The organism is Streptomyces sp. NPDC003023 (assembly GCF_042888225.1).
In the GTDB taxonomy this organism is placed as follows: domain Bacteria; phylum Actinomycetota; class Actinomycetes; order Streptomycetales; family Streptomycetaceae; genus Streptomyces.
Genome location: NZ_JBIAPL010000016.1, coordinates 1 through 57,041 on the forward strand (window position 1 = coordinate 1; position 57,041 = coordinate 57,041).

Genomic DNA, 57,041 nt, shown 5'->3' on the forward strand with positions numbered 1-57,041 from the left:
CCCGTCGAACCCGACGTATAGATCACGTAGGCGGGGTGGGCCACCGCGACGTCCACCACGGGGTCGGTGGCGGGCATCCGGGACGTGTCCACGGATGCCACCCACGCCTCGTCGACGACGAGCACAGGCCGGGCGTCGGTGAGCATGTAGTCGATGCGCTCCTGCGGATGCGCCGGGTCGACGGGAAGGAACGCGCCACCGGCCTTCACCACCGCCAGCTGCGTCACCGCCAGCTCCACCGAACGCGGCAGCACCAACGCCACCACCCGCTCAGGACCCACACCCTCCGCGATCAACCGGTGCGCCAGACGATTCGCCCGCTCGTTCAACTCCGCGAACGACACCTCACCGTCCTCGGACACCACCGCGACCGCGTCCGGAGTCCGCTCCACCTGCGCCTCGAACAACGCCGCCAACGTCCCCGAAGGCACCTCACACGACGTGTCGTTCCACTCCCCCACCACCCGCTCACGCTCAGCGGCGGACAGCAGCCCGGCCTTCGACAACCGCGTGTCCGGAGCCGCGGCCATGGCCGCCAGCCAGTCACCCAGCCGCGCCACCAGACCCTCGACCGTCCCCCGGTCGAACAGATCCACGCTGTAGTCCACGAACCCGCCAAGACCCGCGGGCCGGCCCTCCTCGTCCCGCCGCTCACCGAAACTCACCGCCAGATCGAACTTGGCGGCGCCGGTGCCGACGGGCATCAGCTCACCTTGCAGACCAGCCGCGTCCAGGACGTGACCCGGGTCGTTCTCCAGCGTCAGCATCACCTGGAAGAGGGGGTGCCTGGCCAGCGACCGCTCGGGGCTGATCAGATCCACCAGCCGCTCGAAGGGCACGTCCTGATGCGCGTACGCCGCGAGGTCCGTCTCCCGCACCCGCGCCAGCACCTCACGGAACGTCGGATCACCCGACACATCCGTCCGCAGCACCAGCGTGTTCACGAAGAACCCCACCAGCTCGTCCAACGCCTCGTCACCACGGCCCGCCACCGGCGTCCCCAACGGCACATCCGTCCCCGCACCCACCGCCGACAGGAACGACGCCAGACCCGCCTGCAACACCATGAACAGGGTGCTGCCGTCCTGCCGTGCGAGCTCCGTGAGCCGGGCGTGGAGCCGGCCGTCGAGTTCGAAGGGCACAACGTCGCCGCGGTAGGTCGGACGGGCCGGACGCGGCCGGTCGGCGGGCAGCCGCAGCTCCTCCGGCACACCGGCCAGGGCCCGCTGCCAGTACGCGGTCTGGCGGGCGCTCAGGCTGTCGGGCTCCCGCTCCTCGCCGAGGAGTTCGCGCTGCCAGAGCGCGTAGTCGGCGTACTGCACCGGCAGCGGCGCCCACTCGGGCGCACCGCCCTCACACCGCGCCGCATAGGCCTGTGACAGATCACGCGCCAGCGGCGCCAGCGACGCCCCGTCGGCCACGATGTGGTGGAGCACCAGGAGCAGCACCCGGTCGTCCGCGTCGGTCTCGAAGAGGGTGACGCGCAGCGGCAGCGCGGTCGCCAGGTCGAAGCCGCGGGCCGCGTGGACCGTGAGCTGCGCCGGGAGTTCGTCGGTGGTGGTGCGCCGGACCTCGAAGGGGAGGTTCGCCCGGTCCGGCTCGAGGATGTGCTGCCGGGCCCGGCCGTCGGTGTCGGGGAAGAGGGTGCGCAGGCTCTCGTGCCGGGCGACGACGTCGCCGAGCGCGGCACGCAGTGCGTCCGTGTCCAGGTCGCCGGTCAGCCGGAACGCCAGCGGCAGGTTGTACGTGGCGCTCGGACCGTCGAGACGGCCGAGGAACCAGAGCCGCTGCTGGGCCGGTGCGAGCGGGATCTCCGCGGGCCGGGTGCGTCGTTCGAGCGCGGTGCGCGCCTCGGCTGCCTCGTCCAGAAGTCCGGCGAGTCCGGCGACCGTCGGCTGCTCGAACAGGGCGCGGACCGGGAGTTCGGCCCCGAGAGCGACGCGGATGCGGCCGGCGAGGCGGGTGGCGAGGAGGGAGTGGCCGCCGAGGTCGAAGAAGCTGTCGTCGATCCCGACCTCGGGCACGCCGAGGACGTCGGCGAACAGCGCGCAGAGGATCTCCTCCCGCGGGGTGCGCGGGGACCGGCCGGTCACGGCGTCGGTGTAGTCGGGCGCCGGGAGGGCCTTGCGGTCGAGCTTGCCGTTCGGGGAGAGCGGCAGCTCGTCGAGGATCACGAACGCGGACGGCACCATGTGGTCGGGCAGTGCGGCGGCCGCGTGGTCGCGCAGCGCGGCGCGCTCGGGCGACGTCCCCCGGGTGGGGACGGCGTAGGCGACGAGCCGCTTGTCGCCGAGGCGGTCCTCGCGGAGCACCACCGCGACCTGCCCGACCCCGGGGTGGGCGGCGAGGACGGACTCGACCTCGCCGAGTTCGACGCGGAAGCCGCGCAGTTTGACCTGCCCGTCGGAGCGGCCGAGGTACTCGAGTCGCCCGTCCCGCGTCCAGCGGACCAGGTCGCCGGTGCGGTACATCCGCGCACCCGGCTCGCCGAACGGCGCGGCGACGAAGCGTTCCGCGGTGAGCGCGGGCCGGTGCAGATAGCCGCGGGCCAGTCCGTGGCCGGCGAGGTAGAGCTCTCCCGCGGTGCCGGGGGCGACGGGACGGAGGCTGCCGTCGAGGACGTAGACACGCGTGTTCTCGATGGGGCGGCCGATCGTCGGCGTCCCGGTGCCCGCGGTCAGCCGCTCGCTCATGGTGGCGACGACGGTGGACTCGGTCGGGCCGTACAGGTTGAACATGGTCCGGCCGGGGGCCCAGCGGTCGACGAGCGCGCTGTTGGTGGCGTCGCCGCCGACCAGCAGGCAGCGGAAGCCGGGCAGTTCGGCGGGCGGCACGGTGGCCAGGGCGGCCGGCGGGATCAGTGCGTGGCTGATCCGCCGGTCCGCGAGGACCCGGGCGAGGTCCTCGTCGGCGAGTGGTCCAGGCGGTGGCACGACGAGCGTCGCACCGGCCGGCAGGGCCATGGTGAGTTCGAGGACCGAGGCGTCGAAGCTGGGCGAGGCGAACTGCAGCACGCGGCTGTCGCCGTCGACGTCGAACCGTTCGATCTGGGTCGCCGAGAAGGTGGCGATGCCCGCGTGGGTGACCGTGACGCCCTTGGGGAGGCCGGTGGAGCCCGAGGTGTAGATGACGTACGCCGGGTGGGCGAGGGTCAGCGGGGAGAGCCGGTCGGCGTCCGTCGGATCGGTGACCTCGCGGTCCGACAGGTCGAGCTCGTCCAGCAGTACGGGGTCGGCGCCGGGCGCGCGTGCGGCGAGCGCGGCGGTGGTGAGGACCAGCGCCGGGCGGGCGTCGTCGAGCATGTGGGAGATGCGCTCGTCCGGGTGGTCCGGGTCGACCGGCAGATACGCGGCGCCCGCCTTGAGCACGGCGAGCTGGGCGATGACGATGTCGACGGACCGCGGCAGCAGCAGGGCGACGGTCCGCTCCGGGCCCGCGCCTTGGGAGATCAGCCAGTGCGCCAGCCGGTTCGCCCGTTCGCCGAGCTCGGCGAAGGTGAGGCTGCCGTCTTCGTGGTCGACGGCCGGCCGGTTCGGGGTGCGCCGGGTCTGTGCCTCGACCAGTGCGGGGAAGGTCAGGTCAGGGACCTCGCGGGCGGTGTCGTTCCAGGCCGTGACCACCTGGTCGTGTTCGCCCGCGGTGAGGACGTCGAGACGGCCGACGAGCTGGTCCGGCTCCCGGACGAGCCGGGTGAACAGCCCCTGAAGACGGGCGGCGAGGGCCTGGGCGACCGGCGCGGCGACCGCGTCGGGCCGGTGGTTCAGCCTGATCTCGAGCCGGTCGCCGGGCAGGACGACCAGGGTGAGCGGGTAGTGGGTGGCGTCGCGGCCGTCGATGCGGCTGACCGTGAGGTCACCGGGGGCGCGCAGCATCGTGGGGTCGAGCGGATAGTTCTCCAGCACGGCGAGCGTGTCGAACAGCTCACCCGCACCGGCGAGTTCCTGGATCCGGGACAGCGCGAGGTGCTGGTGTTCCAGCAGGTCGCTCTGCTCGTCCTGGATGCGCTCGAGCAGTGCCGCGACGCTCTCCTCGGGGCGCAGCGCGACCCGGACCGGCAGGGTGTTGATGAAGAGGCCGACCATCGACTCGACGCCGGCGAGCTCGGCGGGCCGTCCGGAGACGGTGGCACCGAAGACGACGTCGTCACGTCCGGTGAGCCGGGCGAGCAGCACGGCCCAGGCGCCCTGGATGAGCGTGTTGAGAGTGAGTCCGCGGCCGCGGGCGAAGCCGGTGAGTGCCGCGGTCTGCTCCTCGGAGAGGGTGACGGTGACCCGTTCGGGCTGCACGGACGGGTCGGGAACGACACCGGGCGCGACCAGCGTCGGCTCGTCGGTCCCGGCGAGCGCATGGCGCCACGCGCGTTCGGCGGCGTCCGTGTCGAGGCCGTCGAGCCGGCGCAGATGGTCCGCGAAGGGCGGTACGGGCGGCAGGGCGCGGTCGTCGCCGCCGGTGGCGTACAGCGCGAACAGCTCCTGTACGACGACGGGCATCGACCAGCCGTCGAGCAGGATGTGGTGGTTGCTGAACAGCAGCCTGTGCCGGTCGTCGGCCAGTCTGACGAGGTGGAAGCGGACCAGCGGGGGTTTCGTGACGTCGAAGCGGTCGGCACGGTCCTCGGCGAGGAGTCGTTCCAGCGCCTGTTCGCGCTCGCTCTCCGCCAGGCCGCTCAGGTCGCTCTCCCGCCACGGCAGTTCGACCTCGGCGGGCACCACCTGGACGGGCCGGTCCAGGCCCTCCTGGCGGAACGCGGCCCGCAGGTTGGGGTGGCGGCGCAGCAGTGCGGCGGCCGCCGCGCGCAGTGCCACGGCGTCGAGGGGGCCTTCGAGGTCTGTGAACAGCTGCACGGTGTAGACGTCGGGCGCACCGCCGTCGAGGAGGGAGTGGAAGAGCAGGCCCTCCTGCAGCGGCGCCAGCGGCAGCACGTCGGCAAGGCCGGGCACCGCGCTCTCCAGACCGCTGAGCTGCGACTGCGTCAGCGTCACGAGCGGCAGGTCGGAGGGGGTCAGCCGACCGGTGGCGCGCGGAGCGGTGGTGGCGAGGCGGCGCAGCGCGTCGAACCAGAGTCCGGCGAGCTCGCGCACGTCGGCCTCTTCGAGGAGTTCGCCGGCCCACGTCCAGGTCGCGACCAGGGCCGGGCCCTCGGGGCCTTCCTCCGCAAGGGCGTTGATCTCCACCGCGTGGGGCATGCCCATGCCCGCGTCGGCTCCGCCGCCGATGACCGAGGCCTCTGGCGCGGGAGTCCAGTCCCCGCCGCCCGTGCTGCGGAACCGGCCCAGGTAGTTGAAGCCGATCGAAGGAGCCGGGAGTCCGGCCAGCGCCAGGGCGGTCTGCGGGTTGAGGTGGCGCAGCAGACCGTGGCCGAGTCCGCTGTCCGGTACGGCGCGCAGCCGTTCCTTGACGTCCTTCACCGCGGCCGCCGGGTCGTGCCAGGAGCCGGCGGGGAGCCGGACCGGGTGCAGAGAGGTGAACCAGCCGACCGTGCGGGACAGGTCGGTGCCGTCGGTCTCCTCACGGCCGTGGCCCTCCAGGTCGAGGAGGAGGCCGCCGGAGGTGTCCTGTCCGCGGCGCCGCCGCCACTCGGTGACTGCTGTGGTGAGTCCCGCGAGCAGGACGTCGGTGACGCCTGCCCGGTACGCGGCGGGGAGCGTGGTCAGCAGCGGCGCGGTCTCCTGCGCGGCCAGGGTGAGGACCAGGCTGCGGGCGCTTTCGACGGTGTCCCGCCGCGGGTCGAGGGCCCGGTCCGCGAGCGGTTCGTCCGGCGCGGCGAGCATGTCGGTCCACAGCTCGAGCTCGTCGAGCAGGTTCGGGTCCTGGGCACGGGCGGTGAGCTGCTCGGCCCAGCGGCGGTAGGAGGTGCCGACGGCGGGCAGCCCGGGGGCCCTGCCGGTCGCCGCTGCCTGCCAGGCCGCCTCCAGGTCGGGCAGCAGGATCCGCCATGACACACCGTCGACGGCCAGGTGGTGGACGGTCAGCAGCAGCCGGCCGGGCAGGTCCGCGCCCAGGTCGAACCAGACCGCGCGGAGCACGGTGCCGTTCTCCGGGGACAGGGCCCGGCGCTCCGATTCGGCGCGTGCGGCGACGAGTTCGGCGAGGCCGTCGGCGCCGGTGACCGCCACGCGGTCGAGGACGGCCGTGGCGTCCACGGCTCCCCGTTCGCGGACTTCCAGACCCCACAGCGGGCCACGCCGGGTCAGCCGGAGCCGCAGCATGTCGTGCCGGTCAAGTACGGCCTGGACGGCGGTCGTGAGGTGCGTCTGCTGTGCCCCGGCGGGCACCTGGAGGAGCACGGACTGGCTGAAGCCGTCGACCGGGCCCTGGCGTTCCCGCAGCCAGTGCATGATCGGGGTGAGCGGTACCGCACCGAGACCGTCGTCGGTCATCGCGTCGCCGTCCTGTTCGTCCGACGGCTCCGCCGCCTGGGCCAGGGCGGCGAGCGCCGAGACCGTGCGGGCCTTGAAGACCTGCTTGGGAGTGATGACGAGCCCGCGCGTCCGTGCCCGGGCGACCAGCTGGATGGAGACGATGCTGTCGCCGCCGAGGTCGAAGAAGCTGTCGTCGACGCCGACCCGGGGCAGGCCGAGAACCTCACCGAACAGGGCGCAGAGGATCTCCTCCTCGGGTGTCGAGGGGAGCCGTCCCTCACCGGCGGTGCCGACGTCCGGCACGGGGAGCGCCTTGCGGTCGAGCTTGCCGTTGGGGGTGAGCGGCAGCGCGTCGAGGACGACCACGAACGCGGGCACCATGTGGTCGGGCAGGGCCGCGGCGAGGTGCGCCCGCAGCGCGGCCGGGTCGGCGGCGGCTTCGCCGGCGGGGACCGCGTACGCCGCGAGCCGGCGTCCGCCGGGGTCGTCCCGTACGACGACGACGGCCTGGGCGACCGCTTCGTGCCGGGCCAGGACGTTCTCGATCTCGCCGAGTTCGATGCGGAAACCGCGGACCTTGACCTGGTCGTCGGCGCGGCCGAGGAACTCCAGCTCCCCGTCCGCGGTCCGGCGGACCACGTCGCCGGAGCGGTACATCCGCTCCCCCGGAGCGCCGAACGGGTCGGCCACGAACCGTTCCGAGGTGACGTCCGGCCTGCCGAGGTAACCGCGGGCCAGACCGGCGCCCGCGATGTACAGTTCGCCGGCCACACCGGGCGGCACGAGCCGCAGGTTGGCGTCGAGCACGTGCACCCTGGTCCCGGTCACGGGGGTGCCGATGGGCGGCACCCCGCCGCCTTCGAGCGCGCCGGACATGGTGGCGCACACGGTGGACTCGGTCGGGCCGTACGCGTTGACCATCCGGCGCCCCGCCGACCAGCGCTCGACCACCTCGCCGGAGGTCGCCTCACCGGCGACGACCAGGGTGGTGACGGACGCGAGGTCCGACTCGGCGGCGGCGCCGAGGACGACGGGCGGCAGCGTGGCATGGGTGATGCCGTGGCGGGCGGCGAAGGCGGCGAGCGCCGGTCCCGCCGTCAGCTCCTCCGGGTCCCCCACGACCAGGGTCGCGCCGGTGAGCAGGCCCATGACGAGCTCCCAGAACGCCGCGTCGAAGCTCGGGGAGGCGAACTGCAGCACCCGGCTGCCCGGACCCACCCCGAACCGCTCGATCTGCGTCGCGACCAGCGACGCCACACCCGAGTGCGTCACCACGACACCCTTGGGACGGCCCGTCGAACCCGACGTGTAGATCACGTACGCGGGGGCCTGCGGCCGCTGGACGACGTCCGGCAGCGCGGCGGTCACCAACGCTTCGGCGGTCGCCGGCCCGTCGGCGGTCACCGGCCCGTCGGCGTCGACGAGGAACCGGGGCACCCCGCCGGGCAGGGAGTCCGCCAGTGCGCCGGTGGTGACGAGCAGGGCGGGGGCCGCGTCGTCGAGCATGTAGCGGATGCGGTCGGCCGGGTACTCGGCGTCGACCGGCAGATAGGCGGCGCCGGCCTTCATCACGGCGAGGACGGCGACCACCAGTTCCGCGGAGCGCGGCAGCGCGACCGCCACGATCCGCTCGGGGCCCGCGCCGGCTGCCGCCAGACGCCCGGCCAGTTCGGTGGCGCGGTCGTCCAGCTCGCGGTAGGTCAGCTCACGGTCCGCGTGGCGCAGCGCCGGGGCGTCGGGAGCGGCGGCCGCCCGGGCGGCGAACAGCTCGGGGAAGGTGCTGGGGGCCGGTGCGGTGCCGGTGTCGTTGGCGCGCTCCAGACGCTCCGACTCCTCGGGGAGCAGCAGAGTGAGACGGCCGAGCGGCTCCGCCGCGCGCTCCGTGACGAAGCGCAGGACGGTCTCGAACCGGCGGACGATCCGGCGGACCGCGTCGGCGTCGAAGGCGTCCGGACGGTGGTTGACCCGCAGGTGGAGCCCTTCGCCCGGCATCACGGCAAGGCTGAGGGGGTAGTGGGTGGCGTCCCGGCCGTCGATCCCGGTGACGGCGAGGGAAGGCTCGGAGAGCCGCTCGGGATCGAGCGGGTAGTTCTCCAGCACGGTGATGGTGTCGAAGAGTTCACCGATGCCGGCGATGCGCTGGACGTCGGCGAGACCCACGTGCTGGTGCGGCAGCAGCTGTGACTGCTCTTCCTGGACCCGGGCGAGGAGCGCGGCGACCGTCTCCGCGGGGTCGAGACGTATCCGGACGGGCAGGGTGTTGACGAAGAGACCGACCATCGACTCGATGCCCGGCACCTCCGGCGGACGGCCGGAGACCGTGCCGCCGAAGACCACGTCGTCGCGGCCGGTGAGCCGGCCGAGCAGGATCGCCCATGCCGTCTGCACCACGGTGTTGAGGGTGAGGCCGTGGCTGCGGGCGGTGGCGGACACGGCGTCGGCGAGGTCGGCCGGCAGGTCGAGGAGCAGCTGGTCGGGGGCGGCGGGCGTGGTGGTGTCGAGCTCGGCGCCGGCGAGCAGCGTGGGTTCCTCGACGCCTGCGAACGCCTGGCGCCAGGCCGCCTCCGCGGCTTCGGTGTCCTGTTCGGAGAGCCACCGCAGATAGTCGCGGTACGGCGGCGGGGTGGGCAGGTCGCGCCCGGTGTGCAGGGCCAGCAGCTCGGCCACGTACAGCGGCATCGACCAGCCGTCGAGCAGCAGATGGTGGTGTGTGAAGACCAGCCGGTGGCGGTCGCCGCCGAGCGCGACGAGGGTGAAGCGCACCAGCGGGGGGTCGGTCAGGTCGAAGCGGGTGGCCCGTTCGGTCTCCTGGATACGAGTCAGTTCCACCTGCTGCCGGTCGGCCGGGAGGGCGGACAGGTCCGTCTCCGTCCAGCCGGGTTCGGCGGCCCGGGGGATCACCTGCACGGGGTGCGGCAGGTCCTGGTGGTGGAAGGCGGCCCGGAGGTTGGGGTGGCGGCGGAGCAGTGAGCGGGCCGCCTCGCGCAGTTCCGCGCCGTCCAGCGGCCCTTCGAGGTCGAAGAGGAACTGGACGGTGTAGACGTCGGGGCCCGACTCGTCGAAGAGGGCGTGGAACAGCAGGCCCTGCTGGAGCGGCGCGACGGGCAGGATGTCGGCGGGGGCGGGGTGCGCTGCGGCGAGCCGGTCGATCTGCTCCTGGGAGAGCCGGACCAACGGCAGGTCGGACGGGGTGAAGCCGCCGGCGTCCGGCTCCGCGGCGTGCGTCGCGAGGCGGCGCAGCTCCTGGAACCAGAGGTCGGCCAGGTGACGGGCCTCGGTCTCCGTGAGAAGGCCGCCGGCCCAGTTCCAGACAGCGGTCAGCCGCGGTCCTTGTGGACCGTCCTCGGTGAAGGCGTTGAGCTCGACCGTGTGCGCGAGCGGCATCTCGGGGTCGTAACCGCCGGAGAGCGGGGCGGCACCGGGCGCGGTGGCCCAGTCCCCGCCGCCGGAACGGCCGAGGCGCCCGAGGTAGTTGAAGGCGATCTGCGGGGAGCCGAGGTCCGCCAGGGCTTTCGCGGTGTCCGGGTTGGCGTACCGCAGGAGGCCGAATCCGATGCCGTTGCCGGGGACCGCGCGGAGCTCTTCCTTGATCCGCCCGAGGGCGGCGCCGGGCCGTTCGTCGTGGCCGCCGGCGGTGAGGCGTACCGGGTAGAGGCTGGTGAACCAGCCCACCGTGCGCGACACGTCGGCGCCGGGCACCACGTCCTCGCGTCCGTGGCCCTCGATGTCGACCAGCACGTCCGGCGCGTCGGTTCCGCGTTCCGCGCGCCACTGGGTCACCGCGGAGACCAGGCCCGCCAGCAGGATCTCGTTGACGCGGGCGTGGAAGACGGCCGGTACGTCGGTCAGCAGTGCCCGGGTGGCCTCGGCGGGCAGGGTGAGTGCGAGCGTGCGCTCGGTGGCGGCGGTGTCGACGGCCGGGTCCAGGGAACGGCTGCCGAGGCGCGGGTCGGGCCCGTTCAGCATCCGCTGCCAGAGCTCCAGCTCGGCGGTCAGCTCCTCGGTGCCGGCGAGCCGCGTCAGCTCGCGGGCCCAGGTGCGCAGTGAGGTGCCCGGAACGGCGTCCGCGGGTGCGCGGCCCTCGGCGGCGGCGCGAGCGGCGTCGGCCAGGTCGGGCAGGAGGATGCTCCAGGACACGCCGTCGACGGCGAGGTGGTGGACGGCCAGCAGCAGTCGTCCGGACGTCTGCTCTCCGGCGTCGAACCAGACGGCCCGCAGCATCCTGCCGTCGAGCGGCGAGAGTGCGGCCACGGCGCCGGCGGAGTGCGCGGCGACCGCCTCGGTGAGGGTGCTGTCGTCGGCGCCGATGACGTCCACCCGCCGCACGCTGTCCGCGGCGAGCTCGGCCGCGGTGTCCGACGGTCGTATCTCCAGGGCGAAGCCGTCCCCGGTGCCGAGCTGCCTCATCCGCAACGCGTCGTGACGCTCCATCAGACGGCGCAGGCCGGTCAGCAGGTGGTCCTCGGTGAGGTCTGCCGGTACCTGGAGCAGCACCGACTGGTGGTACCGGTCGGTCCGGCCGCCGCGTTCGGCGAGCCATCCTGTGATCGGGGTGAGGGCCAGGTCGCCGGCCGGTTCGTCGTCCACGGGGCCGGCGACGGCGTCCGGGGCGGCCGAATCGGCTGCCTCTGCGAGTGCGGCGGGGGTGCGGTGCCGGAACACGTCGCGGGTGGTGAGCCGCAGGCCCGCGGCGCGGGCGCGGGAGACGAGCTGGATGGAGGCGATGCTGTCGCCGCCGAGGTCGAAGAGGTTGTCGTCGACACCGACGCGGGGCAGGCCCAGCACTTCGGCGAAGAGCGCGCAGAGCAGTTCCTCGGTCTCCGTGCGCGGTGCGGCACAGGCATCGGCGCTCACGGCGATCTCGGGGGCGGGCAGCGCCTTGCGGTCGAGCTTGCCGTTGGCGGTCAGCGGCAGGGCGTCCAGGGCGACGAACGCGGCGGGGACCATGTACTCGGGCAGACGCGTACCGAGGTGGTCGCGCAGCTCGGCGGCGTGCGGGGCGTCGTCGTTCACGGGGACGACGTAGCCGGTGAGCTTCTTGTCGCCCGGCCGGTCCTCGCGGACCACGACGGCGGTCTGCGCGACTCCGGGGTGGGACTGGAGGGCGGCCTCGATCTCGCCGAGTTCGATGCGGAAGCCGCGGATCTTGACCTGCTGGTCGGCGCGGCCAAGGTACTCGAGTTCACCGTCGGCGTGCAGGCGCGCCATGTCGCCGGTGCGGTACATCCGGGTGCCGGGAGCGCCGTACGGGTCGGCGACGAACCGGTCCGCGCTCAGATCGGGTCGGCCCAGGTAGCCGCGGGCGAGACCGGCACCGGCGACGTACATCTCGCCGGCGATGCCGGGGGCGGCGGGGCGGAGCGCCGAGTCCAGCACGTACAGACGCAGGTCTGGAATGGCGGAGCCGATGGTGCTTCCGGCCGCCGCGGCGGCGGTGGGACGGTCGAGCGCCAGGTGGGTGACGTGGACGGTGGTCTCGGTGATGCCGTACATGTTGACCAGCACCGGAGCGTCGTCGGCGTGCCGCTCGTACCACTCCTCCAGACGCCACAGATCCAGCGCCTCACCACCGAACACCACATACCGCAGAGCAAGTTCGCCCGCCGAGTCCGAAGCCTCCCGATCCACCTGCATCAACTGGTAGAACGCCGACGGAGTCTGGTTCAGCACCGTCACCCGCTCACGCACCAGCAGCCGACGGAACTCCTCCGGAGAACGCGACACCTCGAACGGCACCACCACCAGACGCCCACCGTGCAGCAGCGGACCCCAGATCTCCCACACCGAGAAATCGAACGCGTAACTGTGGAACATCGTCCACACGTCGTCCCCGCCGAACCCGCCGAACCCGAACCAGTGCTCCGTCGACGAGAACAACCGCACCACATTCGAATGCGGCACCACCACACCCTTGGGCCGCCCCGTCGAACCCGACGTGTAGATCACATACGCCGGATGCGCCGACTCGATCCCCACACCCAGGTCACCGCGGTCGGCGACAGCCAACTCGGCGGACACCGCCGGGTCGTCAAGAACCAGCCACGGCACGCCCGCGGTGTCCACCGCGGAGAGGTCCACCGAGCCCGACGTCACCACCAGCACCGGCGACGCGTCGGCGACCATGTAGGCCAGCCGGTCCGCCGGATAGTCCGGGTCCATCGGCACATACGCCGCACCCGACTTGACCACCGCCAGCAACCCGACGATCAGCTCCACCCCACGCGGCAGCGCCAGCCCCACGAACTGCTCAGGACCCACCCCCCGCGAAACCAGCACCCGCGCCAGACGATTCGCCCGCGCGTTCAACTCCCCGTACGACAACGACACATCACCGAACGACAACGCGACGGCTTCGGGCGTGCGCGCCACCTGCTTCTCGAACGCCTCGACGAGCGTGCCGGGCGACTGCTCTCCCCTCGCCTCGGCCGGCGCCGGAGCGACCAGGGCGCGCTCGGCCTCCGTGAGCACGTCGACGCGGCCGAGCGGCAGACCGTCGGGGGCGTCCGCGAGGGCGGTGAGGAACGCGCGGAAACGCGCGAGGTGGGCGTCGAGCTCGTCCCCGGTGTACAGATCGGGGTTGGCGTCGAAGTCGATCTGGAGGCCCTTGCCGTCCGTACGGTCGTAGACGATCACGGACAGGTCGTCGGCCGGGCCGATGCAGAGGTTGTGGACCGTTGCGGGAAGCTCGCCGAACCGCAGGTCGTAGTCGAACATCATGATGTTGACCTGGGGCCCGGTCAGCCGCCGGTCCGCGCCGAGGAGTTGCAGGTCGCGGCGGAGGTCCTCGTACCGGTACCGCTGGTGCTTCATGGCCCCGCGCATCTCGCCGGCGACCTGGGCGAGGACGTCCCCGAGCGTGCTGTGCCCGGCCACGGGCACCCGCAGCGGCAGGACGTTGGAGACCATGCCGGGCAGTGAGCGGGCGGCGCCGCCGAGCCGGGTGGTCACGGGCAGTCCGAGGACGACTTCCTCGGCGCCGGTCAGCCGGTGCAGATAGACGGCGACGACGCCGGTGACCAGGCACGGCCATGCCACCCCGGCCTCGCGTGAGGCCTCCCGCAGCTTCTCGGCCACCTCGGCGTCGAGCCGTGCGGTGCGGCGCAGCAGGCCGCGCGCGGCGCTCGGTTCCTGGGCGGAGAGGCTGACCGGCTCGGGACGGTCGGCGAGCCGGCGCAGCCAGTACTCCCGGTCGTCGTCGCACCGCTGCGACTCGCGGTACGCGGCGTCCAGCCGGACCAGCTCGGCGAGCGGCCCGAACGGGTTCGGCGACTCCTCGCCGGCCGCCAGCGCGGTGTAGACCTCGGCGGTGCGCCGGGCCACCAGGGCGACAGTGAAGCCGTCCACGAGCAGGTGGTGGTAGCGGTGGAGCCAGAACCAGCGGTCGTCGGCGGCACGGAAGAGGACGAAGAGGAAGAGCGGTCCGGTGGAGGTGTCCTGAGGGCGCGCCAGGTCCGCGCGCATCCACGCCTCGGCGGCGGCGCGCGGATCCGGCTCCGCGCCGACGTCGATCGTCCGCAGTTCCCACTCGGGAGCGTCGTCGATGATCTGGCGCGGACCGTCGGGCGTCTCGGTGAACCGGGCCCGCAGGTTCTCCATCTCGTCCACGACCCGGCGAAGCGCCGCCTCGAAGATTCCGCGGTCGAGCTCACCATGGATCTCGAGATACTCGCCGGCGTTGTAGACCGGGTTTTCCGGGTCGAGCTGCTGGGCGAACCAGATTCCGGACTGCGCTGCCGTCAGAGGTATCCCGTGCCCACCGAGCGTCATTCTTCTCCACCTCGAGCAGATCGACTGCAAAGGATTCCGCCCGAACGGCGGAGATATCCCGGAGATGGGAATTCCGGAGACGTCCCCCGCTTCCCCCACTCCTCATTTCCGGCCACTGTCGCACCGCCCGAGATACCCGGACAACCGACCCTGCATCATGCTGCCAAGCACGGCGAACGGCGTCGTCACGGCACACGAAGGCCGTATCCGGGCCGACAGAATGCTGCCAACGCCCTCGGGCCCCGGGCAGGCCGCGGACATGGGAAACGGGTGCCCGCGCAGAACGCGAGCACCCGCTCCCTACCCTCTGAACTCCGAAGCCGGGGCCCGGTCCCCGGTGGATCGCCGCCGGTCAGCCGCCCATGGCCTGGACGAGGCTCTTGGGCCGCATGTCCGTCCAGTTGGTGTTGATGTGGTCGACGCACTCCTGGCGTGCCGCCTCGCCGTGCGCCACGGTCCACCCCGCGGGCACTTCGGCGAAGGCGGGCCAGAGCGAGTACTGCCCCTCGTCGTTGACGAGGACGAAGTAGTTGGCGTTCTCGTCCTCGAACGGATTGGTCGCCATGATTCAGCCTTCCTTCACTGATTGTTTTCTGATCCGGGCGCGTACCGCGTCCACGAAGCCGGGCAGCCTGTCGACTCCCCAGTACTTGTCGAAGCCGTCGATGAAGAAGGGGACGCCGAACACGCCGTCCCGGTGGAGAGAGTTCAGGGCCCGCAGACCCTTTTCCCGGATCACCGGGTCCAGGTGTGCCTCCGCCGTCACACAGGCGTCGAGTCCGATTTCCTTTCCGATCCGGCCCACGATGTCCGGGTCGGATATGTCCTCACCCAGTTCCCAGCGGTACCGGTAGGTCTCCTCGATGAAGCGCGGGCCCGCGCCCGCCTCGGCCGCGGCCAGATAGCCGAGGTGCGAGACCTCCCACCGCGGGGCCGGGTCCACCGGCCACACCATCTCGAGCTCGCGGGCCCGGGCGAGCCGGCGCACGTCCTGAAGGATGTAGAGGTGCTTCTCCTTCGACATCGGGACGTACGGCAGCCGGACGTTGTTCCGCTCGAGCTCGTCCTGGGCCGCCTCGTCCGGCTCCCAGAACGGCAGCCACTCGATGTGCTCCGCGACGTCCGGGTAGGTGCCGGTCAGGTCCCGGTAGGCCATCCAGGAGTACGGGCTACGGAAGGAGAAGTACCAGCGTGGGCCGCGTCGTGCCATCACCGCCTCCAAGGGGGTTCGCGGATGGATCAGATGGTGATGCCGCCGTCGATCTGGAGCACCGCTCCGGTGATGTAGGCGGCACGGTCGGAGACGAGATAGGCGACGAGGTCGGCCACCTCTTCCGCCGTGCCCATCCGGCGCAACGGGATGGAGGAGAGCGCTTCCTTGCGGGCCTTGTCGTTCATCGCGGCGACCATGTCCGTCTCGATGAAGCCGGGGGCGACCGCGTTGACCCGGATCCCGGAGCGGCCGGTCTCCTTGGCCAGGGCGCGGGAGAAGCCGATGATCCCGGCCTTGGAGGCGGAGTAGTTGGTCTGCGTGCCGTGTCCGTAGACGCCGGCGACCGAGGAGATGTTGACGATCGCACCGGCGCGGCGCTTCATCATGCCGAAGACGACGGACCGGCAGACGTGGTAGACGCCGTCCAGGTTGGTGTCGATGACCTGCCGCCACTGCTCGTCCTCCATGAGGACCAGCGGGTTGTCCCGGGTGATGCCGGCGGCGGTGACGGCCGCGTCGATCTGCCCGAACTCCTCCTCTGTGGCGCCGATCCAGGCCCGTACGGACTCGGCGTCGGCGACGTCGACCCGGCTTCCCGTCACGCGGACGCCGGTGTCCGCCAACTCCTTCTCCAGCGTGCGCGCGGCCTCGTCGTCCGAGCGGTAGCAGAAGGCGACGTCGAATCCGTCGCGGGCCAGTGCGTGGACGGTGGCGCGGCCGATGCCGCGCGAGCCGCCGGTGACGAGGGCCACCCGGTTCGTGGTGTCTCCCATGATGATGTTTCTCCGTGAGTGTGCGAATCAGGTGGCCGCGGCGGGGCGCAGAACCTCTGCGGGCCGGAAGGCCATGACGATCCGGCCGACGGTCATCACCGTCTCGCCGGCCGATCGGCTCTCGCCCTCGAACAGGACGGTGTCGTCGACCCGCCGGTCGAGCCGGACGCGGTGTTCCAGGACCTCGCCGGGCAGTACGGGCCGGTGGAACTCGACGCCCGTCATGGAGCCGAAGAGCATCACCTGCCCCTCCAGTACGTCCGGGTTGGGGTCGTCCCAGGTGGCGAGGACGCCCGCCGACTGGCACCAGGACTCGATCAGGAGCGACATCGGGTAGGCGAAGTCCTCGTCCGGGGTGCCCGGGCCGAGCTTCTCGTACCACGGCTCGTTGCAGGTGACGGCCTTGAGCGCGGTCAGCCTCTCGCCGGGGACGACGTCGGTGACCCGGTCCACGAGCAGCATCGGGAAGCGGTGCGGCAACCGGGCCCGGATGTCACGCTGTCCGATCACGCCGCCACCTCCGGGGCCGCGGCGCGCGGGCGGTAGCGCAGGCGTACCGTGGCGGCGTCGCCGCGGCCGGTGGCCAGCTTCGCCCGGCACTGCCAGTCCCCCGCGGGGGTCTGCTTCCAACCCATGGTGATCTCCAGCCGGTCGCCGGGGAAGACAGGCCCGGTGAACCGGGTCGACTCCACGGCGGCAAGCTCGCCGTCCTTCGCTCCACCGGGTGCGGTGGCGAGCGCCGCGAGGTGGGTGCACTCCACGAGGCAGACGCCCGGGAAGATCGGGAAACCCGGGTAGTGCCCGGGCAGCACGGTCTCGCCGTCCTCGACGGTGAAGCGGGCGGCGGTGTGCGACTCGTCCTCGCCGGGCAGCACCTCGACGAGTCCCGCGAGCGGGCTCGCGCCGGGCATCAGGCTGCCCGCTGCGCCGCGTCGATCTTGCGGAGCAGCAGGTCGTAGGCGCTCTGCAGGGTGATGATCTGCTTGAGCTCGGACTCCGGCAGCTTGACGCCATACTTCTTCTCCAGGACGACGACGATCTCCAGCGCCATCAGGGAGTCGACCTCCAGGTCGTCGACGAATCTGGCGTCGTCGGTGATCTCGGACTCGTCGACGTCCAGCACCTGCGCCACGAGGGCTCGCAGTTCTTCCTTGTCCAGCACGGTCGGGGTTCCTCTCATCAGCTGGTGGTGGGGCGGGCTCAGCGCAGGCCGAGCAGGGCGCAGCCGACGGTGCCGGTGCGGTCCACGGAGGTGATCACGCCGATCCGGCTGGCCGCGTCCTCGGGCCGGTCGGCGGCGTAGGAGAGCAGTGCGGCGGCCTGGAAGGCCGCTGCGGCGGCGCCCGTGTCGCCGATCAGGTCGGTGGGCGTCAGATCGGCGTGACCGGAGGTGCCGAAGACCTCGGCGACGGCGTCGGCCTCGCCCCGGCCCTCGCGTCCGGGAGCGCCGGACCTGGCGACGGCGACGACCTGGTCAGCCTCGACGCCCGCCCGCCGCAGCGCGGAGCGCAGGCAGGACACGAGGGCGGGGCGGGTGTCCCCGTCGAGCACGACACCGAGTTCGACGGCGACGAGTTCGGCGAGGACCGGCTGGGCGGGGTCCCCCGGGTCGTGCGGTTCGACCAGGAGCATGGCGCAGCCCTCGCCGAGCGGCGCGCCGGCGGATGCGCCGCCCTCGTCGCCCGCCCGGCGCTCCAGCCAGGCGCGGGCCTGCGAGAACTCCTCGGCCGCGCCGCACAGCACCGTACGGGCGCGGCCCGCGGAGAGCAGCCGGCGCGAGTAGTTGAGGGCGTGCAGACCGGCGGTCCGGCCGCCCGCGATGGTGGCGTTGGGGCCCTTGAGCCCGTACCAGATGGCGCTCTGGCCGGCGGCGCAGTTCATCACCGTGTTGGGGAAGCGCGCCGGGTCGACGAAGAAGGGCTGGTCACCGGTCAGGGAGTCCCTGGTGAAGTCCATCATGGACTGGGCGCTGCCGGTGGTGGTCCCGAGCGCGAAGGCCGCGCCCTCGCCGGTGCCGACCGCACGGTTGCGGTCGCCGTCGTCGAGGAGCGCCCCGACGGCGGTGACGGCGAGGCCCGTGACCCGGTCCATGGAGCGGGTGCCCTTCTTCCCGAGCACCTTGCGGATGTCGAAGTCGGGGACCACACAGCCGGTGCCGTCGGGGGTCTCGCCGTGCCCGGTGCCGAGTTCCGTCGCAGCCGGCCGCCGTTCGCGCAGGCCCTCGGCGAACGCCGCCCTGCCGATGCCGTACGACGACACGGCCGACCATGCGGTGATCACCGGGCGGCCGGCGACCGTGGTGAGTGTGGACATGTCCGTCGTGCTTCCTTCCGTTCACCGAGCCCGGTGGGCTCGCGAAGTCACAGCTGCTCGCACCGTCGGTGCGGCGGTCACAAGAAACAGACCATCCGGTAGTCGGTCCAGCGGGCGGCCGTCTCGCCCTCGGCCGCGACCTGGATGCCCGCCAGCAGACGGTCGGGGGAACCGGCCGCACCGAGTGCGGTCAGCCCCGGCTCCTCCGCCCAGACGCCCACTCCGGCGTCGAGGAGGGCGCGCAGCCCCTTGCGGGGGTCGCCGAGTGTGTCCACCGTGCGGTTTCCGATGCGCAGCGGCGGCACGGGCGGCGCGGTGAGGGCGTAGGTCACGGCCCGGCCGCGCAGCAGGATGTCGAGCCCGCCGAGCTGACGGTGCAGTTCGGTGGCGAGGTAGAGCTCGTCGAAGAACTGCTTCTCCAGCGCTCCCCGGTAGCCGCGTTCCACGATGGCCAGCACCCGGCCGTCGGGGTGTTCCTGAGAGGACATCAGATCACTCCGACGAGTACGGTTCTGCCGGCCGCGGCCACATTGGCCGCGTATCCGGCGGGCGGGCGGAGCACCACCTGCGGCAGATGCTCCGCGACGCCCCTGTCGTCACTGCAGAACCGGCACCCGTACCAGTACAGCCGGCGGGGGAACGCGGTCAGCAGTTCCTCGGCCAGCGCCGCGGTGGAGGGGTACTCACGGTTCCAGTCGGCGAGGTTGCGCGGCTTGTCCCGGCCCAGCGAACGCTGGGTGAGCAACGTGGCGTAGCCGCAGGTCCACACCTGTACACCGGCTCCCCGCTCCAGCAGCGCCTGGGTCAGCCGCAGTGCGGTGGTGACCTGGTCACTGCCGTGCGGGGCGCCCATGAGGGTGATCAGTACGTCGGTCTCCGGAATCTTCCTGGCCACGTCAGTGCCACACCACCCGGACGGCCGGGTCGAGGATCCAGCCCGCCACTTCGTCCATGCCGATCACCTTCAGCTCGGGTCTGAGCAGGTCCGCGCCGAGACCCCGCTGGGTGAGCGAGAACTCGTCTGCGGCGAGGACCCCGCCGCCCTTCTGGAACCGGTCCAGGTCGTCGTCGCTGCCGGGGACGGCCAGCAGGACGCCGTCCTGGACCAGGAAGAGCAGCACCGAGTGCCCGGCGAGGACCTGGGTGACGGCGTCGCGCCGGAACGCGGGGTCCTGCGCGACGCCCCCCTGGCTCTCGACGAGCAGCAGCCGGGGCCGGCCGCCGCTCTCCCGGATCTCGGTCACGCCTGCGGCGCCTTGCCGTTGATCGCGTCGACGACCCGCTGGTCGAAGTTGACCAGGCTCCAGTCGCGGCGGTTCTCGATGACGGCGTAGCCGTGCACGATACGGCCCGTCGCGGTCCTGACCAGCTTGCCGTCACGCAGCACGTAGAAGTCCATGCGCGAGGTGTAGGTGAAGTCCTTGAAGACCTCCTCGACGGTGTAGACCGTGTAGAGGTCCTCCTCCATCAGCGCCTCGTCGAGGATGCGGATGTCGGAGCGCGGGACCACCGGGATCCAGCGGCGGTCGTCGAGCAGGGTCTTGATGGAGATGCCGCGGTCGGCGACGAAGCGGTCCTTGCCCTCCTCCATCAGCCGCAGGTAGCCGGACATCTGGATGCGCTCGGTGAAGTGGCAGTACGGGTACGGGATGTTCCACTTCCAGGCGTACGCGTTCTGCCCGGCGGTGAGCCGCTCGAGGATCTCCTCCTCGGCGGGAGCGGCGGCGGGCGCCTCGCGCTCGAGGTCGTCGCCGAGGACGGCGACGGCGAACCGGGCCAGCTCGGCCGGGACCTCGCCGGCCGCCTCGAGGTAGGTGTCGACGCGCAGCGACACACGGACCTTCGAGGTCACGGCCTTGTGGATCTCGCCGTTGCGCTCGAACTGGATGGTGACCTTGAAGCCGATGGTCGCGTCGTCGTCCTTCGTCCACGGCACGACCTCCGCCTCCGCGACGTCGTCCATGTGGAAGGCGTGCAGGATGCGGGTGTCGATCGAGACGATGTCGAGGCCGAGGCCGTGCTCCTCGTACAGCGCGCGGGCGGGCAGCGCGGTCTGCCGGAAGTGGTCCAGAACGGCTTCCTCGACGAGGTAGTTGACGTGCTTGAAGCCGATCCAGGTGCAGATGTTGGAGCCCTCGTAACGGGGGCGGACCTGCGTGGTCGTGGTGGTGTCGAGGAGCGCCTTGACGGCGGTGTCGGTGACGAGGGTCATCGCTGGGGCTCCAGAGCATTGAGAGGGGCGGTACCGCGCTGGGGTGTGGCGCCCGTGATCGGGTTGAGGAATTCCTGCACGGCGGCGGCGAAGAGCGGTGCCGCGTCGAGCATCGGGAAGTGCCCGCAGCCGGGCAGGACGCGGGAGACCGCGTCGGGAAGCGCTGCGGCGAGGGCGACGCCCTCTTCCGGGCGGGCGGCGAAGTCGGTCTCGCCGCCGAGCACCAGGGTGGGGACGGTGATGCGGTCGGTCCTGAGTGCGGGTGTGCGCAGGTAGAGGTCGAAGAAGCGGAACCAGCCGTAGGCTCCGACGCTGTCGCGCACCCGGCGGCCCATGGCCGCCTGCACATCGGCGGGGAAGCGCCCGTCGGAGTGGGCGCGGATCCCCTCTTCCATGATCAGGTGGAAGTCGTTGAGGTAGTAGCTGATCGTCTCCCAGTCGAACTCGTCGGCGGACCCCCGGTAGAAGGGGGAGACGAGCACCAGGGCCCGGATGCCGAAGTGGCGCAGCGCGTCCACGCCGCCCCGGTTCTTCTGGTCGAGCAGGTCGAGCAGGACGTTCGCCGCCATCGAGTGGGCGACGACGACGTCGGCGCGTCCGGGCACCGCCTCCAGCGCCTTGGCCAGCCAGCCCTTGAGATTGGGCTGCTCACCCCAGTCGGCGATGGTCTCGGTACGCCACGGCAGCCGGGCGGTCCAGAGCTGGTAGTCGTCCGGGAACTGCTCGATCGTGCGCTCCCACACGCTGTCGGCGGCCGCGAGGCCGTGCAGCAGCAGCACCCGGGGGCCGGTGCCCTCGGTGCGCTGCCGGACGGACACCGGTCGCAGGTCGACATGGGTGGCCATCACGCCGCCTCGGGGGCCAGGAGCAGCAGCTCCGCGCCGGCGTCGTCCGCCGCGGTGCCGGCCGTGGCCTGCACCGGGCCGCGCTCGCCGGCGTCGAACATGCCGACGGCGGCGGCGCACTGGAGGACGCCGTGCGCACCCGAGGCGTGGCCGAGGTGCGACGGCAGCTCCCAGCGGCGGCCCCGGGCGGGGGCCGGGTCGCCGGCGCTCCTGCGGTACGTGCCGAGGACGGCGCGTACGGTCGCCGAGCGCTGAACGGCCGCCGTACGGGACTCCAGGACGAGTGCCGCCCCTCCGTCCACCGCCCGTGCGCCGCCGAGGAGCCGGCGCACCACGTCGTTGTCGGGCTCGACGCCGAGGACCAGGACCCGCTCCGCGCGTCCTGCCGTGATCATCGTGGTCGCCCAGTGGACGGCGTCCAGGCCGGACGTCTCGCCGTTGCAGACCATGAGGTTGGGACCGCGCAGGCCGTAGCGGATGGCCGCGGACGACGCGATGACGTTGCTGGACGCGTTGGGGAGGTCCATGGGGCTGGTCGCGGTGACGGTCTCCTCGCGGATGGTGTCCAGCGACCGCGCCACGGTGTCCAGGTTGCCGAAGTTGGAGCTGGCGACCACGCCGACGCTCTCCGCGGGGCAGGTGAGGCCGTCGTCTCCGAGGAGCCCGGCGTCCCCGAGGGCCGCCGCGGTGAGGCAGTAACCGAGCTGGGTGGCCCGGTCCTTGTAGCGCAGTCCCTTGCGGCCGACGTGTGCGGCCGGCTCGACGGGAGCGCCGTCGGCGGCGGGTCCGTCGGCGAGAGCCCGTACGGTGTCGGCACCGGGCAGCAGCACGGCGGCGCCGGAGACGACCACGGTCCGGTCGGCGCTCTGCGAGGTCATCGAGGGCCCTCCACTATGGCGACGGCATTGATGCCGCCGAATCCGAAGGCGTTGAGCTGCGCCACGTTCAGCTGCCGTTCGGCGGCCGCCTCGCCCGTCACGAAGCGGAAGGGCGCGGCCTCCTCCACCGGCTCGTCGAGGCCGACGGTAGGCGGCACCCGTCCCTCGTTCAGGGCGCGGACGCCCACGATCAGGTTGATCAGGCCGGACGCCCCGGAGGTGTGCCCGGTCATGGACTTCACCGCGGTCATCAGGGGCCCGGACGCCCCGTCACCGAGCACGTCGGCGAGCGCGGCCGCCTCCGCCTCGTCGTTGAGGAGGGTGCCCGTGCCGTGCAGCATCACCAGGTCGATGTCCGAGGGCTTGACCCCCGCGAGCCGGTGGGCGGCACGCATGGCCTCCGCGATGCCCTCGGGGGAGGGTGCGGTGACGTGGTACGCGTCGCAGTTGACGGCGACCGAGCGCAGCCGGCCGTGCACCTGGGGCGCGTCCCGCTCGGTGCGGCGCAGCACGACCGCCGCGGCACCGTCGCCCATCAGCACGCCGGTGCGGTTGCGGTCGAACGGCCGCACCCGGTCCGGAGGCTGCGGGTGCACCCGCTCGAGGAGCCCGTACATGGACTCGGTCAGCACGTCGACACCCGCGACGATCACGGTGTCGGGCGCGTCGTCCCCCTCCTGTTCCAGCAGGTCGGAGCCGAGCGCCAGTGCGTACAGCGAGGCCGAGCAGGCGTTGGAGAAGGTGTGGGTGTCGTCGGCGCCGAACCGCTCGCGCAGCCTGGTGCCGAAGTGCAGCCCGGAGGCGTCGAACGGTGCGCCGTCGCGCGACGAGAGCTCGAAGGAGCGCAGCTCCCGCAGGCCGGTGCCGATCAGCACCGGAATGCCGCTGAGGTCCTCGCCGAGGCCGGCGTCGGCGGCGGCCTGGCCGATGGCCTCGACGAGCAGGTCCGAGGCGCGGCCCGCCACGTCCTGTCCGGGCACCGGCCTGTTGTCGACCTCGTACGCGTGCTGCGCGCGGAACCGGGTCCGGTCGAAGCCGCGGAGTTCGGCCCGGCCGCTGCGGCCCTCGCACAGGCTCTCGAAGAGTTCACCGACCCCGGAGCCGGTGGCGGCGACGGCGCCCATCCCGATGATCGGGCGTGTCGTCATGACGCCTCCAGAATCGCGTCGTAGCGGCCGAGGAGGACCGCGGCGTTGTTGCCGCCGAAGGCGAGCCCGTTGTTCTGCACGATCCGCAGGTCGGCCTCGACCGCCTCGTTCGGAACGCAGTCGACGTCGCACTCGGGGTCGGTGGTGACGTGGTTGATGGTCGGGGGGATGAAACGGTTCTGTATGGCGAGGGCGCAGCCGATGGCCCCGAGCGCGCTGGCGGCGCCCATGGCGTGGCCGAGCATCGACTTCATGGAGACGGTGCGCGGCGGCCTGCTCCCGAAGACCTGGCGGATCGCGCCGGCCTCCGTGATGTCGTTGGCCCTGGTACCGGTGCCGTGTGCGGAGATGAGGTCGACCTCCTCCGGCTTGACGCCGGCGTTCTCCAGGGCGAGGCGCATCAGTTCGGCGACGCTGTCCCGGTCGGGCGCCACCTGGTGGTGGGCGTCGCAGTTCAGGCCGTAGCCGAGCACTTCCGCGTAGATGGTGGCGCCTCGCTCCAGCGCGGAGTCGAGACGTTCCAGTACGAGGACGCCGGCACCCTCGCCGGTGAGGATGCCCTTGCGGTCGGCGTCGAAGGGCTGGCAGCGGTCGGGGGCGATGGTGCCGAGCCGGTAGAAACCGGTGAAGGTCTTGCGGCACATCGCGTCCGCGCCGCCGCAGAAGGCGAACTCGGCCTCACCGGAGCTGACGGCGTCGAAGCCGTAGCCGATGGCGTAGTTGCCGGCCGAGCAGGCGGTCGGAATGGTGAGCGCCTCCACGTCGGTGAGGCCGAGTTCCTGGGCGATGGCCACCGAGAGCCGGCCGGCCGGTACCCGCCGTGCCGCGACGGGGTCGAACATGCCGGTGCCGTCGACCAGTTCGCTCTCGACCATCTGGTCGAGGTCGTAGCTCTCGCCGTCGGTGGTGCCGATGGAGATCAGGCCGCGACGGGAGCGCAGCTCCGCCAGGTCGAGGCCCGAGTCCTCCAGTGCCATCCGGGCGGCCGCGGCGGAGAACTGCGCGGCCCGGCCGAGCTGTTCCACATCGAGGGTGCTGATCCAGTCACGAGGGTCGAAATCCGTGATCTCGCAGCCGTTCGCGTGGGCGAAGCCCTCGGTCTCGAAAACCGAGATGGGCCGCGCACCGCTGCGCCCCTCGCGGAGTCCTTGCAAGAACTCCTTCGCCCCCAACCCGATGCTGGAGACCACACCGAGTCCGGTGAGGACGACCCGGTGCCGTTCAGGTCCGGCCTGGCCGGTGCCGCGCACTGCCGTCATGCCAACCTCCCAATCCACTGCGGCCGGGGCCGACTACCAGCCGGCCGGCTCCGAGACGACCTCGTAAACGCCCTTGAGGTTCACCATGCGCGGCAGTTCGGACTGGTTGATGACGACACCGAACTCCTTTTCGAGCGCGGCGAGGATTTCAATCGCACGAAGGGAGTCCGCGTTGTGGTCCTCCTTGAAACGGCTGTCCTCCGTGACCTCGTCCTCCTCGATCTCGAGAATGTCGCAGACGATTTCCTTGATGGTGACGATTCGCTCGTCGCGGGTTGCAGTGGACACGCTTCACCTCTTTTTTGATGTGCCGCTCTTCGAGCCGCCGCAGAATTACTCGCGAATGAATACTGTCGCCGCGCTCCACCGGCGACAACGGCGGCTGCAACAAGCTGCCACCGAGGTTCCTCTGTTCATGTTCCGGAGGGCACCCATTCGCCCTGTGCACGGCGAAGTGCGTCACTCAGTGATGCGGCGGCGTCGATCAGCACACCGCTGAGCGTGCGGTCCGGCGCCCCGGGCACCCGCGCCGGGGGCCCCGACAACGCCAGGGCGCCGACCACCCGTTGTTCCTTCGTCCGTACGGGCACCGCGCACGCCGCGCTGCCGGGTGCCATCGAGTCGGGGCCGTACGCCCAGCCGCGGCGCCGCACCTGGGCCAGCTGGGCGGCACCGAACCGGGCGCCGCGCAGGCCTTCGTACAGTTCTTCCGGGTCCTCCCAGGCGAGCAGCACCTGGGCGACCGGTCCCGACTTGGCCGGCCGGGAGGTCCCGACCGTCACGGTGTCGCTGCGACCGGACGGCGCGGTGGCGACGCAGATCTGCAGGGCGCCCCGGCGGCGGAAGAGCCTCGCTTCGAGCCGGGTCAGGCCGCGCAGTTCGGCCAGCACCGGGCCGGCCGCCTGGACCAGCCGGTCCCTCTGTGCCTCCACGGAGAGATGACCGAGCCGCGGGCCGAGCACGAACCGGCCCTGGAAGTCCCGGGCGAGCAGCCCCAGTCGCGACAGGGCCACGGCGATCCGGTGCGCGGTCGGCCGGGCCAGACCGCTGCGGGCGACGAGCTCCGGCAGTGTCACCGCCTCGCGCTCGACCACGCTGAGCACCACCGACGCCTTGTCCAGCACCCCGACCCCGCTCATCGGCAGCGGCTCTGTGGAGATGCTCACCGTTCGGTCGCCAGCCGTGTGCGGATGTCCCTGATGAGCTCGTCGCGTCGGTCCACCAGGTAGAAGTGGCCGCCGGGCAGCACCTTGAGGTCGAAGCCCTTGGGCGCGACCCGCTCCCAGCCCCTGACGCCGTCGACGTCCACGGCCGGGTCGCTGTCACCGACATAGCCGACGACGGGGCAGTCCAGTGGTTCGCCCGGCCGTGCGGCGTACCCGGAGACGATCGAGAAGTCGGCGCGGACGGCAGGAAGGATCAGCTCCCGCAGATCGGGGTCGTCCAGAAGCGCGGTGTCGGTGCCGCCGAGCCGCTTCACCTCCTCCACCAACTCCTCGTCGTCGCCGATCGGAGCCGTGCGGGGCGTGAGCAGATGCGGCGCCTTGCGGCAGGAGACCATGAGCACGGCGGGGGGCGTCCCGTGCTGCTGCTGGAGCCGCAGGGCGACCTCGTAGCCGAGCGAGGCGCCCATGCTGTGTCCGAAGAGGGCGATCGGGACGTCGCAGACGGGCAGCAGCGCCTCGGTGAGCGCGTCGGCGAGCGGCTCCATCTCGGTGAGGAGCTCCTCGGCGATGCGCTCCTGCCGGCCCGGATAGCGGATCGCCACGACCTCGGTCTCACTGCCGAAGGCGTGGCCCCAGCTGTGGAAGAAGCTGGCGGAACCGCCCGCGTGGGGAAGGCAGACCAGCCGCATCCGGGGCGGGGTCTGCGTGACGTATCTGCGCAGCCAGATGCTGTCCGTGCCAAGTGCCATGGTGCGTCGGTCTCCTCGATCGCGGGTGCGTCAGTGAAGGACGCCGGGGTCGTCCACGGACATGACCTCGATGTCCGGGTCGATCCGGCGGATCAGTCCGGCCAGCGTGCGGCCCGGCCCCAGTTCGACCAGTCGGCCGCAGCCGAGCGTCCTGGTGAGCATCAGCACGCTTCGCTCCCACAGCACCGGGCTGGTGAGCTGGCGGGTGCCGAGCTCCGCCCAGTCGCAGTCGCCCGTGTACGGCACGGCATCGACGTTCGCCACGACGGGCAGGTGCACGGCGGCGAACGCGGTGTTCTTGAAAGCGGTGCGCAGCGCGTCGGCGGCGGGAGCCATGTAGGGGCTGTGGAAGGCGCCGCCGACCTGGAGGCGGATCAGTTTCGCGCCGATCGAGGGCGCCGCGGCGTCGACCCGGTCGATCCCCTCGAGGGAACCTGAAACGACGGTCTGGCCCGGAGCGTTGACGTTGGCGACCCAGACGTCGGGCCCGGTGGCGCGCACTTCGCCCACCAGCGCCTCCACCTCGGACGCCGGTGCGGCAACCAGCACGGCCATGGTGCCCTCGCGGTCCTCCGCGGCGCGGCGCATGGCCCGGCCGCGGGCGGCGACCAGGGAGGCGGCGGCCTCGACCGTGAGGGCGCCGGCGGCGGCCAGCGCGGCGTACTCGCCCAGGCTGTGGCCGGCACAGGCGACGACCGGACCGCCGAGCGTCCCGGTGCGCACAGCCTCCGCGTTCGCGATCATGGCGACGGTGAACACGGTGAGCTGGGCGAGATCGGTACGCCGGAGCTGTTCTGCGGGCGTGCGCAGCAGCAGTTCGGGCAGATCCTCCCCGGTGACCTCCGAGATCTTCTCCGTGAGGTGCCAGGACGGCGTATTCCGCCAGACCTCGCCCATTCCCATTTTCTGAGTTCCCTGTCCGGGAAACACCAGACCGATCGGCAATTGATTCATGGCCCGCCTTCCACGCGGTGTCAACCGGAAAAGAGGCACGGGAGTCCGGACAGCGCCACCCCTGCACTCCGGCGATGTCCACGGGGGTTTGGACAGTCGCCACGAGAGGGTTCCGCAAGCCGGATTCCCGCGCCTCCGAGTGCCATACAACTGCGCGGATCGATAGGCGGCAACGTTCCTTTCAGGAAGCTGCCAAGCGCCTTCAGGGCGGCGAACCGGCGCGGCCCCTGCGGGGTGCGACAACAGGCGGAAGCAGCCCCAATTCGGCAGCCCTGACGCCTGCTTGGAATCGCGAATTCGCACCGAGCAGTGCCATGATCTCCGCGACGTAGCGACGGTAGGTCCGCACCGACACGGTGAGCTCGCGGGCGGCGACCTCATCGGTGACGCCGGCCCTGAGCGCGCCGAGGATCTGCCGCGCCAGCATGGCGCGGTCCTGGTCCCCGAGCACGATGCGCTCCCCGGCGGGGACCGCGTTGCTCCAGACACTCTCGAAGAGGATGTGCAGCGTGTGCAGCACCTCCGGAGCACTGATCAGCGAGGCTCTGCGGCCGACCGCCGGTTCGGCCACCACGAGACCGGTCGTGCCGTCGACCAGCAGGGCCCGGAGCGGAGGCACCCGGGCCACCCGTATCGCCACCGGCAACTTGTGGGCGCGATATTCGCGCCGGTACGCCTCGTCGAGGAGCGCGGGGCTGGTGAGCACCCGCACCGAGATCTCCTCCTTCGCCCGGCAGATGAGTTGGCTCTCCACCCGCTTGTCGCGGTCGCATCGCTCGTCGGCCGAGGGCAGCCACGCGTGCACGACGTCGATTCTGCTGCGCGCACCTGCGATGAGTCGCTCCGCCGCGTCGAGCACGGCTCCGTAGCCACCCTCGATCGTGGCTATCTGCTGTCTTCGGGCACTGCGACTGCGATGGATGGCCACGGTGGACTCGAGAAGAGCCCGGACCTCCAGCAGAGCGTGTTCCAGATCGTCCCCAGATTCCTGGGACATTTGTCGTTCACCATCCCCCGATTTGGACATTCCGTGCACAAACGGGCTCTCAGGGCCTCCGCACTCCGTGCGTCGGCGGGCTATGCCGCCAGCAGACCCAGTTCGACGGCGCGCACGCCTGCCTGGAAGCGTGAGTTGGCGTCGAGTTCCCGCATGATCTCGGCGACGTGGCGGCGGTAGGTGCGCAGCGAGACATTGAGGTCGCGCGCCGCGACGTCGTCGGTGTGGCCCGCCCGCAGCCGGTCAAGGATCTTGCGGGTGAGTTCGGTGCGCAGGCGGGGACTCAGCCCCAGATGGTCGGCGAGCCTGCGGCCCCGGGTCCAGGTGCCGGCGAAGAGCAGTTCCAGTGCACGCACCGCGGCCGCGTCCTTCACGACGGTGGCCTGCTGCGCGTCCCCTTCGCCGGGCGCCCGCACCAGTGCGCCGGCCCCGTCGGCCACGACGACTTCGCGCAGTTCGCGCTCGGAGACCCGGACCTCCAGCCGGGCTTCCGGGAGCCGGCGCAACTCGGCCACGGAGGCTTCCGCCGCCTCCGGGGTGCACAGCACGCGCACCGCCACGCCCTGACCGACCGGGGTCAGCAGCCTCAGCACACAGTCACTGAAGTCACCGGGCCCCGTCATCGCCACACTCAGCGAGTGCCGCACCCCACTGATGAGCTGGCAGAGGGCACTGTCGAGCACCGCGGCACCGGTCGGCTCGGTCGGCGGGGAGGTGGCCGGCTGCCGGCGGTAGAGGGAGACGGTGGACTCGATCAGGGCATGGGCCTGCAGCAACGTCTCTTCCAGATGCACCGCGTGCCCCTGCCGCAGCGCTTCATGGTCCGTATCTGGTGGATGCATGAGCGTATCCATCACTTGCGCCCCCTTGCGCTCTCAGGATCTTCCGCGTCCGCGACGACCCGCAGATTTCGGCCGCGCGCGACTCCGTGATCCGACACGAGATTTCCCCCGATGCATCCGTTGAATCGGGCATTATTTTTCAGCCACAATAATCTCGGATGCAGCAGGAACATTAGTTCGCTGGCTGGGAGCCAGTCAACAAGATGTGCGGTTCCCGGGCCCGCTCACCGGAACATGCAAACCAGACATTTCAAGCCAATCGGCGGTCGCTCCACCCCTGCTGACAGCAAGCTGCACTTGAACCTCGGGAGGGAGTCACTTGACCACCGCTTTACTCACCGTCCGCCATGTGTCGGACACAAGCCGTGAGCCTCATGACCCCTTGCTGCCAACTGCCCACTTTCCGGGACAGGTTCGCACCTAGGGTCACGATGTGACCACACGTTACGCACTGCCCCCACACCCTGCCGGTGCCACCCCGTCATCCACCGGTGCCGCCCAGGTGTGGTGGTGGAACCCGCCGAGGGCCGGCCACACCCGAGCCGACCTCGACGTGCTCGACGACTCGGAGCGCGCCCGTGCGGATCAAATGAAATCAGCCGATGCCGCGACCGAGTACATCTCCTGCCGCGCCACCGTCAGGCGCGCATTGGGTGCTCTTTTCCGCCTGCCGCCCGCCGAAATTTCATTTGGCCGAAACCCATGCCCTGGCTGTGGGAAACCACATGGTCCTCCCGTTGTACTTCATCCGGAAACCAACTGGCAGATCAGCATTTCCCACTCGTTCGGAATTGCCATGCTCGCGGTCGCCCCGTACCGGGTCGGCGTGGACGCCGAGGCGGTACGGGACGTCCACGTCGAGGAGATCATGGCCAACGTACTGACCTGCCGTGAGGGCGAGGCCGTCCGGGCCGCGCCGGCGGGTCTCGGTCGTACCAGGGCCTTCCTGCGCTGCTGGACGCGCAAGGAAGCGGTGCTCAAGGCGGTCGGCATCGGACTCGCCACCGACCTCACGGCTCTGGAGACCCGCGCCTGGGCACCCGGACCCGCCGAGGTGACCACCGACGCCCTCGCCGTCCCGACCAGCTGGGACGTGCTCGACGTTCCTGTGCCGGACCGCTGGTCGGCGTCGGTGGCAGTCCCGGCGGGCTTCGGCGCCGACGTCACCGTGCGTCCACTCGTAGCCCTGATCAGGGGCCGGAGCAAAAGCCCGGTACACGGCTGAGTCGCCCCTGAGGCGGTCGCGGCCGCTCGCCGTTCGTGACTGCCGCCGGTCAGCACCCGGCGGCGGGGCCGGGCGGTGACCGGGACGACCGGGCCCGCCCCGTCGTCAGCCTGCCCCGTCGTCAGCCTGCCTGGTCAGCAAGGGGAGGAAGCTGGCAGGATCGCGCCATGCTCTCGGCACTTCCCGTCCTTTCCCGCCTCGGCCGCCGCCGCGCCCTGCAGGGTGCCGCAGCGGCCCTGGTGGTCTTCGGACTGCTGCTGTGGTGGCTGCTGCCTTTCGGACAGTCTTCGCCCAGCGGGAAGCTGACGCTGAGCACCGGATCGCACAGCGGCGTCTACCAGCGGTACGGGGTCCTGCTGAAGGAAGCCCTCGCCCGCGACATGCCCGACCTGACGGTGGACCTCCGCACCAGCGAGGGCTCCCAGCAGAATCTCGAGCGGCTGGCATCGGGCGACGCCGATTTCACCATCGCCACCGCCGACGCGGTCGCGAAGTACAAGCGGGACGCTCTGCCGGGGGCCGACCGGCTGCGCGGCTGCGCGCGGCTGTACGACGACTACGTCCAGCTCGTCGTGCCCAGGGACTCACCGGTCCGTTCCGTGCGCGACCTGCGGGGCAAGGCTGTGGGAGTCGGTCAGGGCGGCTCCGGGATCCGCCTGGTCGCCGACCGGCTGATGAAGGCCGCGGGGGTCGATCCGGCGCGGGACATCACCGGGGTACCGGCCGGCATCGACGTCGCCCCGCACCAGCTGGAGAACGGCATGATCGACGCCTTCTTCTGGTCGGGCGGGCTGCCGACCAACACGGTGCAGGAGCTGTCCGAGCGGTTCCCCATCCGGCTGGTCCCGCTGGAGCCGGAACTCGTGGCGAAGCTGCACGCCTCAGGCGATCCCACCAGCTACTACCGCTCCGCCGTGATGCCCGCGGACGCCTACCCGCAGGCGCAGGGAGGGCAGCGCGTCGAGACGGTCGCCGTCGCGAATCTGCTCGTCACCACGGACCGCATGGGTTCCGCGAGGACGGAGGGCTTCACCCGCACGGTGATCAGGAGCCGGGACCGGATCGGCAACACCGTGCATCCGGCGCAGCTCGTGGATCTGCGGACCGCCCTCTACACCGACCCGCTGCCGCTCCACGAGGGTGCCCGGCGCTATTACCGCTCGGTCAAGCCGTGAACCCGGTCAAGCCATCAACCCGGTCAAGCCATCAACCCGGACGGGCCGTGAACCCGGCCAGGCCGTGACAGAAGTCCCGCGGCCGGCAGGCGTCCGCCCCCCGACCGCCACACGCATCAGGAGTGCGTCGGCTTCTCGGAGCGCGTCCGCGGAACGGTGATCGTGACCCGCAGGCCGTGCGGCTCGTGGTGGGCGTACGTGAGCGAACCGCCGCCCGCCGTCAGCAGCGCCCGCGAGATCGACAGGCCCAGGCCCGAACCCTTCACGTTCTGATGGCGGCCGCTGCGCCAGAAGCGGTCACCGACCCGGAGCAGTTCCTCATCGGTGAGTCCTGGCCCCAGGTCGGTCACGACGATCGTCGACGTGCCACCCTGCGACGCGACGTCGACGGTGACCTCTTCACCCTCCGGGGTGAACTTCAGCGCGTTGTCGATCACCGCGTCGAGCGCACTGGAGAGCGCCACCGGGTCCGCCCAGGCGGTGACCGCCGAGGGCTGTGAGGACAGCACGACCCCCCTCTCCTCGGCGAGCGGCCGCCATGCCGCCACGCGCTCGGCAGCCAGCTCGCCGATGTCGGTGAGCTGGAGCTCCGCGGAGGCGTGCTCGGCCAGCGCCAGGTCCAGCAGGTCGTCGAGGACCTGGGCGAGGCGTTTGCCCTCGGTGCGCACGGAGGCGACCTCCGCGTTCCCCTCCGGGAGCTCCAGCGCGAGCAGCTCGATGCGCAGCAGCAGCGCCGCGAGGGGATTGCGCAGCTGGTGGGAGGCGTCGGCGACGAAGGCCCGCTGCTGCTCGAGCACGTCCTCGACGTTGTCCGCCATCTCGTTGAAGGAGCGGGCCAGCCGTCTGAGTTCCGGCGGGCCGCTCGCTGCCGCGACGCGCGAGTTCATCCGCCCGGTCGCGATGTCGTGGGTGGCGGCGTCGAGAATGCGTACGGGTCTGAGCACCCATCCGGTGAGACGGAAGGCGGCACCCACCGCGACGAGCATCGCCGCGCTTTCACCGCCCGCGATCAGCAGCCAGCCCCGCAGCACGCGTGAGCGCAGCTGGTCCGTGGGCGAGTCGGTGAACACGACGGCGACGACGTCCCCGTCGCGGACGACCGGTGAGGCGACGACGAGTCGCGCGTCGCGCTGCCACGGCCACACCTGCGGCGGATCCTCGCTGCGCCGGCCGGTCAGCGCCTCCTGGAACGCCTCGCGCCCCTCTTCCGCCGGCAGGTACCAGTCACGCGGCGCACGCGCCATCGCGTCGCCGTCGCGGTAGAAGACGCCCGCCCTGATCCCGTACGTGTCGTGGTAGCGGTCGAGCTGTTCCCGGAGTGTGGAGCGCCGCTCGTCCGGTACGGCCCCCTGATCGGTGACGAACTGGGCGAGCGCGGCGAAACGCACGGTGTCGTCGATGCGGTCGACGACGACGCTCTGCTGCTGCGCGGCGGCGACACTCACGGCGAGCGGAAAGCCGAGCGCCAGCAGCACACCGGCCATGAGCACGATGAGCAGCGGAAGGAGTCGGGTACGCAACGGGGCCGAGCCCTACGCCCCGGCGGGCGTGACGAGCCGGTAGCCGACGCCCCGCACGGTCTCGATCAGGGCGGGCATCCGGAGCTTGGAGCGCAGCGACGCCACATGCACCTCGAGCGTGCGGCCGGTCCCCTCCCAGCTGGTACGCCACACCTCGCTGATGATCTGCTCACGGCGGAAGACCACCCCGGGGCGCTGGGCGAGCAGGGCCAGCAGGTCGAACTCCTTACGGGTGAGCTGCACGACCTCGCCGTTCACGCTGACCCGGCGGGTGGGGAGCTCGATGACGACCGGTCCGAGCCGCAGGGCGTCGTCGGCGGATGAGGAGGAACCGGCGTCCTCGCCCGAGGTGGTGCGGCGGCTGACGGCGTGGATCCGGGCGAGCAGCTCACCCGTGTCGTACGGCTTCACCACGTAGTCGTCCGCGCCGAGGTTGAGGCCGTGGATACGGGAGCGGACGTCGGAACGGGCCGTAACCATGATCACGGGCGTGGAGGTCAGTTTCCTGAGCTTGCCGCACACCTGATAACCGTCCTGGTCGGGCAGGCCGAGGTCCAGGAGCACGACGCCGAACGGCGGCTTGGCCGGCGCCGTGGCCGGCAGGACGGCCCGGAGGGCCTCCTCGCCGTTACGGGCGTGCACCACCTCGAAGCCGTGCCTCGCGAGCACCGCGGACAAGGCGGCGGCGACGTGGTCGTCGTCCTCGACGAGCAGCAGTCTCATGGCCCCCCTCCGGTCGTGTGGTGTTCGTAGTGCGGTCGCGTGACGTTGGCAGAGTGGTCATGACACACCCCAGGGCATCAATGCGGATGGACCCGTGCACAGTCAAGAGCCATTCGGGCGCGAGAAGGTTCCGTTATCCAGCCGGTATCGCAGTGCACCATCCCCTTCACACATAGTGTCCGGGTGAGGCCGGATCGTTATGCTCAATTTCCCCTCAGATGTAATGACGCTGGTCGCAGCGGGTGACTAAGGTCGCCCCAACCGAGGAGGATGGAGCAAGAAGCCGATGAGCGGAGTGTCAGTGACCAAGGACACCGAGGACGCGGTGCCCACGGCCGATCTGGTCGTGCTGAGCAACGTGAACAAGCACTTCGGCGCGCTGCATGTGCTCCAGGACATCGACCTGACCATCGCCCGGGGCGAGGTCGTGGTCGTCATCGGGCCTTCCGGGTCCGGAAAGTCCACCCTGTGCCGCACCATCAACCGTCTGGAGACGGTCGACTCCGGTGCCATCTCGATCGACGGCAAGCCGCTGCCGCACGAGGGCAAGGAGCTCGCCCGGCTGCGCGCGGACGTGGGAATGGTCTTCCAGTCGTTCAACCTCTTCGCGCACAAGACCGTGCTCGAGAACGTGACGCTCGGGCAGATCAAGGTACGCAAGGCCGACAAGAAGGCGGCGGAGACCAAGGCCCGAGCACTGCTCGACCGGGTGGGTGTCGGCGCGCAGGCCGACAAGTACCCGGCGCAGCTCTCCGGTGGCCAGCAGCAGCGCGTGGCGATCGCGCGGGCGCTGGCGATGGACCCGAAGGTCATGCTCTTCGACGAGCCGACGTCGGCGCTCGACCCCGAGATGATCAACGAGGTCCTCGAGGTCATGCAACAGCTGGCACGCGACGGGATGACAATGGTGGTCGTCACCCATGAGATGGGTTTCGCCCGCTCCGCCGCGAACAGGGTTGTGTTCATGGCAGACGGCAAGATCGTGGAAGAGGCGTCGCCCGAGGAGTTCTTCAGCAATCCCCGCAGCGACCGCGCCAAGGACTTCCTGTCGAAGATCCTTCACCACTGAGTCCTGGATCAGCCGGTCCATCACTTCGCGTCTGGTCCAACACCTCGCGTCAAACTCTAGGGAAGTCATCATCATGAAGCTTCGTAAGGTCACCGCCGCTTCTGCCACCGTGCTCGCGCTCGCCCTGTCGGCCACGGCCTGCGGCTCCGACAGCGGCAAGGACAGCGGCTCGGGCGACGGCGGCGGCAAGAAGATCACGGTCGGCATCAAGTACGACCAGCCGGGCCTCGGACTCAAGACCCCGGACGGCAAGTTCACCGGCTTCGACGTCGACGTCGCCAAGTACGTCGCCAAGGAGCTCGGCTACGCCGAGGGCGACATCGAGTTCAAGGAGACGAAGAGCGCCGACCGCGAGACCGCGCTTGCCCGCGGCGACGTGGACTTCATCGCCGCCACGTACTCGATCACCGACACGCGCAAGGAGAAGGTCGACTTCGCCGGCCCGTACCTCCTCGCCCACCAGGACCTGCTGCTCCGCGCCGACGACAACGTCGCCAAGGGTGACGACCTCAACGGCAAGAAGCTCTGCTCGGTCACCGGCTCCACCTCCGCGCAGAACGTGAAGAAGGACTTCGCGCCTAAGGCCCAGCTGAAGGAGTACCCCACGTACTCCCAGTGCCTCGGCGCCCTGCAGAGCGGCCGGGTCGACGCGCTGACCACGGACGACTCGATCCTGGCCGGTTACGCCTCGCAGGACCAGTACAAGGGCAAGTTCAAGCTCGCGGGTCTCAAGCTGAGCAACGAGAACTACGGCATCGGCGTCAAGAAGGGCGACAAGGAGATGGTCGACAAGATCAACGCCGCCCTCGAGAAGATGGTCAAGGACGGCTCCTGGGACAAGGCCGTGACGGCCAACTTCGGCCCGGCCAACTACAAGAACGAGCCCGCCCCGAAGGTCGGCAACATCGTCAAGTGAAGCAGGGCTGACGAGGCGCGCCGCCGCTGACGGCGGCGCGCCGGGCCCTCCCACACGCGGAAGCGCGGGAGATCGTGTTCGACTTTCTTGAAGGTTACGACTTGCTCGGGGCGTTCTGGATGACGGTGAAGCTCACCGTCCTCTCCGGAATCGGCTCCCTGGTGCTCGGCACCGTCCTCGCCGGAATGCGGGTGAGCCCGGTGCCCCTGATGCGCGCGTTCGGCACGTTCTACGTGAACGTGGTCCGGAACATCCCGCTGACCGTGATCATCGTCTTCTCCTCGATCGGTCTCGCCGATGTGTTCGGCATGACGCTCGGGGTCGCCGACGACTTCGACGCACTGTCGTTCCGGCTGGCGGTCCTCGGGCTCTCGGCCTACACGGCCGCGTTCGTCTGCGAAGCCGTGCGGTCCGGTATCAACACGGTGCCGGTCGGTCAGGCGGAGGCGGCACGCGCCCTCGGTCTGAGCTTCACGCAGGTTCTGACGACCATCGTGCTTCCTCAGGCGTTCCGCTCGGTCATCGCCCCGTTGACCAACGTGCTGATCGCCCTCACCAAGAACACCACGGTCGCGGCCGCCATCGGCGTCGCGGAGGCGGCTCTGCTGATGAAGGAGATGATCGAGAACGAGGCCCAGTTGGTCCTCATCTCGGCGATCTTCGCCTTCGGCTTCGTGGTCCTCACCCTCCCCACCGGACTCATCCTCGGCTGGGTCGGCAAGCGCATGGCGGTGAAGCGATGACGTCCGTCCTCTACGACGCCCCCGGGCCCCGCGCCAAGCGTCGCAACATCGTCTACACGGTTGCCTTCCTCGCCGTGCTGGCGCTGGGCATCTGGTGGGTCGTGCGCGTCCTGTCCGACCACGGACAGCTCGAGTGGTCCCTGTGGAAGCCGTTCACCGAGGCTCCGGCGTGGACGACCTATCTGCTCCCCGGCCTCGGCAACACGCTGAAGGCAGCGGCCCTCGCCATGATCATCGCGCTCCCGCTGGGTGCGATCTTCGGCATCGCCCGGCTGTCCGACCACCGCTGGATCCGCATCCCGTCCGGGACCGTTGTGGAGTTCTTCCGCGCGATCCCGGTCCTGATGCTGATGTTCTTCGCGAACGAGTTCTACTCGAGCTACACGGACATCAGCAGCGACGTCCGCCCGCTGTACGCCGTGGTCACCGGCCTGGTGCTCTACAACGCCTCGGTCCTCGCCGAGGTCGTCCGGGCCGGCATCCTGTCGCTGCCCAAGGGCCAGTCGGAGGCCGCAAAGGCCATCGGTCTGCGCAAGGGCCAGACGATGACGAACGTGCTGCTCCCGCAGTCCGTCACGGCGATGCTCCCTGCCCTGGTCAGCCAGCTCGTCGTCATCGTCAAGGACACGGCGCTCGGCGGCGCGCTGCTGGCCTTCGCGGAACTGCTCAGCGCCCAGGGCACACTGTCCGCGAACTACGCGAACACCATCCCCAGCTTCATCATCGTCGCGCTGATCTACATCGTCGTGAATGTGATCCTCACCAGCTTCGCCTCCTGGCTGGAGAAGAGGCTGCGCCGGGCCAAGAAGAGCTCGGGCGCGGTGCTCACCGCGCCCGGTGGAGCCGAGGAACCCGTCGGTGAGCCCGGAGTCAGCAAGACCGACACCTGACAGGCCGGCTGACGGTTCATCGGATGTTCGACCGCTGAGGGGCGGTGGCCAGGTGCCACCGCCCCTCGCCGCGTCCCCGGTGTCGCTTGACGCGGGCACCGGCAGTGGGTTGCATACGTTCTGTGATCGCGCACCGGGCTCCAACCGCACTTTTCCGCACATCCCTCCGGGCCCGAGGAGTCACGCCGTGGACCCGGTGATCGTGGTCGGCGCAGGCCCGGTCGGACTCGCGCTCTCCCTCGCCCTCGCCGCGCAGGGCGTCCCCACCGTCGTGCTCGACGAGGGCAACGGCAAGGACGAACCACGGCCCGCGCGCACCGTCGTGCTGCGCCCGGACACCGCCGCTCTGATGGAGCGGCTCGGCTGCGGGACCGTGCACGACGAAGGCACCCGGTGGACCGGCTGGCGGTCGATGCTGCGCAAGCAGGACCTGCGGCAACTGCCTCTCGGCGACGGCGAAGCCCCCACCGCGCCAATCCACATCCCCCAGCACAGTCTCGCCCGCGGACTGCGCGACGCCGCCGGGGAGCACCGACTGGTACGACTGGTGACCGACAGCCGCCTCGACTCGCTCGAACAGGACGCCGGAGGGGTCGGCGTGCACACCAGAGGGCCCTCCCCCACCTGGTGGCGGGGAAGTTACGTGGTGGGCTGCGACGGCGCCAGGTCCACCGTGCGCAAACTCCTCGGCATCCGCTTCCCGGGCCGTACGGCGGTCGAACGCCACGCCGTGGCCGCGCTGCGCACCGAACTGCCCTGGCCGGGCGAGGCGGTGCTGCACCGTCAGCCGCCGTGGAACTCGGGCGGCGACGAGATCACCGCCCGCCCGCTCCCCGACGGGATCTGGCGGCTGGACTGGCTGCTCCCTCCGCGCGGCGAGCTGGTCACCCCGGAGGCACTGGTGGCGCGGGTCCGCGACACGCTGGCGGGCTGGTGCGGCCGGACACCACCGTACGAACTGCTCGACACGGGGGTCCACACCCTTCATCACCGGCTCGCCCGCCGCTGGCGCGTCGATCGGGCGTTTCTCGCCGGCGACGCGGCCCACCTGCTGGGGGCGCTCGGCACCCAGGGGCTCGACGAAGGGCTGCGGGACGTGGACAACCTGGCCTGGAAGCTGGCGCAGGCGTGGCATCACGGTGCGTCCGAGACGCTGCTCGACAGCTACCAGGCGGAGCGGCGCACCGCCGTCGCCGCGCGGCTGCGCGCCGCCGACCAGTCGCTGCCGATACTGCGCAGCGGCAGCGGGCTGCGCATGTACCTCCCGGGAGCGGCGCGTGGGCACGACGCGATGCTCACCGACGCCCATCTCGGTCAGGGCGCGCTCGGGGCACCACCCGTCCACGCGCACTCCCCCCTCACCCCGGAGCCCACCGGCCCGCAGACTCTCGCCGGCACGGAGCCCGGCGCACCCGTGGCCGACGTACCGGTGACGGCGCCCGACGGCACTTCCACCCGCCTGCGGGACCGGCTGGGCCAGGGGCGTCTGCTCGTCGTCCTGGTGGCACCGGGCACGGGGGTGTGGGACCGGCGTCACTGGGTCGGCGCGGGCATCATGCCCCGGTTGGCGACGGCCGTGTCAGGGCTGCCGGTCCGGGCGGAACTGCTGGTGACGGAGAGCTTCCCCGGGGCCTCCGCACACACCGTGCTGCTGGTACGGCCCGACGGGCATCTGGTGGCCGCCTTCGCGGGGGTGCGGCCCGCCGAGCTGTACGCCGCCGCCGACACCGCCCGAGGAGGCGAACCCTCGGCGGCGGGAACCGACCGTACTGCGGGCATCGATTGATTCCCGATGGCCGCCGGGTTCAGCGACGGGAGGAGGACTGGCAGTGAGTGGACCGCTGGGGATCGACGACTACTTGGAGCAGGTGCGGCAGGATCTCGAACGGGTCGGTCCCGAGGAGGCTTTCGAGGCCGCAGTCGGCGGAGCCCTGCTGGTGGACATCCGCTACCAGGCGCTGCGCGAGCGCGACGGTCTGATTCCGGGAGCGCTGGTCGTGGAACGCAACGAGCTGGAGTGGCGGCTGGACCCGCAGGGCAGTCACCGCGTCCCGGAGGCGGTCGGTCATGGCCTGCGGATCGTGGTGATCTGCGACGAGGGCTACGCCTCCTCCCTCGCGGCGGCATCCCTGCACCGGGTGGGGCTGCGGCATGCGACCGACCTCGTCGGAGGCTTCCAGGCCTGGAAGGCGGCGGGACTGCCGGTATCGCCGTAGGTCGGTGGGACCGCCGGTCACTCCGTACGCCGACCGGAATCCCGGTCGCCCGTACGCCCACCCGACCGCCGTTCCCGCGCCGGCCGACCTGGCTGCCGTGCCGCCGTGGGCCGGTCAGACCGCCGGTCACTCGCACGCCGACCGGACCGCCGTTCCCACCGTAAGCCGTCGGCAATCCCGGTCGCCCGTAGACCGGCCGGCTCATCGCCGGCACGGACGTCGGTCTCCGCACATCCCGGACGGCGACTCGTCTTCATGCGGCCCGCTGCTAGAAGCCCGCCTCGTCCAAGTCCGTCGTGTCCTCGCCCTCTTCCTCCAGCGCGCGCCTGACCACCCGCAGGGCCATCCCCTCCGAGTAACCCTTGCGTGCCAGCATCCCGGCCAGGCGCCTCAGCCGGCGGTCCCGGTCCAGGCCCCTGGTGGAGCGCAGCTTCCGCGCCACCAACTCGCGCGCGGTCGCCTCCTCCTGATCGGAATCGAGCTGCCCCACGGCCTCGTCGATGAGCACGGAGTCCACGCCCTTGGTGCGCAGCTCCCTCGCCAGAGCCCGCCGGGCGAGGCCCCGGCCGTGGTGCCGGGACTCGACCCACGCGTCCGCGAACGCGGCGTCGTTGATCAGTCCCACGTCCTCGAAGCGGGAGAGGACCTCGTCGGCCACCTCCGGGGGGATCTCCCGTTTGTGCAGCGCGTCCGCGAGCTGCTTGCGGGTGCGCGGAGTCCCGGTGAGCAGGCGCAGGCAGATGGCCCGCGCCCGCTCCGCCGGATCCTTGGGTGACAGCTCCTTCTCGGCCCTCGACGAGTCGGGGCTGTCACCCGGCCATTCGGTTCGCCGGGCAGCCACGGACTACGCCTTGGCCGCCGCCGTCTTGGCCGACTTGGCCTTGCCGGCGGGCGCGGGCACGGACTTCGCCGCGTCCTCGGCCGGGGCAGCGACAGCCGCGTCCGCACCGGGCTCCGCCGCCGGGGCCTCCGGCCTGACACCGACGCCGAGCTTCTCCTTGATCTTCTTCTCGATCTCGTTGGCGAGATCGGGGTTGTCCTTCAGGAAGTTACGGGCGTTCTCCTTGCCCTGGCCGAGCTGGTCGCCCTCGTACGTGTACCAGGCGCCGGCCTTGCGGACGAAGCCGTGCTCCACGCCCATGTCGATCAGACCGCCCTCACGGCTGATGCCCTGGCCGTAGAGGATGTCGAACTCGGCCTGCTTGAAGGGCGGGGCGACCTTGTTCTTGACGACCTTGACGCGGGTCCTGTTGCCGACCGCGTCGGTGCCGTCCTTGAGCGTCTCGATACGACGGATGTCCAGACGCACGGAGGCGTAGAACTTCAGCGCCCGGCCACCGGTCGTGGTCTCCGGGGAGCCGAACATCACACCGATCTTCTCGCGGAGCTGGTTGATGAAGATCGCGGTGGTCTTGGACTGGTTCAGCGCACTGGTGATCTTCCGGAGCGCCTGGCTCATCAGCCGCGCCTGGAGACCGACGTGCGAGTCGCCCATCTCACCCTCGATCTCCGCCTTGGGCACGAGGGCCGCGACGGAGTCGATGACGATCAGGTCGAGCGCGCCCGAGCGGACGAGCATGTCGACGATCTCGAGCGCCTGCTCGCCGTTGTCCGGCTGGGACAGGATGAGGTTGTCGATGTCGACGCCGAGCTTCTTCGCGTACTCCGGGTCGAGGGCGTGCTCCGCGTCCACGAAGGCCACGGCCCCGCCTGCCTTCTGGGCGTTCGCCACGGCGTGCAGCGTGAGGGTCGTCTTACCGGAGGACTCCGGCCCGTACACCTCCACCACGCGGCCGCGCGGCAGGCCGCCGACGCCGAGGGCGACGTCGAGTGCGGTCGACCCGGTGGGGATCACCTCGATGGGCTCGTTCGGCCGCTCGCCCAGGCGCATCACCGCGCCCTTGCCGAATTGGCGTTCAATCTGTGCGAGCGCGGCGTCGAGCGCCTTCTCGCGGTCGGTTCCTGCCATGGGTTCCACCCGATTTGCTTGTGTCGATCGCTTCACGTCAAAGACGCTAACCCCTGCCACTGACAATGGGCCCCGCCGTCCCGCCGGCCTGTGGACAACTCGAGGTATCGAGGGCCGGGATTCCATAAGAATGGATGTTCGATTTTACTGTCAAGCGCACCACGCGGGCCCGTGTCACGCGGTCCGCGGGCGCTGACACCCCACCGATGACGAGTGGCCCCTCGCCTCCGCTGTCCCGTTCCACTGAGGTCCGATCGCTGTCGCTGACGGTCGCTGCCCCGTAGGTTCGTGCGGCGGAACAAGAGTGCCGGCCATGTTCAGGTGTGAGGGGTCACAGGTGGCAGAGACTGATCTGGAGCTGAGCGACGGTCGCAGGCTGCACGTCTACGACACCGGCGCGGGCGACTCCGACAACCGCCTCGTCGTCTTCTGGCATCACGGCACACCGAACATCGGCGCACCTCCCGAGCCCCTCTTCCCTGCCGCCGACCGGCTCGGCATCCGCTGGGTGTCGTACGACCGTCCCGGATACGGCGGATCGACCCCGCGCCCGGGCCGGAACGTGGCATCGGTGGCTGCCGACGTCGCCCGTATCGCCGATGAGCTCGGCATCGACCGGTTCGCGGTCATGGGACATTCCGGTGGCGGTCCGCACGCCTTGGCGTGCGGCGCCCTGCTGCCGGAGCGTGTCCTCGGCGTGGTCTCCGTGGCGGGCCTGGCTCCGTTCGGGGCCCAAGGACTCGACTGGTTCGCGGGCATGACGGACTCCGGCGCGGCTTCCCTGCGTGCTGCCGCCGAGGGGCGCGCGGCCAAGGAGACCTACGAGGCGAGTGCCGAGTACGACCCGGAAATGTTCACTCCGGCCGACCATGCCGCCCTCTCCGGGGACTGGTCCTGGTTCGGCACCGTCGTCGGCCCGGCCGTGGAGGCCGGCCCGGGCGGGCTGATCGACGACGACCTCGCGTACGTCGCTCCGTGGGGGTTCGACCCGTCGCAGGTCGTCGCTCCGGTCCTCTTCCTTCACGGTGGCCGGGACCGGATCGTGCCCGGCTCACACAGCCAGTGGCTCGCGAGTCGTTGCCCGAGGGCAGAACTGCGGTCGAGTCCGGCCGACGGCCACATCTCCGTGCTCAGGGCCGGCGCGGCCGCCATGGACTGGCTCGCGGAGCACTCCGGCGGCTGACGAACCCGACGCGACGGGGCGAGACGCCGGCCTGATCGCTCGATGGCACGCGCTCGGTGTTCACCGGTTCACCGGTTCACCGGTGAACGGGCACGGAACGCGGTGCTCGGCCTCAGGACTCCGCGTCGGCCGGTGCAGGCGCGGCGCCGGACCCGCTCTCCGAAGCCGGCGGCCCGGTCCGGCCGCTCCCGAGTGCGTTGCGCACCCGTTCGAGCGCCCGGCCGCTGTGCCGGCTGTGACTGTGGACCCGCGGGTCGTCGGTCACGGCGTACCGCTTCACGTACGCGCCGAGGAACGCCTGGAGGGTCGCCACCGCCGGGATCGCGATCAGCGCGCCGACAGCTCCCAGCAGCGCGGTTCCCGCGACCACCGAACCGAAGGCCACCGCCGGGTGGATGTCGACCGTCCTCGCGGTGAGCTTCGGCTGCAGAACGTAGTTCTCGAACTGCTGGTAGACCACGACGAAGCCGAGGACCCACACGGCGTACCAGGGGTCGACGGTGAACGCGATCAGCATCGGCAGCGCGCCCGCCAGGTAGGTGCCGATCGTCGGGATGAACTGCGAGACCAGGCCGACCCAGACCGCGAGGGCCGGTGCGTAGGGCACCTCGAGGATCTCCAGCAGGACGAAGTGCGCGGCCCCCGAGATCAGCGCCATCAGTCCGCGTGAGTAGAGGTACCCGCCGGTCTTGTCGACCGCGATCTCCCAGGCCCGCAGAACCTCCGTCTGCTTGGCGGGAGGCAGCACGGAGCACAGGGCACGGCGCAGCCGGGGCCCGTCGGCCGCGAAGTAGAACGAGAAGAGGAAGATCGTCAGCAGCTTGAACAGGCCACCTAGCACGGTCGCCGAGACGTCCAGCACCCCGGTCGCACTGTTCTGCACGTATTTCTGCAGCCAGTCGGAGCGCAGCAGACTGTCCTGGACCTCCACCCTGGAGAGTTCCGTGTCGAAGGTGCCGTTGATCCAGCGGATGACCGAGTCGAGGTACTTGGGGAACTCCTCGACCATCTCGACGATCTGGCCGGCCAGCATCGAGCCGAGCAGTACGACGAATCCCACCCCCGCGACCAGTACCGCGAAGAAGACCAGGAAGGTGGCAAGGCCGCGGCGCATACCGCGGGCCGCCATCCGCCCCACCGCGGGCTCGATCGCGAGCGCCAGGAAGAAGGCGATCAGAACGTTGATCAGGAGGCCGATGAGCTGGTGGAAAGCCCAGCTGCCGAGCTGGAAGCAGGCGTAGAGAGCGAGCGCCAGGATCAGTGCGCGCGGCAGCCAGCGCGGCATCCGGGCCGGACCGCCGCCGCCGGCCTCCGGCCCGGGAGGCGGGGCCGCCTGCGGTGGGGTGGGCGCGGCGGTGCCCTGTGCGGGGATTCCCACTGAGGCGTCGTCCGACGCGACCGCGTCACACGCGGTCGTCTCGTCAGCGGTCATGTCGTCAGCGGTCCCGTCCTGTGCGGTGTGGTCCTGCGAAGTGTCCCCCGGCGTCCCGAGCCGTCCCGACTCTCACCGCTTGTCCGCAGGGATGTCCACGGCGGCGCAGACGGCGCGCCAGACATCCTTGGCCTCCCAGCCCGCGGCAAGCGCCTCATGGATCGTACGGCCGCCGAGTTCGGCCATCACATGGTCCCGTGCGAAGGAGTCGGCGTAGGCGGCACCGAAGTGGTCCGCCATGCGCTCCCAGAAAATCGTCAACCGCATGACCCCAGTATCCCGCTCCCGAGTGTGCGGCCCCGTCCGTTCGCCTTGCCGAAAGCCCTTTCCGCTCTACGGTCGGGACATGGCTGGAATCGGAGCAACCACCACCCCCTCCCCCGCGTCGCCCTCTCCGCTCGCACGCGCCGAGCACTTCATCTGGCTGACGGCCCGGGTGCTCGAGCAGCGGCGGTTCGCGCACCACTTCCTCGGCGGCGGCTCCGACGCGGTGGAGACGGCGCTGGCCGCCTACCTCAACGAGGACGGCGGATACGGCCACGGCCTCGAACCCGATCTGCGCGGCCCCGTCAGCCAGCCCCTGCACACGGGGCATGCCCTGCGCGTTCTGGACTCCATCGACCGCTGCTGCGGTCTCAGGGTGGAGCGGATGTGCCGCTACCTCACGGGCGTGTCCACGCGGGACGGCGCCCTGCCGGCCGTCCACCCCTCGCAGCGCGCCTACCCCGCGGCCCCGTTCCTCCCGATCCTCGACGACCCGCCGAGCGAACTGCTCGCGACGGGCCCTGTGGTCGGCATCCTGCACCGCAACCAGGTCTGGCACGCCTGGCTGTTCCGGGCCACGGACTTCTGCTGGTCGGCCGTCGACTCGATCGAGAAGTCGCATCCCTACGAGATCGAGGCGGCGGTCGCTTTCCTGGACGGCGTGCCAGACCGTCCGCGAGCGGAGGCCGCGGCGGAACGGCTCGGCCGGATCGTGCGCGAGCAGCGGCTCGTCGCACTGGATCCGACGCGACTGGACGACCAGCCCGTCGCGCCCGGCTACGCACCGGGTGAGCACCACTTCGCCCACGACTACGCCCGCAGGCCCGATTCGCTCGCGTTCCGCTGGTTCACCGACGAGGAGATCGACCGCTCACTGGAACACCTCGCGGGCGAGCAGCAGGAGGACGGTGGCTGGCCGATCCGTTGGCACCAGTGGGCCCCCGGCAGCGCCCTCGAGTCACGGCCGATCGTGACGATCGAGGCACTGCTGACCCTGCGGGCCTACGGGCACGCCATCGAGTGATGCGGGTGGGTGGCGGGTGACGACGCACCGCTCCCCTCACTCAGCACCTGGTACCGGCCACCGCGCAACGCCCTGAGCGAGTCACCCGCCCAGCGCCCGCACCCCCGCCGTCACGGCCACCGCCGCCCCCACGACCACGAGGAACGGTGCGCGCAGCAGCAGCGCGACCGCGGCGGCCCCGACCCCCGCGGCGCGCGCGTCGAGGACGAGCGACTGGCCCGTGCTGAAGGTCTGCTGCGCCGTCAGCGCGGCCAGCAGTGCGACGGGCAGCAGGGCGGCCAGCCGCTGCACGAGAGGACGCTCCAGTGTGTCGGCCGGCACCAGCAGGCCCACGAGCTTGACGAGATAGCAGCCGACCGCCGTCGCGGCGATCGCGATCCAGATGCTCATCGGTCCTGGTCCTTCCTCTTCGCGGGCCTCGACCGGTCCGCGCCTTCACCGATCGCCCGTCCCTTGAGCCACAACACCGCGGGTGCGGCCAGTGCTGCCACGAGCACCGGCACTCCGGCGGGCAGTACGGGCAGGAAACCGAGGCCGAGCAGCACCGCCAGCGCGGCCGCCGCCCGCTCGGTGGCCGTCCGCAGCATCGGCGCGAGCAGCGCGAGGAAGACCGCCGGGCCTGCCGCGTCGAGCCCCCATGCCTCGGTGTCCCCGATGGCCTCGGCACCGAGCGCCCCCAGCAGAGTGGTCAGGTTCCAGAGCACGTAGAGGGTCAGGCCTGTGACGGTGAACCCGAGGCGCACACTGCGCCTCGTGGGCTGCGCGAGGGCGACGGCGGTGGTCTCGTCGATGACCCAGTGCGCTGCGAGGGGCCGTACAAAACGGGGCAGCGCGAGCAGTTGCGACAGGCGCAGCCCGTAGAAGGCGTTGCGTATGCCGAGGAAGAAGGCCCCGGCCGCGGCGGCGAGCGGATTGCCGCCTGCGGCGAGCGCGCCCACCAGGGCGAACTGCGAGGCTCCGGTGAACACCAGCAGGCTGAGCGCGCAGGTCTGCAGGAGGGTCAGACCGGATCCGGCCGATGTGACACCGAAGGCGGAGCCGGAGAGCCCGACGGCGACGCCGACACCGAGTGCGTCCCTGACGACGGCGGAGTCGGGCTTGGGGGCCGGCCGTGACACGGCTCCTTCCGCGGCAGCGGACGACGCCTCCGCGTCACCTCGCGGTGCGCCGCCGTCCTCGGACGAGGTGTCGCCCGGTGCGGACGGGTCGTCGCCTGCCGCGGACGCGTGCCGGGCCGCCGACGCGTGCCTGGCCGCGGACGCGTCCCCGTGCCCCGGCGGCTGTCCTGCGACGGACACCGTGAGAGCGGCGCACGGCGTCTCTCCCCCGTGGCCGCCGGCGGCCATGCCTGGTCGAGCTGTCTGTTCTGCCACGCCCTGGAGACTACGCAGGGCTCTGGCCTGCGGTCTTGTACGTTCTTGCGCGCTCTCTGCGGTACGCCCCGGGCGTGACGCCGACGATGCGGGTGAAGTGGCGGTTCAGGTGCGGCTGGTCGGTGAAACCGACCGAGACCGCCGCCGCGGAAGGGGCCGTGCCGGCGTCCAGGAGGAGCCTGGCCCGCCGGACGCGCGCGTTGGTGAGCCAGGTGTGCGGCGGCATGCCGTAGGCGGCCTTGAAGGCACGCAGCAGCGCGAAGGGGCTCACGCCGAGCTCCTGTGCCAGCTCCTCCAGGGACGGCGGTTGTGTCATCCGCCGCTCCAGGAGCTGCTTCGCGGCTGCCGCGGTCCGCGCACCGGCCGCCGGGGGCGTGCGGCCCGGCAGGGACCGCCCGTGGCGGCGCAGCAGGGTGGCGACGGCGATGCGCAGGACACTGTCGGCGGCCAGGGCATTGCCCGCCTCTGCGGCGCGGTGCACCTCGTGCACGAGGCGGGCGGTGTCCGGATCCTCGACGATCGTCTCGGCGAACCCGGCGGTCCCGCGCAGGGTCGTCGTCTCCTCCGCGATCGCGGCGACGAGCTGCGAGGACGGATAGAGGGTGGAGTACACCCACCCTTCGGGCACACCGGCCCTGGCCGAGTGCGGCACCTCGGGGTTGATCATGACGACGGTGCCGGGCCGCGCCCGTACCGTGCCCTCCGGCAGCAGGACGTCCTCGATGCCGCGGCGTACCGCGCCGAGGACGAATCCTTCATGGCTGTGCCGGGGGAAGGAGTGGCGCACGTAGCGTGCCTGCAGCAGGTCGAGGCCGGGCACGCCCGGGTACTGCCAGTGCCGTGCCCACTCGCCCTTCCTGTCCGGCGCCGGGTCCTTCTCCATACCGCCATTCTGCTCCCGCCGCCGACCGGACGGGACGGCCGTCCATGCCCTGGACACGCCGTCCGGCCCGTTCGGACACGCCGTGCCGGCCCGCCTCGCCACGCCGCCCCGGCCCGCATTGTCAGTGGCCGGGTGCACGATGGTGGGCATGGCCAGGACTGCGCTCGACTCCTTCTCCCCCGCGACCCGGAGCTGGTTCACGGGGGCGTTCAGCGCGCCCACCGCCGCGCAGGAGGGGGCATGGAGGGCCATCGGCGAGGGCTCGGACGTGCTCGTGGTGGCGCCGACCGGCTCGGGCAAGACGCTGGCCGCCTTCCTTGCAGCCCTGGACCGGCTCGCCTCCACCCCTCCCCCGGCGGAGGCCAAGAAGCGCTGCCGCGTGCTGTACGTGTCACCGCTGAAGGCCCTCGCGGTCGACGTCGAGCGCAACCTCCGCAGTCCTCTCACCGGTATCAGGCAGGAGTCGGTGCGGCTCGGCCGGCCGGAGCCGGAGATCCGGGTCGGCATCCGCTCGGGCGACACTCCCGCGGCGGAGCGACGGTCGCTGGTCACCAGACCGCCGGACATTCTGATCACCACCCCCGAGTCGCTGTTCCTGATGCTCACCTCGTCGGCCAGGGACGCGCTGGCGGGCATCGAGACGGTGATCCTCGACGAGGTCCACGCCGTCGCGGGCACCAAGAGGGGCGCACATCTCGCCGTCTCGCTGGAGCGCCTCGACGGGCTGCTGCCCCGCCCGGCCCGCAGGATCGGTCTGTCGGCGACGGTCCGCCCGGTGGACGAGGTGGCCCGCTACCTGTCGCCGCAGCGCCGCGTGGAGATCGTCCAGCCGCCCTCCGGCAAGGAATTCGACCTCTCGGTCGTCGTCCCGGTCGAGGACCTCGGTGAGCTGGGGTCGCCCCCTCCCAGGGCAGGAGGAGGCTCGCCCTCCCCGGACACCGGCGACGGGGTCGCGGAGAAGCCGTCGATCTGGCCGCATGTCGAGGAACGCATCGCCGATCTCGTGCAGTCCCACCGTTCCACGATCGTCTTCGCCAACTCCCGCCGCCTGGCCGAGCGGCTGTGCAACCGCCTCAACGAGATCGCGTACGAGCGGGCCACCGGCGCCCCCATGCCCGAGGAAGCGCCGCCGGCCGAGATCATGGCGCAGTCCGGGGCGGCGCAGGGCGCCCCGCCGCTGCTCGCCCGCGCCCACCACGGGTCGGTGTCCAAGGAGCAGCGGGCCCTGGTCGAGGAGGACCTCAAGGCCGGCCGGCTCCCGGCGGTCGTCGCCACCTCCAGCCTCGAGCTGGGCATCGACATGGGCGCGGTGGACCTGGTCGTGCAGGTGGAGTCCCCGCCGTCGGTCGCCTCCGGTCTGCAGCGCGTCGGCCGCGCCGGCCACCAGGTGGGCGCGATCTCCACCGGGGTGGTGTTCCCCAAGTACCGTGGCGATCTGGTGCAGGCGGCCGTGGTCACGGAGCGGATGCGGACCGGCTCCATCGAGTCGCTGCGCATCCCGTCGAACCCGCTGGACGTGCTCGCCCAGCAGCTGGTGGCGATGGTCGCGCTGGACAGCTGGCAGTTCGACGACCTGCTGGCGCTGGTACGCCGCGCCGCGCCCTTCGCGTCACTCCCCGAGTCCGCCTTCACCGCCGTCCTCGACATGCTGGCCGGCCGCTACCCCTCGGACGCGTTCGCCGAGCTGCGTCCCCGGGTCGTCTGGGACCGGGTGGCAGGCACGGTCACCGGCCGTCCCGGGGCCCAGCGCCTCGCAGTCACGTCCGGCGGCACCATCCCGGACCGCGGCCTCTTCGGCGTCTTCCTCGCCGGCGCCGACCCGAAGAAGGGCGGCGGCCGGGTGGGAGAGCTCGACGAGGAGATGGTCTACGAGTCGCGGGTGGGCGATGTGTTCACCCTCGGCACCACCTCGTGGCGCATCGAGGACATCACCCGTGACCGCGTTCTGGTGTCCCCGGCCCCGGGGGTGCCCGGACGGCTCCCGTTCTGGAAGGGCGATCAGCTGGGCCGGCCGCTGGAGCTGGGGCGTGCGGTCGGTGCCTTCCTGCGCGAGGTCGGCGGCCTGTCCGCCGAGGACGGCCGGCTGCGTCTGCTGGCCGCCGGCCTGGACGCCTGGGCGGCGGACAACGTGCTCGCCTACCTCGACGAACAGCGGACGGCCTGCGGCCATGTGCCCGACGACCGCACGATCCTGGTGGAGCGCTTCCGCGACGAGCTGGGCGACTGGCGGGTCGTGATCCACTCACCGTTCGGCGCCCAGGTGCACGCCCCGTGGGCGCTGGCGCTGGGCGCCCGTCTCGCCGAGCGGTACGGCATGGACGCGCAGGTGATGCACGCCGACGACGGCATCGTGCTGCGGCTGCCCGACGCCGACCTGATGGGCCTCGACCTGCTCGACCAGGAGCCCGCCCCCACCGACGGGACGTTCGACAGCGAACAGGCACCCGTCGGCGCCGCCGACGCCGTCTTCGACAAGGGCGAGATCAGTCAGATCGTGACCGAGCAGGTCGGCGGCTCCGCCCTGTTCGCCTCCCGTTTCCGCGAATGCGCGGCCCGCGCGCTGCTGCTTCCCCGCCGCAGTCCCGGCAAGCGCACGCCGCTGTGGCAGCAGCGGCAGCGGGCATCCCAACTGCTGCAGGTCGCCGGCGAGTTCGGCTCGTTCCCGATCGTGCTCGAAGCGGTCCGCGAATGCCTTCAGGACGTCTTCGACGTACCGGGGCTCACCGAACTGATGGGTGACATCGAGTCCCGCCGGGTCCGCCTGGTCGAGGTCACCACGCACGAACCCTCACCCTTCGCCCGCTCACTGCTGTTCGGCTACGTGGCACAGTTCCTGTACGAGGGCGACTCCCCGCTCGCCGAGCGGCGGGCGGCTGCCCTGTCGCTGGACTCCCGGCTGCTGTCCGAGCTGCTCGGCCAGGCAGAGCTCCGTGAGCTGCTGGACGCGGACGTGCTCACCGAGCTCGAACGGGAACTGCAGTGGCTGACGGAGGATCGCCGGATCAAGGACGCCGAGGGGGTCGCCGACCTGCTGCGGGTGCTGGGTCCGCTGACCGACGCCGAGCTCGCCGAGCGCGGCAGCGCTCCCTCCTGGCCCGAGGAACTGGCCGGCTCGCGGCGTGCCATCCGGGTGCGTATCGCGGGCGCCGACCACTGGGCGGCGATCGAGGACGCGGGGCGGCTGCGCGACGCGCTGGGCACCGCACTTCCCGTGGGTGTCCCCGAGGCGTTCACGGAGCCCGTCAAGGACCCCTTCGGTGACCTGCTGGCCCGGTTCGCCCGTACGCACGGGCCCTTCACCTCGGCCCAGGCCGCCGCCCGCTTCGGTCTCGGCGCCGCCGTCACAGAGGGCGGCCTGCAGCGCCTCGCCGCGAGTGGCCGGGTCGTGCAGGGCGAGTTCCATCCCTCCGGCATCGGCCAGGAGTGGTGCGACGCGGCCGTGCTGCGCAGGCTGCGCAGGCGGTCGCTGGCAGCGCTCCGTCATGAGCTGGAGCCGGTGCCCCCCGGCGCGCTGGCCTCCTTCCTGCCCCAGTGGCAGCACATGGGCAACAACAGACTGCGCGGCATCGACGGCCTGGCCCGCGCCGTCGAACAGCTCCAGGGCGCCTCGGTGCCTGCCTCGGCCCTCGAGAAGCTGATCCTCCCGTCCCGCGTCTCCCACTACAGCAGCACCCTGCTCGACGAACTGACCACCACCGGCGAAGTGGTCTGGGCGGGCGCCGGTGCCCTCCCCGGCAAGGACGGCTGGGTGTCCCTCTACCTGGCGGACGCGGCGCCCCTGCTCCTGCCCCAGCCCCACCCCCTGGAGCTGACCGCGCTGCACGAATCGGTTCTCACCACCCTGTCCGGCGGCTACGGGCTGTTCTTCCGCCAGATCGCGGACCAGGTGCGGGCCACCACCCACCCCGAGGCGACCGATCCGCAACTGGCCGACGCCGTATGGGATCTGGCCTGGTCCGGCCGCCTCACCAACGACACCTTGGCCCCCCTGCGTGCCCTGCTCGGTTCGGGCCGTACGGCAGGGTCCACGGCCCACCGCGCCAAGCGCACCGTCCCCCGGGGCCGGTACGGCAGCCTCACGGCCGCCGCCCGCACCGCCTCCCGCACGGGCCCACCCACGGTGAGCGGCCGATGGTCCCTGCTGCCGGCGCTGGAGCCGGAGCCGACCCATCGGGCGCACGCCCTGGCACGGACCCTGCTGGACCGCCACGGCGTGGTGACGCGCGGAGCGGTGGCGGCGGAGGGTGTCGAAGGCGGATTCTCCGCCACGTACCGCGTCCTGTCGGCCTTCGAGGACAGCGGACAGGCACGCCGGGGTTACGTCGTGGAGGGGCTGGGCGCCGCCCAGTTCGCCATGGACGGCGCGGTCGACCGCCTGCGCGCGGCGTCCACCGCGCGGGACCGTGCGGAGGGCCAGGCGACACCGCGCGCGGTGGTCATGGCCGCTGCCGACCCGGCGAACGCGTACGGTGCCGCCCTGCCCTGGCCCGAGCCCCCGGAGGGCGCCGGGCACAAGCCCGGCCGCAAGGCCGGCTCCCTCGTGGTCCTTGTCGACGGTGAGCTGACCCTCTACATGGAGCGGGGCGGCAAGTCACTGCTGGCTTGGGCCACCGACCCCGATTCGCCGGCGCTCCACGCGGCTGCCGGGGCGCTTGCCGCCGCGGCCCGCGAGGGCGCGCTCGGCACCGTCACGGTGGAGCGGGCCAACGGGGCCCCGGCCCTGACGGCTCCCCTGGCCCGCTCCCTGGAGACGGCCGGTTTCCACGCCACGCCGAGAGGGCTGCGCCTGCGCCCGTGACCTGGTTCCCGCGCCCCGGTCGCCGACCCGGCCCGCGACCGGACCGGTGACCGGAGCCGCGACCGCCGCGACGGCCGGCTGTCGCGCATCATGGATGCCATGCCCGAAGGAGACACCGTCTGGCTGACCGCCCACCGTCTGCACGAGGCGCTGGCCGGTCGTCTGCTGACCCTTGCCGATCTTCGGGTCCCGCGCTTCGCCACGGCGGACCTCACCGGTCGCACCGTCCTGGACGTGACTCCGCGCGGAAAGCACCTCCTCACCCGGTTCGAGGGCGGACTGACCCTGCACTCGCATCTGCGGATGGACGGCTCGTGGCGGGTGTACGACGCCGGTGCGCGCTGGGACGGCGGCCCGGCCCACCAGATCCGCGCGATCCTCGGCAACACCGCACGCACCGCCGTCGGCTATCGCCTGCCCGTCGTCGAACTGCTCCGTACCGACGACGAGGACCAGGCGGTCGGCCACCTCGGGCCCGATCTCCTCGGCCCCGACTGGGACCCCGTCAAGGCGGTGCAGAACCTGCTCGCGGACCCCGCGCGCCCGCTCGGCGAAGCTCTCCTCGACCAGCGCAACCTCGCCGGTATCGGCAATGTGTACAAGTCGGAGCTGGCCTTCCTCGCCCGCGTCACGCCCTGGCTGCCCGTCGGCGAGCTGCCGTCCGGCGTCCCCGAGCGCCTGGTGGCGACGGCCCGGCGGCTCCTCGACGCCAACAAGCAGACTTTCGACCGGCGCACCATGACGAGCGGCCGCGATCCCGGCCAGAAGCTGTACGTCTACGGGCGCCGGGGCCGCCCCTGCCCACGCTGCGGCACCCCCGTCCGCAAGGCCGATCAGGGTGACGGGAGCCGTGAGCGTCCGACCTACTGGTGTCCGCGCTGCCAGACCGGCCCCACCGGCTGACCCAGGCGCGCCGGTACCGCAAATCACCGCGGCTCCCACGGCAATTGACGCTCCGTCAGATCAGTCGTACGGTCCCGACCATGACCCTCTCTGCGTACGACCTCGGCGGCCGCACCGCTTTCGTCACGGGCGCGGCCGGCGGCATAGGTCGCGCCTGCGCCGTCCTGTTCGCCGAGGCGGGCGCGGTCGTCCACTGCGCCGACCTGGACGGCGACGGTCTTCGCGAAACCCGCTCCCTGATCGAGGCGGCCGGAGGCAAGGCCCTCACCCACACCGTCGACGTCACCGACCGCCCGGCCCTCTCGGCGGCGGTCGCACACGCGGACCGGCTCGACGTCATGGCCGCGGTCGCGGGCGTCATGCACACGAGTTCCGTGCTGGAGACCCGGGAGGAGGACCTGGACCGCGTCATGGCGGTCAACTTCAAGGGTGTGCTGTACGCCTGCCAGGAGGCGGCCCGCACCATGATCCCGGCGGGCGGCGGCTCCATCGTCACGATGGCATCGTGTGCGGTCGACGCCGCCGGCCCCGGTCTGCTCTGCTACAGCGTCTCAAAGGCGGCGGTCGTCCAGCTGACCCGGACGCTCGCGACCGAACTCGGCCCGCACTCGATCCGGGTGAACGCCGTAGCGCCGGGCTGGATCCGCACGCCGATGACGGACCGCCATGACGCCGAAAGCCGACGGCACGAAGCCGCGATGGTGCGGATGTCGCCGCTGCGGCGGGTGGGCGATCCGGAGGACATCGCACACGCGGTCCTCCATCTGGCCTGTGACGCCTCGGCCTTCACGACCGGCCAGGTATTCCGTCCGAACGGCGGCGTCGTGATGCCCTGGTAGCCCGGCGGGCCGCCGTCGCGTGCACGGGAAGGAGACTGAGGCCCCAACCGCCCGCAGCCACCGCCCCTTCGAGGACTCCGGAGTGCTCCGGCACCAGGACGAGCCGCAGAACCGCCCACCACCACAGTCCACCTGCCACGAGCGCGAGAGCGACAAAAGGCACGAGGACCGCCCCGCGTACTGCCATGGCTGCCACCTCCGGCCCACGCTAGTGCGACGCGTCCGACCGCGGGGAGGGCGCACGGTTGCCCCACCCGGCGCGCGACGGCAGCCGTTGCGCGCTCGGCGTCATGCGCTCTCGGCCTGGAACATCCAGGCATGCTTCTCGAGGTCGGCCGTGAGCTGGATCAGGATGTCCTGGCTCACCGGGTCGGGATCCGCGGTCACGTCGATGCGCTCACGCATCCGCCCGATGACGGCGCCGAGGGCGTCGACCATGGCCCGCACCACGTCGACGTCCTTGATCCAGCCCTCGGGCACGGACCCGATCGCGCTCTGTGCCGCGACCGTCGCGGCGCGCCCGTCGGGCGTCACACCGATCGCGGAGCAGCGCTCCGCGACCGTGTCGGAGTGCTGCCGCGCGGTGTCGACGACCTCGTCGAGCTGGAGGTGCACGGACCTGAAGCGGGGGCCGACGACGTTCCAGTGCACCTGCTTGGACACCAGTCCGAGGTCGACCAGATCGACGAGCGCACCCCTGAGTGCTTCACCGACCGTCTTGAGGTCCGCATCGGACAGAGTGCTCTTCACGACAGACATGCACGTCCTCCACTCGGTACGCCGACTACCGTCCACGATTGCACAACTACCGAAAAGGGTCATCCGGGGACGGAAGGGCAGGCAAAAGGCCCTGACCGGTACTCGGGTACCAATCAGGGCCCATCACAAACCGAAAGCCGTGCAGGATCGAGCAGAGCCCGCGGATCAGGCGGCGACGACGTCGACCGCTTCCGCAGGCGCCTTGATCGTCACTCGCTCCGTCGGCACACCTGCCACCGACGTCACGGAGACGGAGCCCAGCATCGGGCGTACCGGCGCAGGCACCGGATCGACGGCAGCCGCCGACTCGGCCAGTTCGGCCAGCGACAGTTCGTCGCTCACTTCACGCATGAGCTCGGACATCCGTACGTCAAGCGCGTCGCAGATCGCGGAGAGCAGCTCGGAGGATGCCTCCTTCTGCCCCCGCTCCACCTCGGAGAGATAGCCGAGTGAAACTCGGGCGGACGAGGAGACTTCGCGCAGAGTACGGCCCTGGCGCTGGCGCTGCCGACGCAGCACGTCACCAAGCAGGCGACGGAGCAGAATCATCGGTGGCTCCCTCCTCGGACCGCGTAGCCGCATCCTTCACGCCCCACCGTACCGCCTTGCGCCGCGGCCGTGCGGGGAGCGATGTCGTGTTCACTCAGGGCTGCAAACATCAATTCCCCCCGTTCTGTTCCGTATCCTGTGCGCGCGCGTTCCCGAGCAGTTCCGCACGGAGCAACTCCAGCACGCTCCGTACACTCTCTCTACGGATTTCCCCGCGGTCGCCGTTCAACCTCAATGCGGCCACTTTCCCGGCGCCGGCCGGGCCCGCGACGGCCACGTACACCGTCCCGACGGGCCGGCCGTCCTGCGGTTCCGGGCCTGCCACACCCGTGGTGGCGATACCCCACTCCGCCCCCATCACATCCCGTACTCCGGCCGCCATCTGGGCGGCGACCTGCGGATCCACCGCGCCGCGCGCTGCCAGAAGGGCACCGTCGACGCCGAGGACTTCCCTCTTGAGAGTGGTGGCATAGGCCGTCACGGACCCCTGGAAGACTTTCGAGGCTCCGGGTACGGACGTGAGCTCCGCGGCCACCAGGCCGCCGGTGAGGGACTCCGCGACGGCCAGCGTCTGGCCACGCTCCGCAAGCAGTCCCAGGACCTCGGCCGCGGCGGTCACCTCGGGGAGCCCGCCCCGGTCCGCTCCGCCGCCAGTCCACGGCGCCTCAGCACGATCGCCTGCCGCACGTAGTCGAGACCGGTGACGACCGTGAGGATCACCGCGAGAGCCATCACCCAGAACCGCAGCGTCGCCAGCGGCCCGGTCAGCGCCAGCACGTACATGCCGACCGCGGTGCCCTGGGCGAGGGTCTTCATCTTGCCGCCGCGACTGGCCGGAATCACTCCGTGCCTGATCACCCAGAACCGCATCAGGGTGATGGCGAGTTCGCGGAACAGGATGACTCCGGTCACCCACCACGGAAGGTCACCGAGCGCCGACAGGCTGATGAGCCCCGCCGCCATGATCGCCTTGTCGGCGATCGGATCGGCGATCTTCCCGAAGTCGGTGACCAGGTTGTACGTGCGCGCCAGGTGCCCGTCGAAGATGTCGGTGATCATGGCCACGGCGAAGGCGGCCCACGCCCACGCCCGCCAGGCCGGGTCGTAGCC

General features: G+C 71.4%; 48 protein-coding genes (1 of these 48 running past the window's edge). 13 read left to right on the forward strand and 35 right to left on the reverse strand.

Annotation, left to right across the window (positions count from 1 at the left end):
- The 22 genes from ACFYV1_RS32695 to ACFYV1_RS32800 form a co-directional block, all read right to left on the reverse strand.
- The coding region (locus ACFYV1_RS32695) for an amino acid adenylation domain-containing protein (protein ID WP_389399278.1) at positions 1–14,129 on the reverse strand (14,129 nt) is incomplete at its 3' end.
- Between the two features lie 352 nt (positions 14,130–14,481).
- The gene (locus ACFYV1_RS32700; protein ID WP_389399279.1) at positions 14,482–14,694 is read right to left on the reverse strand and encodes an MbtH family protein; all 213 of its coding nucleotides are present in this window, start codon (positions 14,692–14,694) and stop codon (positions 14,482–14,484) included.
- A 3-nt stretch (positions 14,695–14,697) separates the two neighbouring features.
- A complete protein-coding gene (locus ACFYV1_RS32705; protein WP_389399280.1) occupies positions 14,698–15,339 on the reverse strand; it encodes a 2-hydroxychromene-2-carboxylate isomerase in 642 nt (213 codons plus the stop codon).
- A gap of 29 nt (positions 15,340–15,368) precedes the next feature.
- On the reverse strand, positions 15,369–16,115 hold the full coding sequence (gene fabG / locus ACFYV1_RS32710) for a 3-oxoacyl-[acyl-carrier-protein] reductase (protein WP_389399281.1): 747 nt from the start codon (positions 16,113–16,115) through the stop codon (positions 15,369–15,371).
- A gap of 27 nt (positions 16,116–16,142) precedes the next feature.
- Complete coding sequence (locus ACFYV1_RS32715) at positions 16,143–16,625, reverse strand: 3-hydroxyacyl-ACP dehydratase FabZ family protein (RefSeq protein ID WP_389399282.1); 483 nt, start codon at positions 16,623–16,625, stop codon at positions 16,143–16,145.
- On the reverse strand, positions 16,622–17,026 hold the full coding sequence (locus ACFYV1_RS32720) for a 3-hydroxyacyl-ACP dehydratase FabZ family protein (RefSeq protein ID WP_389399283.1): 405 nt from the start codon (positions 17,024–17,026) through the stop codon (positions 16,622–16,624). Before ACFYV1_RS32720 ends, ACFYV1_RS32715 begins: the two co-directional genes overlap by 4 nt.
- The gene (locus tag ACFYV1_RS32725; RefSeq protein ID WP_389399284.1) at positions 17,026–17,295 is read right to left on the reverse strand and encodes an acyl carrier protein; all 270 of its coding nucleotides are present in this window, start codon (positions 17,293–17,295) and stop codon (positions 17,026–17,028) included. The genes ACFYV1_RS32720 and ACFYV1_RS32725 overlap by 1 nt, the downstream gene beginning before the upstream one ends.
- Positions 17,296–17,315: 20 nt before the next feature.
- On the reverse strand, positions 17,316–18,428 hold the full coding sequence (locus ACFYV1_RS32730; RefSeq protein ID WP_389399285.1) for a beta-ketoacyl synthase N-terminal-like domain-containing protein: 1,113 nt from the start codon (positions 18,426–18,428) through the stop codon (positions 17,316–17,318).
- A gap of 77 nt (positions 18,429–18,505) precedes the next feature.
- Positions 18,506–18,916 (reverse strand): hypothetical protein, encoded by a 411-nt coding sequence (locus ACFYV1_RS32735; protein WP_389399286.1) that lies wholly within the window; start codon positions 18,914–18,916, stop codon positions 18,506–18,508.
- A complete protein-coding gene (locus ACFYV1_RS32740) occupies positions 18,916–19,323 on the reverse strand; it encodes a hypothetical protein (protein WP_389399287.1) in 408 nt (135 codons plus the stop codon). Before ACFYV1_RS32740 ends, ACFYV1_RS32735 begins: the two co-directional genes overlap by 1 nt.
- A 1-nt stretch (position 19,324) precedes the next feature.
- The gene (locus tag ACFYV1_RS32745; RefSeq protein ID WP_389399288.1) at positions 19,325–19,672 is read right to left on the reverse strand and encodes a hypothetical protein; all 348 of its coding nucleotides are present in this window, start codon (positions 19,670–19,672) and stop codon (positions 19,325–19,327) included.
- A complete protein-coding gene (locus tag ACFYV1_RS32750) occupies positions 19,669–20,640 on the reverse strand; it encodes a hypothetical protein (protein WP_389399289.1) in 972 nt (323 codons plus the stop codon). Before ACFYV1_RS32750 ends, ACFYV1_RS32745 begins: the two co-directional genes overlap by 4 nt.
- Entirely contained in the window at positions 20,637–21,485 is an 849-nt protein-coding gene (locus tag ACFYV1_RS32755) for an alpha/beta fold hydrolase (RefSeq protein ID WP_389399290.1), read from the reverse strand. The genes ACFYV1_RS32750 and ACFYV1_RS32755 overlap by 4 nt, the downstream gene beginning before the upstream one ends.
- On the reverse strand, positions 21,485–22,363 hold the full coding sequence (locus tag ACFYV1_RS32760) for a beta-ketoacyl synthase N-terminal-like domain-containing protein (protein WP_389399291.1): 879 nt from the start codon (positions 22,361–22,363) through the stop codon (positions 21,485–21,487). Before ACFYV1_RS32760 ends, ACFYV1_RS32755 begins: the two co-directional genes overlap by 1 nt.
- Positions 22,360–23,511, reverse strand: a complete 1,152-nt coding sequence (locus tag ACFYV1_RS32765) for a beta-ketoacyl synthase N-terminal-like domain-containing protein (protein WP_389399292.1) — start codon at positions 23,509–23,511, stop codon at positions 22,360–22,362. Before ACFYV1_RS32765 ends, ACFYV1_RS32760 begins: the two co-directional genes overlap by 4 nt.
- Positions 23,508–24,770 carry a beta-ketoacyl-[acyl-carrier-protein] synthase family protein gene (locus tag ACFYV1_RS32770; RefSeq protein WP_389399293.1) on the reverse strand — a complete coding sequence of 421 codons (1,263 nt, stop codon included), beginning with the start codon at positions 24,768–24,770 and terminating at the stop codon, positions 23,508–23,510. Before ACFYV1_RS32770 ends, ACFYV1_RS32765 begins: the two co-directional genes overlap by 4 nt.
- Positions 24,771–24,803: 33 nt before the next feature.
- A complete protein-coding gene (locus tag ACFYV1_RS32775) occupies positions 24,804–25,058 on the reverse strand; it encodes an acyl carrier protein (RefSeq protein WP_389399294.1) in 255 nt (84 codons plus the stop codon).
- Between the two features lie 125 nt (positions 25,059–25,183).
- Entirely contained in the window at positions 25,184–25,909 is a 726-nt protein-coding gene (locus tag ACFYV1_RS32780; protein WP_389399329.1) for an IclR family transcriptional regulator, read from the reverse strand.
- A 23-nt stretch (positions 25,910–25,932) separates the two neighbouring features.
- Positions 25,933–26,685 carry a thioesterase II family protein gene (locus ACFYV1_RS32785; RefSeq protein WP_389399295.1) on the reverse strand — a complete coding sequence of 251 codons (753 nt, stop codon included), beginning with the start codon at positions 26,683–26,685 and terminating at the stop codon, positions 25,933–25,935.
- A gap of 30 nt (positions 26,686–26,715) precedes the next feature.
- The gene (locus tag ACFYV1_RS32790) at positions 26,716–27,639 is read right to left on the reverse strand and encodes an ACP S-malonyltransferase (protein ID WP_389399296.1); all 924 of its coding nucleotides are present in this window, start codon (positions 27,637–27,639) and stop codon (positions 26,716–26,718) included.
- 202 nt (positions 27,640–27,841) lie between these two features.
- On the reverse strand, positions 27,842–28,636 hold the full coding sequence (locus ACFYV1_RS32795; protein WP_389399297.1) for a LuxR family transcriptional regulator: 795 nt from the start codon (positions 28,634–28,636) through the stop codon (positions 27,842–27,844).
- A gap of 80 nt (positions 28,637–28,716) precedes the next feature.
- Entirely contained in the window at positions 28,717–29,478 is a 762-nt protein-coding gene (locus ACFYV1_RS32800; RefSeq protein WP_389399298.1) for a DNA-binding response regulator, read from the reverse strand.
- A 796-nt stretch (positions 29,479–30,274) separates the two neighbouring features.
- On the opposite strand from ACFYV1_RS32800, the gene ACFYV1_RS32805 reads away from it, so the two are divergent.
- Complete coding sequence (locus ACFYV1_RS32805) at positions 30,275–30,703, forward strand: 4'-phosphopantetheinyl transferase family protein (RefSeq protein WP_389399299.1); 429 nt, start codon at positions 30,275–30,277, stop codon at positions 30,701–30,703.
- 167 nt (positions 30,704–30,870) lie between these two features.
- On the forward strand, positions 30,871–31,878 hold the full coding sequence (locus ACFYV1_RS32810; protein WP_389399300.1) for a TAXI family TRAP transporter solute-binding subunit: 1,008 nt from the start codon (positions 30,871–30,873) through the stop codon (positions 31,876–31,878).
- Positions 31,879–31,994: 116 nt separating this feature from the next.
- Here ACFYV1_RS32810 and ACFYV1_RS32815 read toward each other — a convergent pair whose 3' ends face one another.
- Positions 31,995–33,398: an ATP-binding protein gene (locus ACFYV1_RS32815; RefSeq protein WP_389399301.1), complete on the reverse strand. Its 1,404-nt coding sequence runs from the start codon at positions 33,396–33,398 to the stop codon at positions 31,995–31,997.
- 12 nt (positions 33,399–33,410) lie between these two features.
- A complete protein-coding gene (locus ACFYV1_RS32820; RefSeq protein ID WP_389399302.1) occupies positions 33,411–34,121 on the reverse strand; it encodes a response regulator transcription factor in 711 nt (236 codons plus the stop codon).
- A 286-nt stretch (positions 34,122–34,407) separates the two neighbouring features.
- On the opposite strand from ACFYV1_RS32820, the gene ACFYV1_RS32825 reads away from it, so the two are divergent.
- From ACFYV1_RS32825 to ACFYV1_RS32850, 6 genes are all read left to right on the forward strand, one after another.
- Entirely contained in the window at positions 34,408–35,190 is a 783-nt protein-coding gene (locus ACFYV1_RS32825) for an amino acid ABC transporter ATP-binding protein (RefSeq protein WP_389399303.1), read from the forward strand.
- A 73-nt stretch (positions 35,191–35,263) separates the two neighbouring features.
- Positions 35,264–36,106 carry a glutamate ABC transporter substrate-binding protein gene (locus ACFYV1_RS32830; protein WP_389399304.1) on the forward strand — a complete coding sequence of 281 codons (843 nt, stop codon included), beginning with the start codon at positions 35,264–35,266 and terminating at the stop codon, positions 36,104–36,106.
- Positions 36,107–36,180: 74 nt separating this feature from the next.
- The gene (locus ACFYV1_RS32835; RefSeq protein WP_389399305.1) at positions 36,181–36,849 is read left to right on the forward strand and encodes an amino acid ABC transporter permease; all 669 of its coding nucleotides are present in this window, start codon (positions 36,181–36,183) and stop codon (positions 36,847–36,849) included.
- Positions 36,846–37,739: an amino acid ABC transporter permease gene (locus tag ACFYV1_RS32840; protein WP_389399306.1), complete on the forward strand. Its 894-nt coding sequence runs from the start codon at positions 36,846–36,848 to the stop codon at positions 37,737–37,739. The genes ACFYV1_RS32835 and ACFYV1_RS32840 overlap by 4 nt, the downstream gene beginning before the upstream one ends.
- A 187-nt stretch (positions 37,740–37,926) precedes the next feature.
- Entirely contained in the window at positions 37,927–39,525 is a 1,599-nt protein-coding gene (locus tag ACFYV1_RS32845; protein WP_389399307.1) for an FAD-dependent monooxygenase, read from the forward strand.
- Positions 39,526–39,568: 43 nt separating this feature from the next.
- Entirely contained in the window at positions 39,569–39,955 is a 387-nt protein-coding gene (locus ACFYV1_RS32850; RefSeq protein ID WP_389399308.1) for a rhodanese-like domain-containing protein, read from the forward strand.
- 268 nt (positions 39,956–40,223) lie between these two features.
- Here ACFYV1_RS32850 and recX read toward each other — a convergent pair whose 3' ends face one another.
- Both recX and recA read right to left on the reverse strand, forming a co-directional pair.
- Complete coding sequence (recX, locus tag ACFYV1_RS32855) at positions 40,224–40,796, reverse strand: recombination regulator RecX (protein WP_389399309.1); 573 nt, start codon at positions 40,794–40,796, stop codon at positions 40,224–40,226.
- Positions 40,797–40,799: 3 nt separating this feature from the next.
- Positions 40,800–41,924, reverse strand: a complete 1,125-nt coding sequence (gene recA, locus ACFYV1_RS32860; RefSeq protein WP_389399310.1) for a recombinase RecA — start codon at positions 41,922–41,924, stop codon at positions 40,800–40,802.
- A gap of 313 nt (positions 41,925–42,237) precedes the next feature.
- On the opposite strand from recA, the gene ACFYV1_RS32865 reads away from it, so the two are divergent.
- The gene (locus ACFYV1_RS32865) at positions 42,238–43,107 is read left to right on the forward strand and encodes an alpha/beta fold hydrolase (RefSeq protein WP_389399311.1); all 870 of its coding nucleotides are present in this window, start codon (positions 42,238–42,240) and stop codon (positions 43,105–43,107) included.
- Positions 43,108–43,219: 112 nt separating this feature from the next.
- On the opposite strand, the gene ACFYV1_RS32870 is transcribed toward ACFYV1_RS32865, so the two are convergent.
- Together ACFYV1_RS32870 and ACFYV1_RS32875 are read right to left on the reverse strand one after the other, a co-directional pair.
- A complete protein-coding gene (locus ACFYV1_RS32870) occupies positions 43,220–44,392 on the reverse strand; it encodes an AI-2E family transporter (protein WP_389399330.1) in 1,173 nt (390 codons plus the stop codon).
- A 219-nt stretch (positions 44,393–44,611) separates the two neighbouring features.
- Positions 44,612–44,806: a DUF3046 domain-containing protein gene (locus tag ACFYV1_RS32875; protein ID WP_389399312.1), complete on the reverse strand. Its 195-nt coding sequence runs from the start codon at positions 44,804–44,806 to the stop codon at positions 44,612–44,614.
- A gap of 79 nt (positions 44,807–44,885) precedes the next feature.
- Between ACFYV1_RS32875 and ACFYV1_RS32880 the strand changes: the two genes are divergently transcribed.
- Positions 44,886–45,827 carry a hypothetical protein gene (locus ACFYV1_RS32880; RefSeq protein ID WP_389399313.1) on the forward strand — a complete coding sequence of 314 codons (942 nt, stop codon included), beginning with the start codon at positions 44,886–44,888 and terminating at the stop codon, positions 45,825–45,827.
- An 81-nt stretch (positions 45,828–45,908) separates the two neighbouring features.
- On the opposite strand, the gene ACFYV1_RS32885 is transcribed toward ACFYV1_RS32880, so the two are convergent.
- The 3 genes from ACFYV1_RS32885 to ACFYV1_RS32895 all read right to left on the reverse strand — a co-directional run bounded on the left by ACFYV1_RS32885 (position 45,909) and on the right by ACFYV1_RS32895 (position 48,083).
- Entirely contained in the window at positions 45,909–46,217 is a 309-nt protein-coding gene (locus ACFYV1_RS32885) for an AzlD domain-containing protein (RefSeq protein ID WP_389399314.1), read from the reverse strand.
- Complete coding sequence (locus ACFYV1_RS32890) at positions 46,214–46,945, reverse strand: AzlC family ABC transporter permease (RefSeq protein ID WP_389399331.1); 732 nt, start codon at positions 46,943–46,945, stop codon at positions 46,214–46,216. The genes ACFYV1_RS32885 and ACFYV1_RS32890 overlap by 4 nt, the downstream gene beginning before the upstream one ends.
- Positions 46,946–47,210: 265 nt before the next feature.
- The gene (locus ACFYV1_RS32895; RefSeq protein ID WP_389399315.1) at positions 47,211–48,083 is read right to left on the reverse strand and encodes an AraC family transcriptional regulator; all 873 of its coding nucleotides are present in this window, start codon (positions 48,081–48,083) and stop codon (positions 47,211–47,213) included.
- Positions 48,084–48,231: 148 nt separating this feature from the next.
- On the opposite strand from ACFYV1_RS32895, the gene ACFYV1_RS32900 reads away from it, so the two are divergent.
- From ACFYV1_RS32900 to ACFYV1_RS32910, 3 genes are all read left to right on the forward strand, one after another.
- Positions 48,232–52,881: an ATP-dependent helicase gene (locus ACFYV1_RS32900; protein ID WP_389399316.1), complete on the forward strand. Its 4,650-nt coding sequence runs from the start codon at positions 48,232–48,234 to the stop codon at positions 52,879–52,881.
- Positions 52,882–52,980: 99 nt separating this feature from the next.
- A complete protein-coding gene (locus ACFYV1_RS32905) occupies positions 52,981–53,784 on the forward strand; it encodes an Fpg/Nei family DNA glycosylase (protein ID WP_389399317.1) in 804 nt (267 codons plus the stop codon).
- 80 nt (positions 53,785–53,864) lie between these two features.
- A complete protein-coding gene (locus ACFYV1_RS32910; protein WP_389399318.1) occupies positions 53,865–54,623 on the forward strand; it encodes an SDR family NAD(P)-dependent oxidoreductase in 759 nt (252 codons plus the stop codon).
- A gap of 288 nt (positions 54,624–54,911) precedes the next feature.
- Here ACFYV1_RS32910 and ACFYV1_RS32915 read toward each other — a convergent pair whose 3' ends face one another.
- The 4 genes from ACFYV1_RS32915 to pgsA form a co-directional block, all read right to left on the reverse strand.
- Complete coding sequence (locus tag ACFYV1_RS32915) at positions 54,912–55,382, reverse strand: Dps family protein (protein WP_389399319.1); 471 nt, start codon at positions 55,380–55,382, stop codon at positions 54,912–54,914.
- A 165-nt stretch (positions 55,383–55,547) separates the two neighbouring features.
- Complete coding sequence (locus tag ACFYV1_RS32920) at positions 55,548–55,931, reverse strand: helix-turn-helix domain-containing protein (RefSeq protein ID WP_389399320.1); 384 nt, start codon at positions 55,929–55,931, stop codon at positions 55,548–55,550.
- 109 nt (positions 55,932–56,040) lie between these two features.
- Positions 56,041–56,550 carry a CinA family protein gene (locus ACFYV1_RS32925; RefSeq protein WP_389399321.1) on the reverse strand — a complete coding sequence of 170 codons (510 nt, stop codon included), beginning with the start codon at positions 56,548–56,550 and terminating at the stop codon, positions 56,041–56,043.
- Positions 56,547–57,041, reverse strand: partial view of a CDP-diacylglycerol--glycerol-3-phosphate 3-phosphatidyltransferase gene (pgsA, locus tag ACFYV1_RS32930; RefSeq protein ID WP_389399322.1) — the 3' portion only. Its footprint extends 171 nt past the window's final position; the window shows 495 of its 666 coding nt (coding positions 172–666); its start codon lies beyond the right edge, outside the window; the stop codon is at positions 56,547–56,549. The genes ACFYV1_RS32925 and pgsA overlap by 4 nt, the downstream gene beginning before the upstream one ends.

What these genes read in the sequence shown, in the direction of transcription:
- ACFYV1_RS32795 (WP_389399297.1), bottom strand. Translation starts at nt 28,636, where the DNA reads ATGTCCCAGGAATCTGGGGACGATCTGGAACACGCTCTGCTGGAGGTC.
- ACFYV1_RS32910 (WP_389399318.1), top strand. Translation starts at nt 53,865, where the DNA reads ATGACCCTCTCTGCGTACGACCTCGGCGGCCGCACCGCTTTCGTCACG.
- ACFYV1_RS32770 (WP_389399293.1), bottom strand. Translation starts at nt 24,770, where the DNA reads ATGACGGCAGTGCGCGGCACCGGCCAGGCCGGACCTGAACGGCACCGG.
- ACFYV1_RS32920 (WP_389399320.1), bottom strand. Translation starts at nt 55,931, where the DNA reads ATGATTCTGCTCCGTCGCCTGCTTGGTGACGTGCTGCGTCGGCAGCGC.
- ACFYV1_RS32785 (WP_389399295.1), bottom strand. Translation starts at nt 26,685, where the DNA reads ATGGCACTTGGCACGGACAGCATCTGGCTGCGCAGATACGTCACGCAG.
- ACFYV1_RS32905 (WP_389399317.1), top strand. Translation starts at nt 52,981, where the DNA reads ATGCCCGAAGGAGACACCGTCTGGCTGACCGCCCACCGTCTGCACGAG.
- ACFYV1_RS32800 (WP_389399298.1), bottom strand. Translation starts at nt 29,478, where the DNA reads ATGCATCCACCAGATACGGACCATGAAGCGCTGCGGCAGGGGCACGCG.
- ACFYV1_RS32830 (WP_389399304.1), top strand. Translation starts at nt 35,264, where the DNA reads ATGAAGCTTCGTAAGGTCACCGCCGCTTCTGCCACCGTGCTCGCGCTC.
- ACFYV1_RS32825 (WP_389399303.1), top strand. Translation starts at nt 34,408, where the DNA reads ATGAGCGGAGTGTCAGTGACCAAGGACACCGAGGACGCGGTGCCCACG.
- ACFYV1_RS32790 (WP_389399296.1), bottom strand. Translation starts at nt 27,639, where the DNA reads ATGAATCAATTGCCGATCGGTCTGGTGTTTCCCGGACAGGGAACTCAG.
- fabG (WP_389399281.1), bottom strand. Translation starts at nt 16,115, where the DNA reads ATGGGAGACACCACGAACCGGGTGGCCCTCGTCACCGGCGGCTCGCGC.
- ACFYV1_RS32895 (WP_389399315.1), bottom strand. Translation starts at nt 48,083, where the DNA reads ATGGAGAAGGACCCGGCGCCGGACAGGAAGGGCGAGTGGGCACGGCAC.
- ACFYV1_RS32725 (WP_389399284.1), bottom strand. Translation starts at nt 17,295, where the DNA reads ATGAGAGGAACCCCGACCGTGCTGGACAAGGAAGAACTGCGAGCCCTC.
- ACFYV1_RS32875 (WP_389399312.1), bottom strand. Translation starts at nt 44,806, where the DNA reads ATGCGGTTGACGATTTTCTGGGAGCGCATGGCGGACCACTTCGGTGCC.
- ACFYV1_RS32730 (WP_389399285.1), bottom strand. Translation starts at nt 18,428, where the DNA reads ATGTCCACACTCACCACGGTCGCCGGCCGCCCGGTGATCACCGCATGG.
- ACFYV1_RS32705 (WP_389399280.1), bottom strand. Translation starts at nt 15,339, where the DNA reads ATGGCACGACGCGGCCCACGCTGGTACTTCTCCTTCCGTAGCCCGTAC.
- ACFYV1_RS32865 (WP_389399311.1), top strand. Translation starts at nt 42,238, where the DNA reads ATGTTCAGGTGTGAGGGGTCACAGGTGGCAGAGACTGATCTGGAGCTG.
- ACFYV1_RS32820 (WP_389399302.1), bottom strand. Translation starts at nt 34,121, where the DNA reads ATGAGACTGCTGCTCGTCGAGGACGACGACCACGTCGCCGCCGCCTTG.
- ACFYV1_RS32700 (WP_389399279.1), bottom strand. Translation starts at nt 14,694, where the DNA reads ATGGCGACCAATCCGTTCGAGGACGAGAACGCCAACTACTTCGTCCTC.
- ACFYV1_RS32780 (WP_389399329.1), bottom strand. Translation starts at nt 25,909, where the DNA reads ATGAGCGGGGTCGGGGTGCTGGACAAGGCGTCGGTGGTGCTCAGCGTG.
- ACFYV1_RS32805 (WP_389399299.1), top strand. Translation starts at nt 30,275, where the DNA reads ATGCTCGCGGTCGCCCCGTACCGGGTCGGCGTGGACGCCGAGGCGGTA.
- ACFYV1_RS32870 (WP_389399330.1), bottom strand. Translation starts at nt 44,392, where the DNA reads ATGCCGCGCTGGCTGCCGCGCGCACTGATCCTGGCGCTCGCTCTCTAC.
- ACFYV1_RS32900 (WP_389399316.1), top strand. Translation starts at nt 48,232, where the DNA reads ATGGCCAGGACTGCGCTCGACTCCTTCTCCCCCGCGACCCGGAGCTGG.
- ACFYV1_RS32915 (WP_389399319.1), bottom strand. Translation starts at nt 55,382, where the DNA reads ATGTCTGTCGTGAAGAGCACTCTGTCCGATGCGGACCTCAAGACGGTC.
- ACFYV1_RS32750 (WP_389399289.1), bottom strand. Translation starts at nt 20,640, where the DNA reads ATGACCCTCGTCACCGACACCGCCGTCAAGGCGCTCCTCGACACCACC.
- ACFYV1_RS32755 (WP_389399290.1), bottom strand. Translation starts at nt 21,485, where the DNA reads ATGGCCACCCATGTCGACCTGCGACCGGTGTCCGTCCGGCAGCGCACC.
- ACFYV1_RS32720 (WP_389399283.1), bottom strand. Translation starts at nt 17,026, where the DNA reads ATGCCCGGCGCGAGCCCGCTCGCGGGACTCGTCGAGGTGCTGCCCGGC.
- ACFYV1_RS32760 (WP_389399291.1), bottom strand. Translation starts at nt 22,363, where the DNA reads ATGACCTCGCAGAGCGCCGACCGGACCGTGGTCGTCTCCGGCGCCGCC.
- ACFYV1_RS32735 (WP_389399286.1), bottom strand. Translation starts at nt 18,916, where the DNA reads ATGTCCTCTCAGGAACACCCCGACGGCCGGGTGCTGGCCATCGTGGAA.
- ACFYV1_RS32765 (WP_389399292.1), bottom strand. Translation starts at nt 23,511, where the DNA reads ATGACGACACGCCCGATCATCGGGATGGGCGCCGTCGCCGCCACCGGC.
- ACFYV1_RS32880 (WP_389399313.1), top strand. Translation starts at nt 44,886, where the DNA reads ATGGCTGGAATCGGAGCAACCACCACCCCCTCCCCCGCGTCGCCCTCT.
- ACFYV1_RS32810 (WP_389399300.1), top strand. Translation starts at nt 30,871, where the DNA reads ATGCTCTCGGCACTTCCCGTCCTTTCCCGCCTCGGCCGCCGCCGCGCC.
- ACFYV1_RS32885 (WP_389399314.1), bottom strand. Translation starts at nt 46,217, where the DNA reads ATGAGCATCTGGATCGCGATCGCCGCGACGGCGGTCGGCTGCTATCTC.
- ACFYV1_RS32840 (WP_389399306.1), top strand. Translation starts at nt 36,846, where the DNA reads ATGACGTCCGTCCTCTACGACGCCCCCGGGCCCCGCGCCAAGCGTCGC.
- recA (WP_389399310.1), bottom strand. Translation starts at nt 41,924, where the DNA reads ATGGCAGGAACCGACCGCGAGAAGGCGCTCGACGCCGCGCTCGCACAG.